Here is a 57,236-nt window from a genome sequence, read left to right on the forward strand (position 1 = left end):
ACGCGGTGCAGGCCTGCTCAGGTGCGCACATGCGACGCCGCCAGGGCGCGCAGCTCGGCGACCTGCGGCAGCGTCAGCGGGCGGCCGGCGGCCGCGAGGTTGCACGCGACTTGCGCGCGGTTGCGGAAGCCGGGGATGACACACGCGACGCGCTCGTGGGCGAGGACGTATTGCAGTGCGACGCGCGCCAGGTCCTCGGTACGCGCCCCATGGCGGGTCTTGATCTGGTCGACCAGCCCGTTGACTTTCGCGATACCGGCGGCGGAGAAGCGCTCCTGCGACGCGCGGAAGTCGCCGGGCTCGAATTGCGGCGGCTTTTTCGCGTCGTACTTGCCGAGCAGCAGGCCCTGGCTGAGCGGGCTGAACGCGACGAAGGACATCTCGTGCGTCTTGAGCAGCTCGGCCACGGGGCCGCCGGGTCGGATGAACTGGTCGTCGAGCAGGTGGGCCCAGCTTTGCAGGACAGTGGGGCGGATGCGTGGGACGAGGCGCTGGAAATCGGCGGCGGAGTACGCGGACAGGCCGATGATCCGAATCTTGCCTTCGCGCTGCAAGCGTTGCATGGCGTCGATGGCCTCGTCGAGATAGCGATCATCAGGTCCGAAGTCGCCGTGGTGGAAGTAGTAGATGTCGAGCACATCGGTCTGCAGGTTGTGGAGGGACTGCTCGCACTGGTGGCGGATGTGCAGGGCCTCGTACGCGTGCGCCGCCGTGCCGGGGAAATGGCCGACCTTGCTGACGATGAGCACGTCCTGGCGGCGGGGGCCGAGCGCGCGGGCGAGCAGCCGTTCGGCGCGGCCGTTGCCGTAGCAGTCGGCGTTGTCGAAGTGGTTGACGCCGGCGTCGAGGGCGGCATGGACGGCGCGGATGGCCTCGTCCTCGTCGACGTTGGCCCAGCCGTTGGGGACGCCGTCGATCCAGTTGAGGCCGCCGAGCGTCCAGCAGCCGAGGCTGATTTCGGAGACCTGGAGGTCGCTGCGGCCAAGGGGGCGGTATTGCATGGCGGGCTCCTGTCGGTGGATCTCGAACGCCGGCGGCGACGCAGACCACGTCGCCGGGTGGATGACCGGTACAGAGAATACCGGCGGCGAGGGGACAGGTCGATTGTCGCCGTGCCGATGATGGGGGTGGGCGTCCGCACAAGGCGATACGTGGCTGCCGGGCCGGAATCCAGTTGCAGCGGCCGGTGGCACGCGCCTAACGTATTATGGAGCCTGATGTGCGAGGTGACCTGTAAGATGATGCGACGATCAGTGGTGCTGGCGGTGGCGTTCCTGGGGGCGGCCGGTGCCCCGGCTGAGGGTGAGCAACAGCCGATAAGTCTGCACCAGCTCGCCTGGCAGGCCCACCGCGACACGCCGACGTCGCCGGACCTGATCGGCGCGCGTGGCGAGACGCCGGTGCCGCTCCAGCCGCGGACGGGTACGTCGTATCCGTGCTCGACGGTCTTCGGTTATCTGCCCTATTGGGAAAGCTCGGCGAACCTGCAGTACGGCCGGCTGACGCACATCGCGTGCTTCTCGGTCGAGGTGAACAGCAACGGCACGCTCGGCAACGACCATGGCTGGCCGTGGACCGCGCTGATCAACACGGCACACGAGAACGGTGTGAAGGTGGTTCTGGTTGCCACGCTGTTCGACAACGCGGCGATTAACACGCTGATCAACAACACGACGTACAAGAACGCGTTTTTCGCGAACCTGAAAAGCAAGATGCTGGAGGGCACCGCGGACGGCGTGAACATCGATTTCGAGCCGGGCGGCAGCGGCAGCACGAGCTGGCAGACGCAGATGCACACGTTCATGGCCGAGCTGACCGCGTATTTCCACGCGCAGGTGCCGGGCAGCGAGGTGACGATCGCGGGGCCGGCGGTGAACTGGAGCGGCAACTGGAACCTGCTCGGCATCGCCAACGGCTGCGACGGCATCTTCATCATGGGCTATGCGTTCTGGGGGAGCTGGAGCACGACGTCCGGGCCGAATGCGCCGCTGACCGGCGGCACGTACAACATCACGAACACGGTGCTGACGCAGTATGGCGTGGTCACGCAGAACTGCCCAGAGAAGCTGATCCTGGGCGTGCCATACTACGGGCATCACTGGACGACGGTGTCGTCCGCGCCGCGCGCGACGGTGCTGGACTTCATCAGCTCGACGCGCTTCTACAACGACGAGCCGAATTCGCAGACATACGGGGTGTTGTGGGACGCGACGTCGCAGACGCCGTGGTATCGCTGGCTGGACGGCTCGACGTGGCACCAGGTGTGGTTCGACAACGCGACGAGCCTGGGGTTGAAGTATGACCTCGCGCTGGATCACGGGCTCCAGGGCGTGGGGATGTGGGCGCTGAACTACGACGGTGCGCGGACCGAGCTCTGGGACCTGATCGCGGCGAAGATCGGCGAGTGCTACCTGGTGGCCGATTTCAACGGCGACGGCCACGTGACGTGGGCGGACATCGGGCCGCTGCTGTACTGCCTGCGCGGGCCGGGCGTGACGTACGCGGCGGGGCACCTGTGCATCGCGGGCGACAGCGACGAGGACGCGGACGTGGACCTGGCGGACCTCGCGCTGGTGCAGAGGCTATTCCGGCCGTAGGGCCGGAAGCCACGAAGGGAAGCGACGGAGCGAGGAAGTCGGAACCCCACGCGGCAGCGCCGGGCCCACGCAGCGCGATGCGTGCTGGGACATGCACACGTCTCCCGCAACCCGCTCGTTGGCGCTCGGGGCTCTGATTCGTGTGACACCGGCGTACCCGGCCAACTCCCCTCCCTTCCAGGGAGGGGGCAGGGGGAGGGTTGGCCGTGACCCGCTGGCAAACGCGTTTTGAACGCCGGGACTCCGTTGTTATCCTGATGGGCAGAGGGTCTGCATCTGTGAAGTGCCCCCAATCGGCCCCGCGCGAGCGCCGCCGGGAGGAGAAGAATCGTGCCTGACACCTGCCGAACGATGATTGTGCCGTGTGCCTTGGTGGTGCTCCCTACGGATGCCCCGGCGAACCACGCACTATGGCGACGGCGAAGCCGCACCATCGACGATGGTCGGCGGCTGTCCCCGCGCGCGTTCGTACGCCTCCCGGAATCGCTCCAACTCACGTGCAAACTCCGCCGCCGAGAAGTGCTTGACCTCGCCGCCGACGTACAGCACACAACAATCGCCGTCTTCGTGATTCGTCGGCCGGTCGTACGCCAGGATCCAGTTCCACGGGTCTTGGCGACTCAAGCCCGAGACGTACAGGTAGTCTGTATTCCCGGGCCCAGCCACCGACGACGAGAACGGACAGTGCAACTGCATCTCGGTCACGAACCCCTGCTCGAATAGCGGTGTCAGGTCTGGCGGATATGTACCGTTGTCATCGTAATAATCACGCAATGCGTGACCAATAGCTCTTAGATTAGCGCGGCACACAGGCAGTATCTGCCCGAACAGAAAGGAGCTGACCAGCGGCCAGAAAGCGATCGTAGAGAACAACCCCAGTCCCGCGCCGATCAGCGCCCGCCACTTGCCGTCGTATGTCTTTGGGCGCCAGATCGCGAGCACGGCGCTCCACACGCCGACAATCACCGCGAGTCCACCCACAACGACGGGCGCCAGTCGGAAGATGTCAACGAAGAACGGCCAGACTACCAGCAACGGCAGGCTCGCAATCCCCAGCCACAGCGCCGCGGTAGCCCCGCCCTCGTGGATTTCATCCCGCAGCCAGCTCTCCCCGTTGCGTTCCGTGATCGGCCCCGGCAAGACGGGCGGAAGCACAGGTGTGGGATTATCCGCGCACATCAGGCCGCTCCTGTTCGCAGAACGCCGCGGCGCCGGTCACATCCGCACCCCCTTGGTGTCTTCGCGCCTTCGTGGTGCTCCTACTTCGTCAGCAGCGCGCGGAGCTTTGCATCCGACTGCGCCTGCACCTGGTCGTGCAGGCTCTGCCCGTGGCTGTCCATCGTCACCACGCACGGGAAGTCCTCGACGCGAATCTGCCAGAACGCCTCCGGCACGCCGAAGTCCAGCTTGTGCACCGCGAGCACCTCTTTCACGCTCTCGGCGATGAGCGTCGCCGCCCCGCCGATCGCGTGCAGGTACACCGCCCCGAACTTCTGGCAACCCGCCAGCGTCTTCGCCCCCATTCCACCCTTGCCGATCACCGCGCGCAAGCCGAAATGCTCGATCACGTCCGCCTGGTACGGCTCTTCGCGAATGCTCGTCGTCGGACCGGCGGCGACGAATTCATACTTTTCTGGCAGACCAGAGGCCTGCCCCACCCGCCGCACGACCGGCCCGCAGTGGTAGATCACCCCGCCCGCGAGCCCCGGCTTCAGCACGTCATAGACGGCGCGCTCGCTCGGCGGGCACGGGCCGGCGATGAAGCTCTCCTTCATGTACTTATGCGCCGCGTCCCGCCCGGTGAAGATCACGCCGGACAGCAGCACCTGGTCGCCAATCTTCAAGGCGCGGATATCCTTCTCACTGATCGGAACGCTCAGCTTCGTCGCCATCGCATAGCCTCTGCATGAAACGTAACAAGGTGCGCAGGTAACAAAGTAACAACGGGGGCCCGTCTGGCCTCAACACCGTTACCTCGCCCGCAGCACGTCAGATCGCCACCAACGCTCACTTTGTTACCTTGTTACTTTGTCACCTTGTCGCTCGCGGGCGCCTTCACAGTGCGGCTGGGTCACGCCCTACGTCGGTGCTGTAATCTCCACCTTCCCGTTCCTGACGGTCATGAGCTTCCGCCGATCCGCCCAGCACATGTACGCGATCGACACGAAGAAGCTCGCCGGCAACCGATGCAACTCGGCCATTTTCACCGCCAGCACCGTCGTCTTGCCGCCGAAGCCCATCGGCCCGATGCCGAGCTCGTTGATCTCGCGCAGGAGCTGCTTTTCGAGCGCGTCAAGCTCCGGGTTCGGATTGCTGTCGCCCAGCGGGCGGAAGAGCTGCTCCTTCGCCTTGATCACCCCGGTCGCGCGGTCGCCGCCGATGCCCACGCCGAGGATGCCCGGCGCACAGCCAAAACCCTGCGCCTTGTTGGCCGCGTCGAGAACGGCTTTCCGCACGCCCTTGATGTCGCGACTGGCGGCAAACTCCGGCGACGGCACGCTGTACGTGACGCCACAGTTCTCCGACCCGCCGCCCTTGAGCATCAGCCCGATGCGCAGGTAGTCGTGCTCCCACTCGTCGAAGTGGATCGTCGGGAAATCGATGCCGACGTTGTCGCCCGAGTTCTTGCCCGACAACGCCGCGACCGCGTTCGGCCGCAGGAACGCCTGCTGCGTCGCGGCCCGCACGGCGGCTTCGATCTGCGTTCGCATGGCCCGCTGCGACCAGCCAACCGGGTACCACACGTAGAAGTTCGGCGTACCCGTATCCTGGCAGATCGGGCGACCCTTCTCACGCGACATGCGCACGTTTTCCAGGATGGTCTGCAAGGCCCCGTGCGCCGCCGATCCCGCCGCCTCGCGCCCCAGCGCCGCGGTGACTGCCTGCTCGATGTCCGGCGACAGGTCCGTGGACGTGGAGTTGATCAGCTCGATCACATGTTGGGTGATGTCTTCCATAGCCACCTCGCGCCGAGCCCGGCCCGGCCATTCGCGCCCCACCGCCCATTATCCGGCCGGCGGAATTGCGGTCAACCGCGCAATGGCGGCAGGATAGCGCTGCGGCCGGGGAGAGCAGAGCTCCGCTTCGCTGTCCTGGAGAAGAGTGAAGCTCTGCTTTGCGGTCCGCGTGCCACTGCTCTCGAGCAGTGCCGCTACGGGCCCGCCCCCGTTACGGCACCGCGCAGTGCACGCAGCTCCTAACGTGCCGCGCGCGTGCGCTGTCCCCCGGGTAGCTCCTCGCACAGCAGCGGATACACCACCTTCGCGATGAACTGCGGCGACGTGCTGTCCGCGTGCAGGCCGTAGTATCCGTACGCCGCGTACTCCGACTTGTACGGGCGGTTCCGCAGCTTGCTCCGGTACCAGTCGCGCTTCGCGTTGTCCGCCTTCGCCGGCAGCGTGAAGCCGTACAGACCGGCGGCCGAGGTCTCCCCGTCCTTCCGATCGACCGAGCCCGTGATCGGCAACCCATAGCGCAGCAGCGGATCATCCGCCGAGTAGAAGCAGTACAGATGCCCATCGATCTTCTGCATGGCCGCGCTCAGGTCGTAGTTGCGCGACAGCGCACTGCCCAGGAACACAACGGTCCCCACGCTCCGCTCTTTCGGCAACGCCTCCAGCGCCCACGTGGCGATGCCCGTCCCCGCCGACAGCGCCACGATGTTCACCCGCCGGCCCGGGTACGCATCCATGTATTCTTCGATCCGCGCGGCAAGCCGGCGGGCCTGGCCCTCGTTGCGGTCCCGGTCCACCAGGTCGCGCAGCGTGCCGCCGAGCACGGCTTGCCACGCGAACACCTCGATCGAGCCCTTGTAGCGCGCTTCGCGCAGCCCCTTCGGCACGTCCACCGTGCCCACCGCGTTGCCGATCCCGCCCGCCCCGCCGACGAAATACGTCCGCCCGTGCTCGCTGCCGCGCGTGTCCGTGCCGAGGTACGACATCCATGTGCAGCCACCCGTCGCGCCCAGGCCAACCAGCAGCCCAGCCACGCTCAGCCAGCGACCGACAGTCCCGGCACGTGTTCGCTTCACGCCACTTGTCCCGTTACACCCCGCACCGCTACTGCGACGCAGCCTCGTCGAGCACGTGGTCCTCGACGTAAATCGGCACCTCGTTGGCGACACCCAGCGCGATCGCGTCGGACGGCCGGCTGTCCACCTCGACCAGCTCGCCGCCGTGCCGGATGACCAACTTGGCGTAGAAGGTATGCTCCTGGAGATCGTTGACAACGATCTTCTCGAGCTCGCCGTCGAGCGTCTCGATCACGTTGGCCAGCAGGTCATGGGTCATGGGGCGTTGCAGTTGCACGCCCTTGACGCGCCGGTCGATCGCCAGCGCCTCGGTCAGGCCGATGACGATCTGCAGCAGCCGGGCCCCGTTCCGCTCGCGCAAGACGATGACCTGGTGGTCGTGCGATTCGGAGATCCGAATCTGCGCCAAGTCCATGCGGACTTCCATACACTCCTCGCACAAATCGGCAGCGCGAAACTAGCCCGCGCCGCACACAGTGTCAAGCCACGTCCCATCAGAAGCCGAAGCGGCGGCAACGGGTCCTTGTGCCCGCCGCCCAATCCAAGCCCGAAGCGCCAGCGAGGGCCCCCAAAGGCACGGAGGCAGAGAGGAAAAACAACGAAGCAACGACAACCGAATCCCAAGCGGCCGCGCCGGGGGCCGCGCAGCGCGCCCGCTGCTCGCCCCGGCGGGGCTCGTCCAAGAAAGAAGGGAGAAAGTGGGGCGCCCTGGGCTACGACCAAACGCCCGCTGCGCGGGCTCTGTCGCTGCGCGGCTTCTCGTCGTGCCTGCATGCCTTGGCGGGCCCTCGTTGGCGCTTCGGGCTCGAATGCCTTCGCGCTGCGCGGACCCGCTCGCTGGCGCTCGGGGCTCTGCCTCCGTCCCTGCGTGCCTGCGTGCCTCTATGCCTGCGTGGCTCCTGGTTACGCCGGCACCCAGGCCAGATCGAGAATCGTGTGCGTCGGCTTCTGCGTGTTGAAGACCGCCTTCACTTTCATCCCGAACTCCGGCTTACCATCTTTCAGCCAGCCCATCAGCTTCGTGCATACGCCGGCCAGCTCGACACTGATCAGCGGCGTGCCGGGCCCCAGGCGGAACAGCTCGCCGGGGTATGTCACCGTGGAGAACGTGTAGATGGTGCCGGTCTGCGGCGCTTCGACCCATTCCATGGCGTGCCAGCAGTCCGGGCAGTTCGTCCGCGGCGGCAGCCACAGGCGCTTCTCGCCGCACTGCGCATTCGTGCAGCGCGTCGCCAGGATCTTCTTTTCCTGCAAGCCCTTGAAGAACTTGCCCCAGCCGCCGTAGCTGTGAATGTGGTACCAGAACTTCTCGTTCTTGATCACGAGCGGCTCGTCATTGAGCACTTCCGCCGCCCGGGTAGGCCACTCAATCGCCATTGTCTTGTCCTTTCGTCCCGCAAAGATCGGTCATCAGGCAACCGGGCCACGCAGCGACCACGGGCTTCGCATCGCAGGCCCGCGCCGGTCGCACCGTGTGGCTCCACTTGTCACCTTGATACCTTGTCACCTTGTCATGCCGCCGCTTACGGCTTCTCGAGAATCGCGCAGGTCACGTGGCTGCCGGTGCCGGCGTGGCTGATCGCGCAGCCGCGCTTCGCCTTCTGCACCTGCAGGCTCTTCCAGTCCGCCGGCTTGTGCTTGCCATAGCGCGTCCACATCTGCGGATCGCCGTGGAACTGGTCGTACTTGCCCTGGAGTTGCCAGAGCAGCTCGACAATCTGGAAGATCCCGGTCGCGCCGACGGCGTGCATCGTTCCGATCAGGCCGCCGGACAGGTTCGTCGGCAGCTTGCCCTCAAAGTACGCCTCGCCGGACTCGATGAACTCGCGGCCGCGGCCGTACGGTCGCAACCCGATGTCTTCGTAGGTCTGCACGTCGCTGATGGTGAAGGCGTCGTGCGTCTCGAGGATATCGAAGTCCTGCACGGGGTCTTTGATGCCGGCCATGTTGTACGCCAGGTACGCCGCCATCCGCGCCGCCAGGAACGAGCTGAAGCCCGGCCACTCGGTGCGCTTGTGCGTGAAGTACTCCTGGTAGGTCGCCTCGGTCTCATTCGGCAGCAGCAGGATCGGCATGTGCCGCCGGTCCGCGGTGCGCAGCGTGTGCGAGCCGCCGCAGATGGCCTTGAGCTGAATCGGACGGTCGGTGAGCTTGTACGCGGTTTCCTCGTCGGCGAGCAGCAGCACCGCCGCGCCAACGCTCATCACACAGCATTCGAGGAACGTCAGCGGGTCGGAGACGATCTCGTTCTTGAGCACATCCGTGACCGTGTACTTGCCCGGGTTCTGCGCGAAGGGCGAATAGTACGCATAGAGGTGGTTCTTGCACGCGATCTTGGCCAGCGTCTCGTGTGGAACGTTGTTCTCGTACTGGTAGCGCTTCGCCATCAGCGCGTAGTACGCGGCGTACATCCAGCCCAGCTCGCTCTCGAAATCCTTGCATGCCGCGGAAGCGATGTACGAGTTGCCGACCTTCGTCGAGACCTCGTCCATCCGCTCCCACCCGACGACCGGCACGCAGTTGGCATAGCCCGACGCCACCGCCTGCGCCGCGGCCAGCACCGCCGACCCGCCGGTGGCCCCGCCGGTCTTGATCTCGACGTTGCCGAGCGGATCGAAGCCGAGGTAGTCGTGAATCTTGGCGGCCGCGAGCAGTTGATCGCCGAAGTGGTCGGCGAACTGGGAGTAGACGACCCAGTTCACCATCCGGCGATACTGCTCGGGATCAACCTTGAGGTTGTTCTCCTCAACGGCCATCCGCAGGGCCTCGGTGCACAGCTCGCAGGTGTTCTTCTCGGGGTAGCGTTTGCGGAAGTCGGTGAGGCCGCCGGCCACGATGTAAACCGGCTTCTGGAACTTCGGAATGCGCAGATTTCCGGGACCAAACTTGATCACTGCCCTGCCTCCTTCATGACGCGGATGTGCCTCGGAGCGGCATCGGCGCCCCGCCCCGCCGTGTGACTCGCCGACCGACGCCTTGCGGGTGCTGCCGCAGCCGACGATCTGCGTACAAGTGGCGGAGAGATGCCGGAGTTCCGTTTCGAGCCGGCGCTGCCCAATGCCCAGGCGCCGGATACGCACTACAACGGAACCGCGGAGACGTGTCAACCCGGGCCGCAGAATCGGCGGAAATCGTGTAAGTTTCCCGCTGGTGCCGGCTCTAATGAGGGTGGCTATGCCGGATGACCCGCGCAGCACGATGGCGGCAGCGCCCGCCGCGGACGACGTGGCCCGCGCGACCGACAATGCGCAGCGCGGACCGGTGACTTTCGCGCAACTCGTTGCGCAGCAGCAGGATCGAATCACAGCCCTGGTCTGGCGCCTGCTGGGCTGGCGGCGTGCGGACGTGCAGGACGTGGTGCAGGACGTGTTTCTGACGGCGTTCAAGAACCTGGCGAAGTTCCGCGGCCAGGCACGGCCGGCCACCTGGCTGTACCGCATCGCGGTCAATCAGTGTCGCCGGCAGCGGCGAAGGCGGTTTCTGCGGCTGCGGTTCTGGAGCGCGACCGAAGCTCTGCCGGCGCGGTCAAGCGGTCCCACGGCGGATGCCGAGATGCGCGCCCGAGTTCGCCGCAGCATCGCGGACCTGCCGCGGCACTATCGCGAGGTGATTGTGCTGCGTTATCTCGAGGGGCTGACTACGCCGGAGATCGCGGTGATCGTCGGCCGTTCGCCGAACGTGGTGGACGTGCGTTTGAACCGGGCGCGGGCCGCGTTGCGCGCGACGCTGGGCCCGCTTGTGCAGGAATGACGTATGCCTTCCGACCCATTCGAGAAACTGCTGCGTGAAACCGACAACCATGCCGGCGAACCGCCGGCGGCGCCCGCCGATCTGGCGGCGCGGGTGGTTCGGCGGGCAGAGGCCCAGCGCCGCCGGCGGCTGGCGATCGGTTCCGCCGCCGCGGCAGTGTTGCTGGCTGCGGGGCTGACGCTGCCGACGTGGCGCGGACGCGCACGCGTCACGGCGGGCCCCGTGGACACGGCCGCGCTCGCCGCGCAGGCCGCGCAGCTCCGGGCCGAGGCCGACTGGCGGAGTGCGGTCGCCCGGCGGACGCGCGAGCTGGAGGCCCGTCACGCACGGCTCGCCGCGCTGCGCGCCGTGGCGGCCCAGCCGGACCCGGTGCAGCAGTCGCGGAGTGCGGTGGAGCAAGCGGCGGGCATCATCTTCCAGCAGGGCGACCGGCTGTATCGCGATTTCAAGCTGCCGCAACAGGCGGCAGAGAGCTACCGCGAAGTGCTGCGGCTGTTCCCGACGAGCCTCTGGGCCGCACGGGCACGGGAGCGACTGACTGAAATCGAGACAAGGCAAGGAGAGATATCATGAGGCAGACTTGGCGGATCTGGGGATTGATCGGATGGCTGCTCATCTCGACGGCGGCCCGCGCGGACGAGCCGACCACGGCGCCGGCCGCGTATGAATCCGCGAGCGCGGTCGTGCGGATCACGTCCATGCACGGGTCGATGCAAACGAATCCCGACCTGGTCCAGGCGCTGCTGAGCAGCACGGCGGTGATGCAGGCTGCGGCCCGGGACATCAAAGGGCTCGCGCCCGGTTGGGAACGGTCCTATGATGTGCGCGTCTTGTCCGCGGGCCCTTCGCTGATTGAAGGCGACCGGGCGAGTTCGGCCCTCAACATCCAGATCCGCGCCTGCCACGAAGGCCGCGCGACGCGGACGGAGTGCGCGCAACAGGTACAGCAACTGCTGGTGGGGTTGACCCGGGAGCTGCAGAGGGCCATGCAGGACGCGGGAGGACGCGAGGCGCAGCGCCTGAACGACGCGGTTGCGGCGAGCGAGCAGGCAAGTGCGGAGGCGCAGCAACGTCTGAAGGACTTGCAGGCGCGCCAGCAGGAACTCCTTGAGGCGGCCGGCTGCGGGGACCTCAATCGAGAGCGCCTTGCGGAAGAGCAGACTGAGCTGGAGATACGGCTGCGTGATCTCGATCTCAGGCTGGTGTCGCAACGCGCCCGGCAGACGGCCCTGGGCGAGCAGATCGCCCGCCTGGGCAGGGAAATCGGCGAGAACGTGGAGACCAATGCCGCCGTGACGGAGCTCACCAAGGTTGCGCAACTCCGCGAGAGCGCCCTCGCGCGGATACGGGAGCAGCATGAGGCGGGGCGGGTCGCGCAGCAGGAAGTTCTCGAGCAGGAGGAGCTGCTCGCCCGGGCGCGGGCCGAACTGGCCCAGCAGCGCCAGGCGGCAGCCCAGGCCGCGGGCGGCGCACTCGTCGCGGACCTCAACCGGAGCCTGCTGCAGCAGTCCGTGGATTTGGCTGAGACGGAAGCCGAGCGCGGGGCGGTGGCGCAGCTCCTGGCCGAGATGCGCGAGCGCAAGCTGCTCGACCTGGCGGACCAGTACGAGCGCGACGTGCGGATGATCCTCCCGACGGCCCGCGCCGCGGTCGAAGATGCCGGCCGCCAACTCCTCCGCGCGGTGAACGATCGCAACCGTTATCAGCCACCGCAGGTCGTCGTGCTGGGCCAAGGCCAGTGACGGCACGCGGCCGCCAGGCAATTGCCGGATCGGCGCTTGAATCGCCAGCCTGAATTCGCGACACTGGAGTTGAATCATCCACCCGTTTTGGAGGGTGCAAGCCCCATGGATTCGACTACAGCGACGCGATCTTCGAACACCATGTCCATCCTGGCCAGCCTGCTCGCGATCTGCCTCACCGCTTGCGCTCCCGCGCGGGCCCAGGTGGCCTTGTTCACCGATGACTTCGACGCGGGCAATTCCGCCGGCAACTGGGTGCTCTTCACCCACGCCGGCGACTACACGGCCGACTTCGCCTTCGACTACAGCACGCGCGGCATCCCCCCGGCACCGAACTCCGCCGGCGGCACGACGATCGGCCTGCACTTCACCGTCAACAACAACGACGCCACGCCGGCCGCGGATGCTGTCAGCGCCTACCCCATCGGCGTCGTGCTCGCCGGGAGCCGCGTGCTGAAGTTCGACATGTGGATGAACTACAACGGCGGCGCCGGCGGCGGCACCGGCTCCACGGAGTTCGCCACGTTCGGGATCGACCACGCCGGCACGCAGGTCGTCTGGGCGAACAACGCCAACAGCGACGGCTTCTGGTTCGCATGCAGCGGCGAGGGCGGCGACGCGGACGATTACCGCGCCTACCGCAACGCGTCGCTGTTCGCGGTGACCCCCGGCGGCTACGCGGCCGGCAGCCGCAACCACACGGCCGCGTTCTACCAGACGCTGTTCCCCAGCCCGACGTACGAGACGGCCGGCGCACCCGGCAAGCACTGGGTGGAGGTCGAGATCAGCCAGCGCGCCGGGGCCATCGAGTGGCGCCTGAACGGCATGCTCGTCGCGTTCCGCTACGACACGACGCTCACGACCGGCAATCTCATGCTCGGCTACATGGACACGTATGCCTCCATCGCCAATCCGGCGGCGGACAACTTCGTGATTTTCGACAATGTCCGCGTCGAGGGGCCCGACTGCAACGAGAACAATACGCCGGATGACATCGACCTGAGCAGCGGCACGAGCCTGGACTGCAATGCCGACGGCCGACCCGATGAATGCGAGACGATCCCATTCGGCGATTTCGACGTCGATGGCGACGTGGATTTCGACGACTTTGCGATCGATGCGGACTGTCTCGGCGGGCCGGGAGTCCCGCCGATCCCGAACGCACCGAACTGCATGTCGGCGTGCCTGGCCGCGTTTGACTTCGACAGCGATCAGAGCATCGACCTGCGCGATTTCGCGGCGTTTCAGCCGGAAGCCACGCTCGGCGCCATCCCGCCGCGTGCGACCGGCGCACCGCTCGGCAGCCAGTTCATGGCCGAAGCCGCCACGCTCACGCAGACGGCCCGCGAGGTGCGCGTGCAGGATGAAATCACCGGCGGCAACATCCCCGGCTTCCTGCGCACGTTCGTCCCGGTAAACGTCAGCGCGGTCATTGGCGGCAACACCGTCAACGCGACGTTCTACGTCATGCCCGATTACCTGTGTATCGGCCGCGACGACGACTTCGCGCGCATCCCGATGACGCCGCTCATCGCGCAGCCGATCGCGGACGCGTTCGAGTGTCTCCTGCCGACGCGCAAGATGGTCAATGCCATCTACTCCGCGGCCACCGTCAAGCTCGCCCCCGTGCCGATCAGTCCGGCGACGGTTGACATCATGCTCGCGACCACGTTCTACCGGCACCATCAGATCATCGAGGACCAGCGGGCCGGTCAGCCGCTGGGCCTGCTCGTCGGCGGCATCAAGAAGGACGTGGTGATCACACCGCTGCTCGCCAGCAATCCGGGCAAGGTCGCGATCTACGGCTGGCACCAGCTCAACGGCGTGCCGATCCAGCCGTTGTATCTCGGGCACGTGGACTGGTACGTCGACTACAGCCACGGCATCCGGCTCGTGAGCCAGACGATGATCGTCAACGGCGTCGAGACCACGGTCGCCGCCGTGCTGGCGGACCCCAACCTGTGCGTACTACTGAGTGACGAGGGCGTGGTCACGAATCCGAGCTACTAGGCCGGGATTGCGCGGTCTGGCGCAGCCAGGCCGTGGCGCATTGACAAAGTGATGACGTGATAAGGTGATAAGGGAGGCAACGCCTTCTTCGTCGCTTCTGTTAGTGGGCAGTGCCCGCCCTATAGATTCGCGTGCGCCCTTCGCAGCCGCAGCACCTGCGCCCCCAGCACAAACAGGATGTAGACCACTCCGGCGAGCAGAATCGTCGTGGCGCCCGCCGGCAGATCCGGCGAGTAGCTCAGCGCCAGGCCGCTGGTCGTGAACAGGGCGCTGAGCACCGCCGACGCCACCATGAGCTGCCAGAGCGTCTTGCAGAAGTGCCCGGCGATCGCGACCGGCAGCGTGAGCAGCGCGATCACCATCACGATGCCGACCACGCTGACCAGCAGCACGACCGTGAGCGCGGTCAGGCACAACAGCAGGATGTAATAGAACTCCACGCGAATGCCGCGCAGCCGCGCGAATTCCTCGTCAAAGCACACGGCGAGGAACGGGTGATAGAAGACCAGGCCAATGCCGACGATCAGCACATCCAGCGCGGCCAGCAGCCACAGCTCGCCGCGACTGACCATCAGCACGTTGCCGAACAGGTAGTTCATCAGGTCGATCTGGTAGCCGGGCGTGCGCGCGATGAACAGCACGCCGATGGCCATGCCGATCGCCCACAGCGCCCCGATCACCGTGTCCTCGCGCTGCCGGCCGCGCAGGCTGACGACGCCGATGATGACCGCCGCCAGCAGCGCCGCCGCGACGGCCCCCATCAGCGGATGCAGCCACGTCCAGCCATACACCACGGAGCAGTACCGTGCCGCGCCGAGCCCGCCCAGCACGCAGTGCGCGATCCCGCCCGCCAGATACGTGATGCGGCGCACGACGACGTAGCTGCCGATCACGCCGCAGGCCACGCTGGCCAGCAGCCCGGTCAGCAAGGCGACCTGCAGAAACCCGTATTCATGCACGGCCCGGACGAATTCCATCGACCGCCACCCTAATGCGAGTGCGGGTGCGAGTGTCTGTGCTGCACCATGCGCACGTCATGCCCATACAGCTCACGAATCGAATCGCCCGTGATCTCACTGGCGGAATGCACGAGCACCGTGCGGTTCACGCACACCACGCTCTTCACGTGCTGCGTCACGAAGCCGACGTCGTGCGAAACCAGCACGATGGTCAGGCGCCGATTCAGCTCGTGCAGCAGCTCGTGCATCTCGTCCTGCACCAGCGGGTCAAGGTTCGCGGTCGGCTCGTCCATGAGCAGCAGCTCCGGCTCGCTGACGAGCGCCCGCGCGATGAGCACGCGCTGCCGCTGTCCGCCCGACAGTGCCGCAAACGGTCGCATCGCCAGCGGCGCCAGCCCGACCTCCGCCAGCGCTTCACGTGCCTTGGCCTTGTCCAACCAATCCAGCGGTCCCCAACGCCCCCCGCGCAGCCGCCCCATGAGCACCACGTCCTGCGCCCGCACCGGAAACTGCGGGTCGAGCTGCGCGTGCTGCGGCATGTAGCCGATGCGCTGCCGCGCCTCGACCGGCGTCTGCCCGAAGACGCGCACCGTGCCGCGCGTCGGCGTCAACAGCCCGAGGATCAACCGCAGCAGCGTCGTCTTGCCGCCACCATTGGGGCCGACCATGCATACGTAATCCCCCCGCGCGATCGTGAAATTGACATCCTCCAGCACCGGCGTCTGCGGGTACGCGAAGGACAGGTCCCGCAGCTCAACGATCGTCTCCGGCAAATCGACGCCCGGCTCACTCATGCTCGTTCACCGCGATTCGCACCGGGCCCTAGCCCGGACGCTTTTCCAGCCCGGTTTTGATCTGCGCGGCCATCGCCTCCAGGTTCTTCAGATAGTCGCGCGCCAGGTCGTCCATCGGCACGACCGCCCCGCCGATCGCGTTGGCCACCGCCTCGGCCGATTTCCGGCCGAACTGGGGCTGCACGAAGATGACGCGCACCCCGGCCGACCTGGCCCGCGTGATCAGCTCCGCGAGCTGCCGCGCCGTCGGCTCCTTGCCCTCGATCTCGACCGGCACCTGCTTCAGCCCATAGGCGTCCGTGAAGTAGCCGAACGCCGGGTGATACACGAAGACCTCCCGCCCCTTCAGCGGCGCCAGGGCTTCCGTGATGCGGGCGTGCACGCGGTCCAGGTCGGCGTGGAACGCGGCAAGGTTGGCACGAAACTGCTCGGCGTGCGACGGGTCGAACTCCGTCAGCGCAGCACAGATTGTCTGGGCCTGCGTTTTCACGAACAGCGGATTCAGCCAGATGTGCGGGTCGGGCCGACCGGTCGGAGCGTGATCGGCGTGCTTGTGATCCGCGTCGTGATGGTGGTCATGACCGTGCTCGTGCGCCGCCTCCGCCTCGGCCTCCGTCGCCGTCATGCTCCTCAGCGGCACGCCGGCTCGTGTGTCCACGACCTTCAGGTCGTTAAACATCTGCCGGATGCGTGGCAGCAATGCCTCCTCGAAGTCGATGCCGACCGTGAAATACACCCGGGCGCGCGACAGGCCCTCGAGCTGTTTCGGCGTCGGCTCGAACGCGTGGGGCGATTGCCCCGGCCCGACCAGCACCTCGACGTTGACATGCTCGCCACCGACGCGCTCCACGAAGTACGCCTGCGGCAGAATGCTCACCGCGACGCTCAGACGTCCGGCGGACGGCTGTTGCGCACGCGCGAACGCTACGGTGCTGATCAGCACGACGGAAATTACCAGCCTCTGCATAAGCAACCTCTACCCGACGTGTTCAGGCCCCGACCATTACGACTCCGCGTGTCCATGCGGCCCCTCATCCTGCGCGCAGACCAGGTGCACCTCGTGGCAGTCGCCGCACTCACGCAGGGGGTGCGCCAGCGCGAACGTCTCCCAGTGTTTCTTCTGGTTGGGCGTGAGCACGCCGGTGCCACCACACAGCGGACAGTGGTTGTCGAGCGCCTGGAGGATGGCCGCCCGGATGAACTCGGAGCGGTTCGGGATACTCCGCAGCGCCTCCAGCAGTGAACTGTCGGCCTTGAACGTGACGACACTCTCTTTCTGCCTCGCACTACCCACGCGCGCACCTCAAACCGGCGGCATTGCCACTAACCCTGATTGTATTACCGTGTATTACAGGTGTGTCAAGCGTCGGCGGTCGGCTGGGACGACGAGCGCTTCGCGCCCCGCGCGCAGTCGGCACACTGCCCGCTGAGGACCAGATCGCGGCTATCGAGCACAAAGCCTTTGGGGGCAAGGCCTGAGAGCAGCTCATCCCGGACCGGCAGTTCAAACAGCCGCCCGCAGTCACGGCAATGGAAGTGATGATGGTTCGGCTTGCCGGCGAGCTCGTAGCGCGGCGGCTCGCCAGGGAGACTTACACTCGTGATCCAACCTTCTTCCAGTAATAGCTTTATGGTTCTGTAGACGGTGGCAACCCCCAGCCCCGGCGTCTGCCCAACCGCACCGTCCAGAATCTCCTGGATGTCCAGCGGGCGATCCGCGTTGGCGATCGCATCCCGAATCGCTCTGCGCTGGTTCGTGTTACGCCTGATCGCCAAGGGTCGCTCCGCCAGTATGAAAAATGGACGATCATTATCATTATGCGACCCTCCCAGGTGGCGTCCAAGCGCGGTCGGCGCTATGGCCGCCCCCCGGACGCCGCCCCCGGCGGTGCGTCCACAAGGAAGACCGCCAAGCGGCGAATGCACGGTTCCGCCACGGCCCGGACCGCGTGCCAGCGCACTTTCGCGACTTCGATGGGCGCAAACCGGTCGATCTTCTTGTGTCCGATCGACGTGCCACAACACAGCGCCTGCCACTGCCCGTTCACAAGTCCTTCGACAACGTACTCCCGCACACGCGCCCCTTCCGTGATCTGCTCCATCGTGATGACGTGATCGATCCGCGTCGGCTTGTCGAGGGACAACTCGACGGTCTCTCCTGTGCCGCTGGTCTCGGCGATGCACTTGTCGAAACGCCGCCGCAGCTCGGCGCCGAATTCGGCCGCCCGCGCGGCGGCATCCTCGGGAATCAAGCCGTCCGTGTTCGGCGTCTGGTTCAAGAGCAGCACGGCACCATGCCCCACCGAACGGTAGTAGACGTCGAGCAACTCCTCGACACTGCGAAGCTTTCGCTCCGGCTTCGTGCCCCAGAACCAGTGATGCGGGCTGACGTTGACCGTGTCACACTCCAGCGGCATCCACACGTCGCCGTCGGGATCGCTGTGCTCCGCCGTGGCTTCGCCGGTGCGGGCGGCGGCGGCCGGCAGCGTGTTCCAGGCGGGATCCGGAGCATAGCCCTGTTCGTTGCCCACCCACCGAATCGTGGCGTGCGGCCCCTGGAAGACCATCGCATCCGGGGCGCGCGCTTTCAAAATGTCGCCCACGGGAACCACGATGCTGCCGTCGAACCACACCTCCACGATCTCGCCGTAACGCGAGAGCAGCTCGGTGAGCTGCTGGCGATACAGCCGGTTGTACGTTTCCTGGGCTTCCGGCGTCGCGCACTTGCCGCCAAGCTTGACGCCGTGCTTGACGTCGGCAGGGCTGAGGTAGACGCCGAGGCGCATGCCACGCGCGCGGCACGACGCGGCGAGGTCGCGCATGACGTCGCCGTTCCCGTTGCGCCACGGCGTGTTGCGCACGCCGTAGTCAGTGCTGTCGGTCTGCCACCAGCAGAAGCCGCCGGTGTGCTTCGCGACGAAGACGATGTACTTGGCACCGAGGCTCTCGGCGACGCGGACCCACTGGTCGGTGTCGAGTTTCGCGGGGTTGATGTCGCTCAGGGGAGTCGAAAGGTCGTCGTACTCGCGGTTCTGCCAGGTCGCGGGGCCAAAGTGGATGAACATCCCGAACTCGAGGTCATGCCAGGCGGCCTGCGCGGGTGTCGGGCGCGCCAAGGGCGGGGGGTCGGTCGCCAGCGCGGCCGCAGGAACCAATCCGAACAACAGGGCTATTCGGCACATCGCGACGCTCCTCTGGGATGAACCGGTCTGCGCGGCGAACCGCTCCCGCGGCCGGGACTATCCTGACCCGGCTCACGGTGTCTTTCCGAACAGGCAGTTCGTCGCGCGGCCGTGGACGCCCACGACCGCGTGTGCGATGATACCATGTTTGTGCAGCGTGACGCGCTGGGTCCTGGCCGCCGGCCGGGGGTGGCGCCGGTCGCGAGTCTGTCCGAGACTGTTTGATGGGTCGTGCGACCTACTATTCGCCGCTGTGGCTGGGGGCGTTGCTGGTGCTGGCGCTGAATGAGCCGCTGCGCGTGGGCCTCACGCTCCCCGATGCGACGGAGTGGCTGATCGTGGCGGCTTTGGCGATTGCGGCCGGCCTGCAGAGCCAAGTACTGCTGGTGGGGGCCCAGGGCGCGTTCGCGCAGGTCCTCCCAGTGCCGTGGGGCCGCTCGGTTCGCGGCCGCAGTGCCGCCCTGGCCGGCTGGCTCCTGATTGCCTGGGTCTGGCTCAGCGTGGTGACGGTCATGCTCGGCTTCGAGACCGTCACGCAAGCTGCGTTGGTGGTGGGCGTGCTCAGTCTCGCCGCGCTGGCCGGGGCCCTGATCGTGTACATCTGGAACATCCCGGCTGCGGTGCGTGACTTCGCGACCGACGAACGACGCTAGGCGCTCGCCGCGCAAAGGACCGGCATGCTCGCGCTCGCCTGGGCCAACTTGACGCACCACAAGCTCCGCACGGCGCTCAGCGCGCTCGCGGTCGGCATCGGCATCATGCTGATGCTCGTGTCGCGCGGGCTGGCCGACGGCTCGCTGGCCGAAGTGAACCAGCGCATGCAGAGCGTGAACGCCGAGCTGGTCATCCTGCCGGCCCAGGACAACATCATTTTCACCAACGGGGCCCCCTTCCGCGCCAGCCACGAGCGGCGCCTGCAGACCCTCAGCGACGCGCACGGCCCGCTGGCGACCGCGGTCATCCCCGTCTTCTTCGGCCAGGTGCAGATGGGCGGGCAGCAGCAACGGCTCTTCGGTGTCGATCCCGCGCAGATGCCGCTCTTCCTGGCATCGTATCGCGTCGTAGCCGGCGGGCTGTTCGACCGGGCCAGCGCCTTCGCCGACCGCGTGCGCGCGGGGGCCACCGCGCCCGCGAGCATGAGCGATCCCGCCTACGCCGCGTACATTGCCGACGGGCTCGAACTCGTGATCGACGAGCGGTTGCAGCGCGTAGGCAACTACCAGCTCGGCGACCAGGTCCAGATCATGGGGCAGGTCTTCCGCATCGTGGGCATCATCGAGACCGGTGTCGCCGGCCGCGTGTTCGCCCCGCTCCAGACGCTGCGCGAGATCGTGGTCGCCGGCGAGCCGACCGCGAGCATGTACTTCGTCAAGCTGCGCCCCGGGCTGGACGCCGCGGCCACGGCCGACCGCTTCCAGAGCGAGTTCGCGGCCGACGTGCGCGTCGAGTTGAAGAGCGAGTACGGCCATCTGCTCCGGGCCAGCTTCGCGTCGGTCAGCCTGTACCTGAACGCGTCCAGCGGCGTGGCGCTGGCCGCGTGCTTTCTGTTCATCCTTCTGACGATGTACACGATGGTCATCGAACGCACGCGCGAGATTGGCATCCTCAAGTCGCTCGGCGTCACGCGGTTGGGACTGGTGCGGCTGTCCGTCCACGAAGCCCTGTTGATCTCGCTGGGCGGCGTCGCGATCGGCCTGGCGCTGGCGTATGGCGTCCGGGCGCTGCTCGCGGTCATCAAGCCGCTGCTGACGGTCGACTTCGGTGGCGACGATTGGTTGATTGCCGTCCTGGTTGGCGTGGCCGGCGGGACGCTCAGCGCGCTGTATCCCGGATACCGGGCGGCCCGCCTCGATCCGGCCGTGGCCTTGAGTCGCGAATGAATGACGCCCTGATGATCGACGTCGCCGGCCTGCACCATGCGTACACGCACGGCGCCGTGGTCGAACCCGTGCTGCACGGCCTGCAACTCCAGGTGCGGCGCGGCGAGTTCGTCGTCATCATGGGCCCCTCGGGCTGCGGCAAGACGACGCTGCTGAACGTGCTGGGCCTCATGCTCACGCCCACACAGGCCGAGCGGCTCTGCATCGCCGGTCGCGACACGCGCGGGCTGAGCGACGCCGACCGCACGGCCTTGCGGCGCGCCGCCCTCGGTTTCGTCTTTCAGCGCTTCAACCTGTTGCCGACGTTGAATGTGCGCGGCAACGTCGGTCTGCCGCTGCGGCTGCGCGGCGCCGTGGCCGACGGGCAGGTGGACCGGTTAATCGAGCGCGTCGGGCTGAGCGCCTACGCGCACAAGAAGCCCGCGTACCTCTCCGTCGGGCAGCAACAGCGCGTCGCGATCGCCCGCGCCGTGGTGGGCGCCCCGGCGCTGCTGCTTGCGGACGAGCCGACCGGCAACCTGGATTCGGCCAACGCGAGTGCAATCCTCGAGCTGCTGTCCGAGCTGCACCGCGAGCAGGGCCAGACGGTCGTCATGATCACGCACAACGAGCAGCTCGCGATCAAGGCGGATCGCGTGCTGCACATGCGCGACGGGTGTTTCGTTGACTGACGGCGCAGGCAGCCCGGACGGCCCGGCCGCGGAACACAGCCTGCCCGGCCTGCGCGCCTGGTTCGCCTTCTTCATCATGTGGATGCTCGCCTGGGCGCTCGCGGCGCTGGCATCCTTCGAGCGCTCCGAGCAGGGCGACGCGTTCGCGCTGCGCGTGTGGGTGCTGGCGCTGACGTGCTTCTATCTCTCGCTGTGCAACGCCTTCCTGCCGCTGCCGACCGCGTGGATCGTCTTCCTCGCCGCGCTGCCCGAATACACGCTCGTGCAGACGGCGTGGCTACGCGTGCCGCTGGTCGCCGGCGTGCTCAGCCTGGCCACCGTCGTCGCGAACCTCAACGAATACCACCTGCTCACGTATGTGCTGCGGTTTGGCCTGGGGCGGCGCATCCGGCGGGCACGCGTCTATGGCTGGGCGCTGCGCTGGTTCGACCGCAGCCCGTTTCAGTTGCTCGCACTGGTCGCGTTCATTCCGATTCCGGTGGACGCCGTGCGCTGGCTGGCGATTCTGCGGGAATACTCGCGCGTGCGCTTTGCCCTGGCGTACTTCGTCGGCCGCGGGGCACGCTACCTGCTCTTCGCACTCTGCGCGTTGTGGTTCGCGCTGACCCCGCGCCAGGTCCTGGTCCTGCAGATCGTGCTGGTCGTGCTGGCCGGATTGAGCCGACTGGCGTGGCGGCTACTGTGGCCTGCGCGCCGGGCTGGCGCAGCGCCGGACGCCACCACGGTTGAGGCCGTCCTGGCCCCGGCCGGGACCGCCGGCCAACAGAGTACGAAGTGACCGCCCCCGGTCGTCAGTGGCCCGCCTTGGGCGCCGCATGTTCCGCCGGCGGCGTTTGGGCTGCCGTCGCCTGTGCAGCGGGGCGCGGCACGAGTTCGCGCGGCGGAAACACCCGTGGCAGCACCAGCACCGCCGCCACCGCGACGGCAAGCGTGGCCAGCGCGACCAGCCCGATTAGTCGCCGCACGGGCAGCGGGATCCACCCGAACGGCCAATTCGCCGCCGCCAGCAGGGTGTCCAGAAAGCGATAGACCAGCCCGTGGGCCGTGTCTGTGGGCGGGGCCTCGGGGGCAGCTTGCGGTTCGGGACCGGGCGGCATGCTCGGGGGCGGCACCGGGCGCGGCGGCGCGCTGACCAGCGGCTCGCGCGGCGCCGGAGACATCCGCGGCCCCTCCACCGGAATCACTGTGCCGTCGTCCAGGCTCGGAATCCCCGCGGCCTGTCGCTCGGCTTCCGCCAGCGCAGCCTGGATCTCGTCGTCGCTGACGATGGAGGAACTCGGCTGCTGATCGGACATTGCCTGCATCCTGGACTGGGCCGCGCGCGGCCGTCTCCAGGTAGCATCGACCGAACGCCGGTCCGTCTGCAAGAACCAGCCCCGGCGGGCCGACAGCGTCCGATAGCGTACCGCCGCCGCCAGGTCGCCGGGCTTGTCGAAAGTTGTCCACGCCGGATCGACTTTGCGGTCCAGTCACGATCTAATCAGGTGGACGCTCGAGCGAGACCATGGCGTGCTGGCACCTCGAGCATGCATGTCGCAGGAGACGAACCATGCGAAGGATGCTGGCGTTGGCGGGGCTGGCATTCGGGTTGCCGTGGGTGGCATGGGGCCAGGCGCCGACCAGCCAGTCGGCGGCGTTGCCGGCAGGCGTGGAACGCGTGTTGAAGTACGTCCCCGATGACACACACTTGCTGATCATCGTGCCGAGCATGGACGGCCTGGCGACCGGCGTGGCGGCTTTCGGCAAGGCGATCGTGCTGCCGGAGCTGGCCGAAGTGAACGCCCGCGAAATGCTGACCGAGATGCTAGGTGCCAACGCGGCCGCGCTGGACACGCACGGGGCGCTGGTCCTCGCGCTGTCGGCGGCGCACGATGAGCCGCTGCTGCTCGCGACGCTCGCGCGGGACGAAGGCTGGAAGGGCACGACGCAGCCGACCCGGCTGGACGACGAAACGCTTGTCTACGAGTTCGGCCCCGAGCGGTTCCTGGCGGCCAGCACGAACGGGGTGGCCATCCTGGCGCGTGAGAAATCCGAGCTGCGACGGGCACTCGAGGCGCGCGGCAAGGGCGGCGAGCGCTGCGCCGCGGCGCTGGCGCCGTGCCTCGCGCAGCGGCAAGTCGCGCTGTACGTCGATATCCCGGCGTGGAAGAGCGTGATCGATGCACAGATGACGCTGGTCTCACAGGGCATGTACATGGGAATGGCGGCGGCCGGGCCGGACGCCGAACTCGGCATGCAGGTGTGGAACTGGATGCTGGAGCAGGTCAAGAACATCGTGGCCGAGTCACGTACCTTCGTGGCCACCGTGCGCATCGACGCGCAGGGGGTTTGCGCGGACGGCCGGGCGACTTTCGACGCCGACGGCCAGGTCGTGCGCTATCTTCAGGGCGTGCAGCGCCCGCGGCGGGACCTGCTGCGCGGCTTGCCGACCACTACGGCCCCGGTGCTCATGGCGTTCGAGTGGGAGGAAGCCCCCGGCGCCGTGGGGCCACAGGAAGCGATGTCCAGGGCCATCCTACGGATGGACGCGGTGAAGGAGAAGATCGACGGCGAGAAGCTCGCCACGGTCATGAAACAGACCATCGAGATGAATCGCCGCGTGCCCGGCAGCAGCGCCGTGTTCAGCTTCAGCCCCGAGGAGCGCGGCCTGCTCTACTGGGGCCTGTATCTCACGCGCGAGGGACCGGCGGTGCAGCGCGAGATGCGCTCCATCTGGGAACTCACACCCGAGCTGGTCAACGCCTGGGGCACGTTCCCCGGCGCGCTGGCCCGCGGCGAGCCGGAGAGAATCGGTGGCGTGGACGCCGACGTGTACAAGTTCGATTTTGACACCGATGCGGCGCTGCGCCAGCCCATGCTCCAGGCGCTCTACGGCAGGGATCCCACGCTGTACATGGCGCCGCACCCAGAGGGGCTGGCCTATGCGTTCGGCCCGCAGACCGAGGCCCGCGCCCGGCTGGCGGACATCCTGGACACCGAACGTCCGCCGTTGCGTACCGCCGCCCGGGTCACCAGCCTGTTCAAACACTTCAGCGCCGATCCGCAATGCTGTCTGGTGGTCGATCTGCCCGCGGTTTTCCGCAGCGTGAGTGGCATGCTGGCCCAGTTCGGGCTGCCCGTGCCCGCGGTGGAACTGAAGGACGAGCAGCCGCCCCTGGCTGGCGCGACGCTCTACCTCGAGCCCGAGAGCATCCGCACCGAGCTCTTCGCTCCGGCCGAGCCCATCAAGGACCTCATCAAGGCAATCGGGAGTCTAGACGGCGGTAAGAGCGAGGCGTATTAGCGGCCGGCGTTCGCAGGCTCAGGCACGCACATCGAATCCGAGCGTCGCGGTGCCGTTCGCGGCGCCATAGGCGCCCACCGCCGCCCGCTGAACCATCCCCCTTGAACCGCGCGCCGCTTCAGCCGTGGCAGCGGCCTGTTCCGCCCGCGCTCGCTGCATCGCCGCTTCGGCTTCCGCCGCCACCCGCATGTCCTGCGCCGAAGGATCGGCCGGGGCGAGCGCCGCCGCCCGCACGGTCTCCATCTTCCGGATGGTGGCTGCCGGATCGTCCTCGATGGGCGACGTATCGATGTGCACCTCGCCGGCCGTCGCGTACTGACGCCCATCGGGGCCGGTCTCGTACTCGAACTGGGCGCCGCCGTGTGCGTGGGCCCCGGCCGCGGCCTGGTGGGCCGCCTCGTGCCGGCGCACTTCCGCGTCGCGTTGCTTCAATTCGGCGACGCGTTCCTGCTCCTCACGACCGAGCTGCTCCGCGCGCTGCGCGGCCCGCGCCGCGGGGCTCAGCTCGACCGTGTCACCGTCCTCGGTCGCGGCTTCCTCAGACGGCGTTTCGGGGCGCGTCCCCACGGCGCGCAACGGTTCGATCCGTGCGGCCAGACGCGCGAGCGCAAAGCCGCTCCCAAACGGATCGACCAGTCCCGATAACACTCCGCTGATCGTCACAGCACTCTCCGGCGCGCGGGCGAGTGGCACACCCTGCACAGATCGGTCGCCGGTGCATGGCCCTTGACCGCCTCCAGCCGAACCCGCGGCCGGAACCGCCCAAGCACGCGCCGGCGTCTCGCCGGCTATCCCCGGAGGCCCTATAATGGCCGCCGGGAACGCGGGTCGCAGTGCGACCCGGGAGGTAGAGCGCATGGCCGCGCAAGTCTCATTCTGGCAGCGGGTGGGCAGTCTGTTTCGCACCGACTCGGGAATGGGCCGGGACCGCCGACCGGGCGCGCTCGAGTCCAGCGGCCGGCTGGAAAGTTCGGTGGCCGCCCCGCTCGACCGCAGCGGCAATCACGCCGAGCCGTTCTGGCGCCGGCCCGCGGCGCGCAGCGCGCAGGCCCGCGAAACCGCGCTGCGCGTCGTCGAGCTGGCCGAAGCGCTGCAGCAACACTTCCGGCAGCAGGACCAGCGCGCGGCCGAGCTGGCCGGGTCGCTCGACCGCGTCGGCGGCACTCTCGAACAACTGGCCGCGGCGCAGCGCGCCCACGGCGAGTATCTGCGCTCGATCGCCGAGCACACCGAGTCTGCGGGCAAGAATGCATCGTCGCTCACGGCCACGCTCAGCCGCGTGCCCGAGTCCCTGCTCGCGCAGGCCGAGGCCATCCGCACCGTGGCGCGGCACCTCGAGATCGCGCAGGAGTCCGACACGCAGCTCATGCACTCGCTGCAGCAGTTCGGGCGGGCGGTCGACACGCTGGGCTCGTCCGGCACGGCCCAGGTCGAAGTGCTGCAACGCCTGCATGCGGCCCAGCATGAGCAGCAGGCGGCCATGATGGCCCTGGTGCGCGAACAAACCCGGCGCTATCTGATCGTGCTCGTCGTCACCGGCGTGCTGGCCTTGGGTGCGCTGGTCGCGCTGATCACGCTGTTGTTCCTGCGCTGGTCGCCGTAACCGCCGGCCCGTCGGCCGTGGCACCGCCGCGCGGCGCCGGATAAGCTGCCCGCATGAAGATCGCGCTCGTTCAGACCAATCCGACCATCGGCGACATCGCGGGGAACACGCAAGCGGTGCTGCGCGGGATGCGGCGCGCCGCCGCCGCGGGGGCCGAGTTGGCGGTATTTCCTGAGCAGACCCTGATCGGCTATCCGGCCCGGGACCTGCTGCTGCGCCGCGAGGTGATCGAACGCAACCTGGCAGCCCTCGCAGAACTGGCGGCCGCCGCGACGGACGTGGCCGTGATCGTCGGCTACGCGGAGCCGAGCACGCGCGCGTTCGGCCGGCCGCTGTTCAACGCGGCGGCGCTGCTGCACCGCGGGCAAGTTCTGGCCCGCTGGCAAAAGCGGCTGCTGCCGACGTACGACGTGTTCGACGAGGTGCGCTACTTCGAACCGGGCGGACTGCAACCGGTCGTCGAACTGGGCGGCCTGCGTCTGGGCGTGACGATCTGTGAAGACATGTGGTCGCGCGAGGAGATGCTCGGCCAGCCGCTGTACGACTGCGACCCCATCCAGGATCTCGCGGCCGCCGGGGCCCAGGTCGTGCTCAATATCGCGGCGTCTCCGTACTTCCTCGGCAAGCATGACCTGCGCTTCGGGCTGATGGCGGAGCACGCCCGGCGCCATCGCGTGCCACTGCTGTTCGTCAACCAGGTGGGCGGCAACGACGAGCTCATCTTCGACGGCTCGAGCACGGTGGTCGACGCCGGCGGCCGGCTCGTCGGCCAGGCCGCGGCGTTTGCCGAGGACCTGCTGCTCGTGGAACTGAGCAACCTGCCGGCCACGCGGCGCGCGCTGCAGCCCGACGGGCCAGCCAGCCTGCACGCGGCACTTGTGCTCGGCCTGCGCGACTACTTGCGCAAGTGTGGGTTCCACGCCGCCCTGGTCGGGCTCTCGGGCGGCATCGACTCCGCGGTGGTCGCGGTACTGGCGGCGGAGGCGCTCGGCCCGCAAAACGTCCAGGGCGTCGCGATGCCCAGCCGTTTCAGCAGCGACCACAGTGTCACCGACGCCCGCGTGCTCGCCGAAAACCTCGGCATCCAGTACGCGCAGATCGAGATCGAGCCGATGCACGCCGCGTTCGAGCGCACGCTGCAGCCGCATTTCGCCGGCCGGCCGCCCGACATCGCCGAGGAGAACATCCAGGCCCGCACGCGCGGCGTCATTCTCATGGCGCTGTCCAACAAGTTCGGCCGCCTGCTGCTGACGACCGGGAACAAGAGCGAATTGGCCGTGGGCTACTGCACGCTGTACGGCGACATGGCCGGCGGGCTCGCGGTGATCAGCGACGTGCCGAAGACCATGATCTACACGCTGGCACGGTATATGAACGTGCGGGCCGGCCGGCCGTTGATCCCCGAGGGCACGCTGACCAAGCCACCCTCCGCCGAGCTGCGTCCCAACCAGACAGACCAGGACACGCTGCCGCCCTACGAGGTGCTGGATGAAATCCTGGAGCGCTACGAAGTCCGTCTGCAAGATGCTGACGAGATCGTCGCCGCCGGCTTCGAGCGGGCCGTGGTCACGGACGTGCTGCGCAAGATCCAGCTCAGCGAGTACAAGCGCCGGCAGGCGGCCCCCGGTCTGAAGGTCACCTCGCGGGCTTTCGGCTTCGGGCGCCGCATGCCCATCGCCGCGCGGTACCCGCAGTGACGGTGGCGGTCAGCGCCGGTTGATCGCGCGCCAGCTCGGCCGGTCATAGCCTCCAACGTGCAGCGCGTGAATCTCGCCGATGCGCCAGCCTGCGGGCGTCCGCACGAACCGCAGCGACCACGCCGTGTTGAGCGTGCCCGCATAGGAATCCAGCCGCACATCCGACAGGTAGGTGACGGAGACGTGGAACGCCTCCGCCTGCGACTCGCGGACGTTGAGTTCCCACCGATCGATCCAGTTGACGCGCACATGGTCCAATTGGTGGCGGACATAGGTCAGGAAGTCATCGCGACCCAGGCCCTCGCTCTCGAAGTCTGGCGCCAGAGCCGCTTCCAGGGCGGCCGTGCGCGCGGCCACGATGTCGCGCTCAATCGCCGCCAGGATACGCCCGGCGTGCTCGCGACGCGTGACCACCAGTACCTGGACCAGCAACAGTGCCGCAGCCACGCCGAGGCCGAGCAGCAGGGGGCGGACCTGACCGCTGCGGCGCCAGTGCACCAGCAGCGCGAACAGCACCAGCCCCAGCACGGACCCCAGCGCCGCCACGGATTCGAACAGCAACCAGGTGACCCACTCCATGCTCGTCCCCGCTCATGCCGCCATTCATGCTGCCGCCACATTTACCCGCGCCGCACTCCGCGGTTGCTGCCCACGCCCGTTTCCACTAAGTTTCACACCATGAGTCTCGGCGGAAAATTCATCGTCATCGACGGCCCCGACGGCTCCGGCAAAGGCACGCAACTCACGCGCCTCGCCGCTTGGATCGACGGCCAAGGCGGTCGCTGCCGCCGGGCCCGCGACCCGGGGGGCACCGAGATCGGCGACCGCATCCGTCACATTCTACTCGGTTACGACCTGTCCCGGATGGACCCGCGCTGCGAAGCGCTGCTGTTCATGGCCTCTCGCGCCCAGCTCGTCGCCGAGGTGATCCGCCCGGCACTCCAGGCCGGCGAGACCGTGCTCTGCGACCGGTTCATCTCCGCGACCTGTGCGTACCAGGGCGCGGTCGGCGTGCCGGCGACCGAGATCATCGCGCTCGGGCGGCTGGCCGTGGGTGACACGTGGCCGGACCTGACCATCGTGCTGGATCTCCCGCCGGAGGTCGGCTTCGGTCGCACGGGCCGCAAGCCGCACCACGTCGGCAAGCGCGACGATGCCGGCCAGACGACCATGTTCGACGGCGCGACCGCCGACGCGATGGAGCGGCGACCGCTCGAGTTTCACCGCCAGGTGCGCCAGAACTTCCGCGACCTGTCGGCGGTCTATCCGACGCCGGTCGTGCTGATCGACGCCAGCCGCGACGCGGACGCAGTCTGGCAAGACGTCCAGGAGGCGGTGCAGCGTGCAGCTCAGTGAGGTCCGCCACCAGGAACGCGCGGTGTCCATCCTCCGCCGGGCCCTGCGCAGCGGTCGCACGCATCACGCCTACCTGTTCGAGGGGCCGGCAGGCGTCGGCAAGGAACTGGCCGCCCGTGCGCTGGCGGCCCAGCTGCTCTGCGAGGACGACCAGCGCGCGGCCGACGCCGACGCCTGCGGACGCTGCCCCGCCTGCCGGGTGTTCGCCGCGGGCAACCACCCCGATTTTCACCTGATTCACCGCGGACTGCACAAGCTCCATCCCGAACCCAAAATCCGCCGGCAGAAGGGCCTGTTCCTGGTCATCGACGTCGTCCGCCACTTCCTCATCGAGCCGGCGACCATGAAGCCGACGCAGGGCCGCCGCCGCGTGTTCGTCATCCGCGACGCCGAGCGCATGAACGACGAAGCCCAGAACGCCCTGCTCAAGACGCTGGAAGAACCCCCCGGCACGGCATGCCTGATCCTGGTGACGTCTTCGGCCGACCGCCTGCTGCCGACGATCCGCTCGCGCTGCCAGCGCATCCCCTTTGGGCTGCTGCCGACGACGTTCGTCGCCCGGGAATTGCAGTCGCGGGCCGGGCTCGATCCGACGGACGCCCGCGCGCTGGCTGGCCTGGCTGATGGCCGGCTCGGCGTCGCGCTGCAGTGGCACGCGTTCGACCTGCTCGCGACCCTCAGCGACGTGAACACGTGCCTCGCGCGCGTGCCGGACGCCGATCTGGAGACATTCGGAAAGACGCTCGTCGCGCTGGCGACCGAATTGGCCATGCGGGCACAGCCCGAGCCGACGGATGAAGCGGACATGGAGGACGACGAGGACGAGGACGAGGATGAGGACGACGACACGCCGTCCAAGTCATCCCGCAAGGTCCCCACGGATGTCTTGCGCGACGCGTACAAGCTTGTGCTGCTGCTGATAGGCGCCACGTACCGCGACGCCCTGCTGATTCAGAGCGGCGCCGCGGCGCTGCGTGTGTTGCCGCAGGCCACCCGGGCCGAGACGCTGGCGCGGGAGGCGTCGCCCGCGCTGCTCGACCAGTGCATTCTGGCCATCGGCGAAGCCGAAGTGATGCTGGATCGCAACGTCGCTCCTCAGCTTGTCGGCGAGCGCCTGGCCGTCGCCCTGCTCGGCGAGCTGCCGGTCACGTGATGCCGGCCGCCGCTCACCGGCGGCGCAGAAACTCCAGGCGCTGCGCGACTACCCGTTTGAGCGGGTCATCCGCGTCCAAGCCGCGTTCCACGCGCTGGTACAGCTCGATGGCCGCGGCCCGCTGGCCATTCTGCTCGTATGCTTCCGCCAGGTTGATGCCGGTGCGGGGCTCGCCTGGGCGCAGCTCGTGTGCCCGCAGCGCATGCCGCAGGGCGGCCGCGGGATCGTTGTGCGCAAGTAACGGCGCCAGGTTCGTGTGTGCCTCCCAATCCTCCGGATCCAGTGTCACGACGCGCTCGAAGAGCGCCCGGGCCTCATCCTCCGCGTGGGTCAGGTACAGCACCTTGGCCAGCTCGCGCAGGGCGACGGCGTTCTCGGGGGCCAGCTCCACCGCCCGGCGCAGCGCGGCGCGGGCTTCCTCGTACAATCCGCTTTGTAGCAGCGCGCGGCCCAGTTCCAGCCGGGCCTGCGGATCGTCCGGCTGCGCGGCGGCCTGCGCGCGCAGCGCGGCCAGGCGCCGCCCCGCATCGCCGCCCTGCAGCAGCGCCTGGCGCGTCGCCCGCGCGTTGCGGTTGCGCGGATCCAGCTCGAGCGCCGTCTCGACATCGAGCAGCGCCAGATCCAGTTCTCCATGCTGGGCATGCAGTTCCCCGCGTAGCGCCAGGGCCTCCGCGTAGCTCGGGTGCAGACGCACCGCCGTGTCGGCATAGCGCAGCGCTTCCTGTAAGATGGCCAGGCGCTGCTCGGGCACCTCGGTCCGCGCCGCGAGCTTTAGCAGTTCAACGGCACAGCCGAAATTCAGGTACGCCCCGGCCGGGTACGTCTGCACGTCGCTGCCGAACAGCCGCGCCGTGTTGCTCCAGTCGCCGTTCCGCAGCGCCGCGCGCAGCCCCAGCACCGCCACGAGCAGCACGCCGAGCAGGCGCAGCAGCCGCGCGCTCTGCGCCAGCGCCTGGCCGGGCGCGCAATGGCGCCGCCACAGCTCGACCACGCCCAGCGCCACCAGCATCAGGATCGGCACGGATGGCCAGTACATGACCCGCTCCGCCACCGCGACGCCGATCAGCAACAGCGTGTTCGAGAACAGCCCATAGCTCGCCAGGCTCAGCGCCGTCAAAAGCGCCAGCGTCCGTCCGAGCGCACCGCCGCGCCAGAAGCCGACCAGCGCCAGCAGCAGCGCCAGCGCCGCGACCAGGCCCAGCAGGCTCAGCGCCGTCACGCCGTGGCGCGGATCGATGATCGCCAGACCGTAGTCGCAGCTCAGCTTGGCTGGCACGAGTATGAGCCGCGCATAGTGCCCGAGCACGGTCAAAGCGCCCACGGCGCGCTGCCAGGCCGCCGCCGTCACCAGCGGATTCATCAGCACGTCCGCCGGCTCACCGCGAAACAGCACGTGATCCAGCGCGAGGTAACGCAACGGGAAATACACGAGCAGCGGCGGCAGCAGGACCGCCAGCGCACCCGCCCACCAGCGCCATGTCCGCCGCGCGCCGCGCTGCGCGAACCACAGTACCAGCAGCGCCACCGCCGGGTAGCAGACCGCGGACTCCTTCGACAAGAGCGCCAACAGGAACAGCGGCGTCGCCCCGGCGACGCGGCCCAGCCCCGGCCGGCCCGCCCGCGGCAACAGCACGAGCAGTCCGAGCAACAGGAACAGGGCCGCCAGCACTTCCGCCCGTCCCACGACGTTGGCGACGGCCTCGGCGTGCACCGGGTGGACCGCGAACAGCACGGCCGCCACCGTGGCGACGGCCTCATCCTGCACGAGCCGCCGCGCGAATTGCCACACCAGCAGGCACACGGCGGCATGCAGCGCGATGTTGGCCACGTGATAACCGAGCGGTCGATACCCGTGGACCGCGTAATTCAGCGCCAGGCTGAACAGCGTCAACGGGCGATACAGGCGGTCGCGGCGCGGGTTGGACTCCGGGCCGCTCTCGGCCAGCTTCCACCAGTCGGAGAGCCAGAGCGCACGGAAATCGGTGAGGTTGCGGATGCGCGGATTATCGACGATCAGCGGCTGGTCGTCGTAGGCGAAATGATTGGTCGCGCTGCTGGCGAAGCACGCCAGCCCGAGCACCGGCGCCAGCCACCACCCGACCCGGCCCAGGCGCCGCGGGCCCGCGCCGCCCGGCGCCGGCTCACTTGGCCGAGCGCACATCGGACACGGCCACGTTGTTGTATTCCAGCAGCGTGCCCTTGGCCTTCTCGAGCTCCACGATGCCGATGTTGTAGTCGGTGACCACGGTCAGCAGCGTGGACCGCGTGCTCGCAAGCTGCTCCACCGCGCCGAGCTCCGTCTGCAGGTAGTTCGGGTCGATCCGCTGCGTGCGAGCCTGCAGCGCCCGCAGGTTCAACGAGGCCGCCTTGACCGATTCGAGCGCCGGCGGAAGCTGTTCGTATCGCACCATCAGCGTGCGAATGTCAAGGTTGACCTCCTGCACGATCGCGTCCGTGATCTGGTTCAGCGACACCACCGCCTGCTGCTCCTGCAGTCGGGCCCGCCGGTGCGCGGCCCGCGCGGCCCGCTCCCCGAAGTTGTAGACAAAGCTCGCGCCCAGACTGTACGAGATGAATCGGTTGGTGGTCAGGTTGTCGAAGCTGTTGTCCGCCGTGTCCTTCAGCCCCTGCACCTCGTACTGGAACGTCACGTCCAACTGCGGCAAGATCGCGTTCTTGGCCGCCGCCGTGCCGATGCGGGTCTGGTCGATCCGCTTGCGAGCCTGGATGATCTCGGTCCGCCGGTCGAGCGCCGTACGTACCTCGGCGAAGTGGTCCACCACCGTCGGCGCAACGTAGGGCGTCTCGGTCGGGATGATCTCGATGGCGTCCGACAGCTTGAGCGTGGGGTCGTTCAGCACGTTCTTGAGCTGGTCTTCCGCGTCGCGCACCAGCTTCACCGTCTCGAGGTAGCTCACGTACTGGCTCTGCCAGCGCGAGCGCGAGTTCTCCACCTCGACCTGCGTCGCATCGTGGTCGAGCCGCTCAACCATGTTCTGGTACGTCACCAGGTACTGCGCGGTCGACAGCGCGAAGATCGCCACGCGCCGCCGGGCCTGCGCCAGCTGCCAGTATGTCCGCTCGACTTCCAGCAGCGTGTCACGCACCTGCTGAACGAACGCCTCCTGGCTGATCTCGAAACTCAGCCGGTTGATGTTGATCTGCGCCCGGTTCACGTCCAGCCCGAAACCCCGCAGCAGCGGCTGGCGCAGCTCGGTGATGAAGTTCGTCGAATAGGAGGGGTTGAGCGTCTGGTACTGCTCCGGCAGATCGTTCTTTGACCGCGTCAGACCGGTCGAGACCGAGGCCTGCATGCCGGTGGGCAGCAGCTTGCGGATCCCGCCGCTGATGGCACGCGTGTCACTGGTCCCGGGCACGAACGACGACGCGGTGGCCTGGTCGCGCTTGGCCCACGAGGTGTCCAGGAAAAACGCCGCGTCGAACGCCGCCTCGGCCTCCACCACCTGCGTCTGGGCGATGGCCGGGTTGTGCGCTTCGATCCGGATCGTGTAGTTGTTCTCGATCGCGCGCTGGATGCACTCGGACAGGCTCAGCCGCACCTGCTCCGGCCGCGCCAGCATCGCCAGATACTCGTTCGCCTGCTGATACATCCGCTCGCTGGCACGCACGATCCGCTGGTCAGGCCGGTTGGCCTCCTCCTGCCGCAGCCGCTCCAGCCGTCGGGCCTGCACCGCCGGTGCGTCGCTCGGGTCGGGAATTTCGTCGAGCACCTCGGCGGGGGACGGCTGCGACGTCGCGGCGGGCTGGGTCATCAGCGACGCGCGGGCCGGCAATTGCGCTTGCGCCGCCACGGGCTGTACGAGGGGGCCGCCCCGCCGGCGCATGGGCGCCGCATCGTCCGGCGGCGTCGCCTGCTGCTGGTGTTGCACGAGCATCCGGTCCCGATACGCCGAGATCGACTTCTCGACGTCGGATGACTCGATCTGGCACCCAAGCAGGAGCGCCGCCAGCACCATGATGAGGATCTGCCGCCCCTGCCCGGCCCGTTCTGTGCTCGACAACTCGGTCTTCATCGCCTGCCCACGCCCCCCCGACGCATCGCCGCGCCTCGATGACTCCACATGGCGGCGATGATAGGTAGGGCCTGTGCGGGTGTCAAACCGCCGCCGGTGCGTCGCGTGCCGGCCCCCGCCGGCTATCATGGTCGGAAATCGTCAACCGAAAGGAGCCGCCTTGTGAATGCCGACCTCGCCCGCGATTTCACGCAGCACGCGAGCACCAAGCTCCGCGAGCAACTCGGTCAGATCACGCGCTGCGCCGAACTGCTCAGTCCCGCCGAAATCTGGCACCGCGCCAACGCCCATACCAACAGCGTCGGCAACCTGATCCTCCACCTGACCGGCAACGTGCGTCAGTGGCTTATCGCCGGGCTGCACGGCGCAGCCTTCGCGCGGGACCGGCCGGCGGAATTCGCCGAACGCGGCCCGCTGCCGACCGCGACGATCCTGGCCGGGCTGACGCAGGCGGTCACGGACGGGCTGGCCGTGCTGGCACAGGCGGACGGGCCCGCCCTCGCGGCCCGCTACGTAATCCAGGGGTACGACGTCAGCGGACTGGTAGCGGTCACGCACGTCGTCGAGCACTTCTCCGCGCACACCGCCCAGATCGTGCACATGACCAAGGTGTTCAAGGACGTGGACCTGAGCCTCTACGATGCGCACGGCCACAAGTTGGCCGGGCAGCCCCCCGCACCATGACCACCGCTCAGCACGACGGTCCCTCGCCCCAGCGCCGCTCAGAGAACATCCGCGCCGTCAGCCAGCCCAGCACCGCGCCGACCGCCAGCAGCGCGCAGCCCAGCCAGCGCGCCGGAATGCGCGGGTCGGGCGTGAACGCGTCGCCGACGATCAGCAGGCCGCTGCCGAACAGCACGCAATAGACCGCGCAGGTGGCGATGAGGAAGCCGCGCGCGGCCGCCCAGGTCAGCGGTGTCGCACAGCGGAACCCCGGGTCCGTCCGGCGGATTTCGGCCTCGATGTGGCGCCAGCCGGGGCCGCCGGGCTGCACCTTCCGATAGAACGCGATGAGTTTCTCACGCGCGACGGGTTTCGTCAGGTACGTCACGACCAGGGCCGTGCCGACCGAGTAGGGCACGAGGTAGAGCAGGTTCAGCGGCAGCGGCTGCTCGATGCCCGCCAGCGCTCCCGGCCACAGCTTGAGCACGATGGGGTAGATCAGCAGGGACACCAGGCAGGCGATCTCGCTCCAGGCGTTGATCCGCCACCAGAACCAGCGCAGCAGGTAGATCACGCCGATACCGGCGCTGATGGTGCCCAGGAAGAACCAGGCGCCGGAGATCGAGCTGTAGAACAGGCTCACGCCCAGGCCGATCACCGTGATAGCTACCGTGGCCAACTGGGACACGATGACATAGTGTCGTTCCGATGCGCCGCGGCGCACGAACGGACGGTAGAAGTCATTCACCAGGTACGACGCCCCAACGTTGAGCTGCGTCGCGATCGTCGACATGTACGCCGCCAGGAACGCCGCCAGCAACAGCCCCAGCAACCCCGGTGGCAGCACGGCGAGCATCACCCGCACGTAGCCTTCCTCGGCGACGGCCTCCGGCGGATACAGGCCCGTGATGGCGTCGCGCGTGTATGGAAACATGACCGCCGCCGCGAAGCCCACGATGATCCACGGCCACATCCGCAGGCAGTAGTGCGCCACCGCGTACCACAGGTAGCCCAGCGCAGCGTGCCGCTCGTTCTTCGCCGCCAGCATCCGCTGGGCGAAATAGTAGCCGCCGTCGCTGAATTGCGTGGCATAGGAATAGATCAGAATAAAGGCCAGGAAGTGACTCCAGGGCATGAGGTCCAGGTCGCTCGCGCCGGCGCTGGGCAGCAGGTTGGACATGCCGCGCGCCCGCTCGACCGAGTAGATGTCCGCCATCTGCTGGAGCGTGGCGTCGAGCCCGCCGAGCTTGCCGACGGCGAGCACGGCGAGGAACACGCAGCCGCCCATCGCGATCCAGAACTGGACGAAGTCCGTCACCATGACGCCCCACAGGCCCGAGATCACGGTGTAGCCGCTCACGATGAGGAATAGCAGCAACAGAATCCGCAGCTTGTTGACCCCGGCAATCGCGAGGTCCACGTTGCGCAGCAGCGCCAGCGCCGCCGGTGGCTCGAATTCGGCGTGCGCCGGTTGCAGGCGCGTCCAGGTGGCGTGCAGGTCGGCCGCGCGCTGGCCCAGGCCGAGCTTTTCCAGGTAGGGCTCCGCCTGCACGGACGCGACGTACGCCCGCAGCCTGTCAACCTCGTCCGCGGTCGGGGCGCCAGCGCCCGGAGACTGTCGATATGCCCCGTTACGCTCGCTGGCATATGTGCAGCGGGCGAAGACCCGCTCGACTTCACGCATGACGCCGGTGCGCTCGGGGCGCTGGAGCAGCCCCCACTCGTCGTAGTACAGCTTCAGCGGATTGAGCGCGCCCGTCCGCATCGCCGTCCGCGCCTGCGGGGCCAGCTCGTTCGAGAGCGGCGTGTTCAGATACGTCCACAGCATGGCCTCGTCCACGCCGGCGACGTGCGGGATGTTCGGCAGCGTCAACTGCACGATCTTGGTCATTGCCAGGTTGACCCAGCCCATGATCAGGTTGCCGTAGACCAGTGCGAAGAAGAGCGCCTTGAACCCGCGCAGCACGGCGGCGGACCGGCCCGAATAGCGCACATCCACCAGCTCGGCGTCCGTCACCAGCGCGGCCCGCCGCCAGAGTGCCGCGATGAAGAACACGCCCAGCATCGTCACCGGCACCTGGCACCACCAGAACCAGTTCTGCGCCACCCCCTTCGTCACGACCCAACCAGCCAGCGTCAGCGGCGTGTCGGCCGCGAACGTCGTCGCGACCATCGACGTGCCCAGCAACCACCACGAAGTCGAGCCGCCCGAGGTGAAGTACTCGCGCACCGAGCGCCGGGCACGGCGACTGAGCACCACGCCGATGCCAACGGACAGCACGATGAACGCGAGGATAATGAGCCAGTCGATGCGGGCCAGGTGGGGCGTTACTTCGTTCATGACGTCTGCACGGGCCTCCGCGCGCTGCGCCGCTTGGCGCGATTCTCAGCCCCGTCGCAATACCACGAACCGCCGCGTCACGCGCAGTCCGAATCGCTCGTAGAACTGCCGCGCGCGGTCATCGGCCCAGTTGAACCACACGGTGCGGCCGTCCGCCGCCCGGATGCGGCACACGGCCTCGATGAACAGCTTGGCCCCGACGCGCTGCTGGCGCGCCGCCGGCGCCACGCCAAACGGCCCGAAATGCTCGCCGGTCCATTGGCAGTAGCCGACCACCACGTCGCCATCGATCGCCACCAGCAACTCGTGCAGCGCCCCACTCTGCACCTTTGCCCGCGCGGCCATGTTCCACGCCCCCGGCAGCGACGCCGCCAGAAACTCGAACAGCGCCGGCACGCGCGCCGGCGTCAGCGTCTCGACGCGCACCGACAGTCCGGTCTGCCAAGCCCACGCGCGAAACGCCGCCGCGTCGAAATCCACGACCTCGCGGGCCATCGAGAACGCCGGCTGGTCCTCCACGAACCCGTGCCGCGCGAACAGCCGCCGCGCTCCGGGGTACGCCTCGTCGTCCGCGCCCGGCATGATCGAGCCCGGCGCCGACGTCGGCGTGCCGCACACCCACACACGCTGGCGCCCGTGGCGCGCGAAGAACTCCAGCCCCGCCGCCAGCAACGCCGTCCCCACGCCGCGCCGTTGCCGCTCCGGCGTCACCGCCAGGTACGGAATCCACCCATCCGCGGGCTCCAGGCCCAGCCGGTCGTTGGGCCAGTACCGGATGATCGCGCGCAGAAAGCCGATCGGCTCGTCGCCGTCCGTCGCGACGAAGAAGCCGGAGTCGCCGCCGGGGCGATAGTCGGGGTCCGCCAGGATCGCCGAAACGAAGCGCCCGGCGCTCATCGGATTGCGCCGCAGCGCGCGGTTCCAGACGGTCAGCACGCCCGGCACATCCGGACCACGGAGCGTGCGAATGGCGATCGCGCCCATGGCAACTCCCGCCAGCGGCGGCTCAGAAGATCAGCACCGGCTCCGTGGCAATCGGGAAGTAATCGACTTTCCGCTTGCGCGAGATCGGCGGCAGGCTGACCGCGACCGCGTATTTCACGCCGACTTCCGCCCCGCGCTGCGCCGCCAGCCCGGTGTAGTAGTGCAGATAGTCGAACGAAATCTCCCCGCGCAGCAGCTCGTGCTCCCGGCACGCCGCCACCCACGTATCGAACACCGCGCTCACATCGACCCACAGGTCGGGGTGATAGTCCTCGCGGTCCTCCCAGTTCTCGAGGTAGTACAGCCCGCGCACCAGGTGTGCCGGCTGCGCCCGCTCGATCCCCGGCAAGGCCGCCAGAAACCCGCCCTCCATCGTGATCTCGTACGCCGCCCGATGATCGCGGTGAAATGACCCGCGCCAATGCGTGAGCACGATGTCCGGCCGAAGCTGGCGGATGAGGTCACACATCTCGTGAATCGTCGCCTGGTCCGCGTGCAGCTCGCCGTCGGGATGGTCCAGCACGATGCAGTCGGCCGCGCCCAGGATTCTCGCCGTCGCTTCGGCCTCCCGAATCCGCTGCTGCCGATACTCACGCACGTCCTTCTGCGGATTGCCCTTCTCGCCCGCGGTCAGGTGCAGCATCGTCGCCTTGTGACCCGCCGCCGCGTATTTCGCCACCAGCAGGCCGGCCGTGATCTCCGCATCGCCGATGTGGGCGCCGATCGCCAGCACGTGTTGCTTCTTGTCAGCCGCCATCGCTTACAAGTCCTTCCGCAGAATCGCAAACCGCCGCGTCGGCCGCAGGCCGAACCGCGCGTAGAACCGCGCCGCGCCTTCATCCGCCCAGTTGAACCACACGCTCCGCCCGTCCGCGGCCCGTATTCGCCGCACCGCCTCGACAAACAGCTTCGCCCCGATCTTCTGGCTGCGCTGTGACGCGACCACGCCGAACGGGCCGAAATGCTCGCCCTCCCACTGGCAGTAGCCAACGATCTGCCCCGCCCGCGACGCGATCAACACCTCATGCAGCGCCCCGCTCCGAATCTTCGCCCGCGCCGCCATGTTCCAGTCGCCCGGAAACGCCTCGGCCAGGAACGCGAGAAAGTCCGGCACCCGCGCTGGCGACAACTCCGCGACCTCGATCTCGCGTCCGACGTCCCACGCCTGCCGGTGATACGCGTCCACGTCGAAATCGACCGCCTCGCGGGACATCGCGACCGGCTCATGATCCACGACGAAGCCCGCCTTCGTAAACAGCACCAGCGCACCGGGGTATGCGTCGCGATCGACCCCGGGGAATACGTAGCCCGGTGCCGAGCCCGTGTTGCCGCACACCCACACCCGGCGCCGGCCCGCCGCGCGCAGGTAATTCAGCGCCGCCTCCAACAGCGCCCGCCCCACCCCCTGCCGCTGCTGATCCGGATCGACTGCCAGCACCGGAATCCAGCCGTGCTCCGGCTCGATGCCGAGACGATCGTTCGGATAACGCCGGATGATCGCGCGCGCAAACCCCACCGGCGTGCCGCCGCGTGTCGCTACGAAGAATCCGCACTCCGGCCCTGGCCAATAGTCCGGATCGCCAAACAGCCACGCACGCAGCCGCCCCGGATTGATCGGATCCCGCCGCAGCGCCCGGTTCCAGATCGTGCCGACGGCGTCCAGATCGGCCCCGGTGAACGCGCGGATCTCTGACTTGGCCATCGCGGCTACCTCTCCGCCAACACTTCCTGCACGATCTGCAGCACCGCCGCGTGACACGCCGGATACTGCGCCAGGTAACGCAAGTCATCCGGCTGAATCGCGAAACTGCCGGGTTCGCGCGTGCCGACCGCATCCCCCGTCGCTTCATCCCAGTTCATCCGCGTCTGGTCGCGCCACCGCCGCAGCGCTGTCCGGATCCCGTCCGTGTCGCCGGTCACCCACAGCCAGTAGAGCAGCCCGCGCGGATTGCCACGCCAGCCCACAAGAACCTGCTTTGCATAAAACCCCGTGTCCGCCTTCATCTCCGGCGTGAGCTTCGTCCAATCCCCGTCCGGCGGCGTCGGCAGCACCGACTGGTCCCACGCGCCGCGGCCGATCCAGCCCCGCACATACGCCTCCAGCCAGAAATAGCGCTGAATCCCGTACGGCCCGCGCGCTCCGTACTTCGCGTACGCCTCCTGGATGTAGTCCGCGATCATCCGCACCTGGATTTCGGGATGATCGCGGCAGTACGCGTACACCTGCGCATCCGACCAGTCCCGCTGCACGCCGTAGGGCAACCCATACTTCGTCTTCACATTCGTGACGGTAATCTGCCACGGCCCGATCGTCGTCTGGCCGATCATGTCCTTCGTCTCTTCGGCGGTCGTCTTGCCCCAGCGCCGCTCGGGGGCGTTGAACAGCCCGCGGCCCTCCTGGATCGCCTCGACCCACAAGTCCTCCAGCCCGACCAGCGGCCACTTGCCTTCGGCCCGGCCCGCCCGCAGCGTCCGGTACGCCGTATCCAGCACGATCCGTCCGCCGGGGCCGAAATCGCTGCTCTGCGCGAGAATCGCCGCGTAGCGCCGGTCGAGATCGTCGAGCCCGGCCCGATTCACTTCGGGCTGCGGGGCGCGACACCCACCGCACGCGATCGCCACACCGACCACCGCCACGCTTGCGCAGAGAATCTGACGCATACTCCGGGCCTCCTTTCCAGGTGCCACACATTGCGCCCACACCCGGCACGCTTGTCAACGGCAGCGCGCCAGACACGCCGGCGCGGTATAATGACGGTCAGGCACTGTCGCTCACGGGTGACCAGGAGGAGAAGCATGCTCACACGCACACGCCCGTTCGTCGTCGGATTCTGCCTGGCCGCCGTTCGCAGCACCGCGCTGGCCCAATGGACGCCGGCCGCACCCGGCATCGACTACCAGGAATTCATCGTCGCAGGCCCCAACAACGTCTACGTCGCCCGCATGGACCGCGGCAACCTGGATTGCACCATCGACAGCATGATCGCGCAGGGCCGGCTCACCGGCGGCACCGAGACCGTCAGCAGCATGGCCACGCGCCACGAGGACGCCATCGGCTACTGGGGCCAGACCTGGGGCACGCGCTATGACCTCGTCGTCGCCGTCAATGGTGATTTCTACAGCAGCGGCATTCCGACCGGCGGGCAGATTTCCGGCGGCTGGTACGCCAAGCGCTTCGGCGATCTGGGCGGCGCCAGCGGCTTCGCCTGGCAGCTGGACCGTGACGCGTTCATCGGAGAATGCGTCTATCACATCCCCAGCAAGCAAAAGGTGACCTATCTCGCCACGGGACAGTCGCAGGAACTCGACGGCCTCAACCGGACGCGCGGCAGCAACGAGCTGATCCTCTACACGCACCACTACGACCTAACGACGCTCACGGACAACAGCGGCGCGGAAGTGCTCGTGAAGTTGTCACGCCCGGCGATGATCCTGCCGCCGCCGTCAGGCGCCGTTGGCACCGTAATCGAGATCCGGCCTAATGCCGGCTCCACACTTGTCCCGTTCGATCACGTCGTGTTGTCAGCCCAGGGCTCCGCCGCAACCACGCTGCTGGCGAACGTGACCGTCGGCGCCGAGGTGCGCATCGCCCAGGAGATCACGCACTACGAGCACGATTGCAGCACGCCGTATGCGTGGGACTGGACCAAGACTTACTCCAGCATCGGCGGCAGTTTCCACTTCCTGAAGGACGGCGTCATTCAGCCGTCGAGCGACCCCGGGGCGACGCAGCGCCACCCGCGCACCGCCATCGCGTTCGACAGCAGCTACATCTACTTCATCGTCGTCGACGGCCGTTCGACGCAAAGCGTCGGCATGAGCATGACCGAGCTGGGCACGTTCTGCATCGATTACCTCGCGGCGGTCGAGGGTCTGAACCAGGACGGCGGCGGATCATCGACGATGTGGCTCAATGGCACGGTGATGAACGTGCCTTCGGACGGCAGCGAACGCGCCGTCGCCAACGGGCTGTTCATGGCCACGGTCGCGCCGGTGGAGCAGTCCACGCGGTTCACGACCGGCGCCCTGGTGCGTGCCACCGGCAGCGCGGCCCTGCGTATCGGACCGGGCATCAACTACAACTCCTCCGGGTCGGTCGCCGCCAACACCGAAGGTGTCGTTCTCGATCACACCCTGAATGGGCTGCGCGCGTCGAATACGCACTGGTGGTATTGCGCGTTTCCGAGCGGCAATGGCTGGGTCGCCGACTCCAGCCTGCTGGAGAGTGGCTGCGCGGGCGATTACACCGGCGACGGGCGCGTGGACGCCGCGGATCTGCCGCCGCTGGCGTACTGCCTGCGTGGCCCAGGGCTGATGTACAACCCCGGGACGTTCTGCCTGGGCGGCGACAGTGATGCCGATCGCGACGTGGACGCGCACGACCTGGCGGTGATTCAAACGTGCATCACGGCGCCGTGATGCGCGGGGTTGCCCAGCCCAAGTGACGAAGGAAGCCACGGAGCCACGGAGGGGGAGAGCGAAGTTCCGCTTTGCTGCCTGTGGCACCGGCGTCCCGCCAGTAGGCCTCACTTGCCCCCCGTCAGCACCGCCACGAACGGATTGATGTCGCCGAAGCCGACTTCGCCGTTGGCATCCAGATCACCATGCGGCGGCGGGCAATCCGGGTACATCTGTGCATACGCCGGCGGATTGCTCAGGACCAGCACAAATGGATTGATGTCGCCGAAGTCGATCGTCCCGCTGCAATCCAGATCACCGAACGGGATTTCGTACGCGCCCATATCCACGACGAACCGCGCAATCCGCGGATGCCCGTCGAGGTCGAGCGAGCCGGCGGGCACAACGCTGTTGTCGCCAACGTCGAGACACGGCGAATCGAACGCCAGCCGGTAGTCGTTGTCCCCCACGGTATTCGGATCATCATCCGGCCCGTCCGGATCGCGGAACAGCGGGTCGGCGTTAATGTTACCGTCGCCGCTCCAGCCACCCTGGGCGTTGCAGTGGGTGAGCAGAGTGTTGACCCCCGTATCGACCGAGATCTCCTGTGGCGTGTCAGCCCAGAGGATGCAGTTGGTTAGCGTCGGGCTGGATGCGTAGTAGCAGAACATGCCGCCGCCCGAACCGGCTTCGTTGCTGGTGATTGTGCAGTTGATCAACGTCGGGCCGGAGTAGTAGTCGCACCACACGCCGCCGCCGATGGCCGTGTTGCCGGCGATCGTGCAGTTGGTCAGCATCGGCATGGAGTAGTCGTCGAAGAACACGCCGCCGCCACAACTGATGGTGATGTTCCCCGCGATCGTGCAGCCGGTCAGGGTCGGACTGGACCTGTCGCAGTACACGCCGCCGCCGTTGCTGCTGCACGTGTTGCTCGTGATCGAACAACGGACCAGCGTCGGACTGGAAAAGTGGCAGAACACGCCGCCACCGTTGATGCTGGCCATGTTGCTGGCGATCGCGCAGTCGGTCAGCGTCGGGTTGGAGGAGGAGGAGCAGACCACAGCGCCCCCGTAGCCGCGGGCGAGGTTACCCTGGATCGTGCAGTCGGTCAGCGTCGGGCTGGCGTCGTATACGCATACGCCGCCGCCCGTGCGGGCAGTATTGCCCGTGACCGCACAACTGATGAGCATCGGGCTGGAGGAGTAGCAGTATACGCCACCGCCGTTGCCGTTAGTCACGTTTCCGCTTCGTATCGTCAAGCCCTGGACAATTGAGTCTGCTCCTTCGCTGTTGTGAAAATAGAACCCCCGCCCGCTCCCCTCGCAGTCAATGACGCATGTGGCCGGGTCGCCGCTCGCCGAACGGACCGTGATCGCCAGCCCGTGAAGTTCGAGGCTCGTGTTACCGACGCCCGTATACGTGCCGTCGGCGATGATGACCTCGTCACCGGCGAGGCAGGCGTCGATCGCCGCCTGGAGCGTCGCGTACTCGCCCGGCACGTGCCGCTCCGCCGCCGCCGCGGAGGCGACACACAGAGCCACAAAGGCGCGAAGACACGAAGCACGTCAATCGGGGCGTGTTCGCATCCTGCGGACAGTGTGAACGTGCGCGATCGCCCGTGCGTTGACTCTCCCCCTGCCCCTTCGCTGGGCGGGGGGGGTGTTACTGCGCGCGGCGAGCGCGCTGGATTCCGCTAGAATGCGCGCATGGCCGCCGAAGGTGATCCAACGCACAGCGACGTCGCGGCCAGTCGGCGACTGGCCCGGCGGGTGCTGTACAGCTTCCTGCTGACGTTCATGGCGTCGCGCGTGGTGGTCTTTCTCATCATGGCGCACTGGCTGCCGGACCTGTACGTCAACGTACGCGGCACGCACGTGCATCATCTGAACTTCGGTATCATCCTGCTCGCCGGCACGGGGGCTTATCTGCTCTTCGCGCGGCCGGTGGGGCGGGGCCTGTCGTGGGCGGCGGCACTGTACGGCGTCGGACTCGGGCTGACGTTCGACGAGTTCGGCATGTGGCTGCACCTCGGCGGCTCGTACTGGCAACGGGCGAGCTTTGATGCGGTGGTGGTGGTCGCGGGGATTCTGGTGCTGATCGCATATACGCCGGCCGCGACGTTGATTCGGCAACGCCGGTGGCGTGCGGCGCTGCTGATGTCGGTCGCCGTGGTGATTTTCGGGGCGCTACTGTTCAAGTCGCTGGCTTGGGCCGGCCAGCGGCTGGGGCCGCGGGTGCAGCAACTGGAAGATCGCGGCCCGCGCTAACGCGTGTTTGAGCCGCACGCCGATCCGCGCGCGACGCGCTTCCCATCGCCGAGTAGCCGATGCCCCGCTACACTCCGGTATGGGTCCAGTACGACCGGGCCGGTGGAGAGACAACGCTATGCAAGGAGAACCGATGGCCGAATCACGAATCGAACGCGACTCGATGGGCGAGATGGCGGTTCCCGCGGCGGCGTTGTGGGGGGCTTCGACGCAGCGGGCGGTGCTGAATTTTCCGGTTAGCGGCTACCGCTTCGGCCGGCGGTTCATCCGGGCGCTGGGGTTGGTGAAGTACGCCGCCGCGGAGGCGAACAAGCGGCTGGGCAAGCTCGATCCACACGTCGGGGCGCTGATTCAGCAAGCGGCGCGCGAGGTCATCGACGGGCGGCTCGACGATCATTTCGTGCTGGACATCTTTCAGACGGGGTCGGGCACCAGCACGAATATGAATGCGAATGAGGTCATTGCGCGGCGGGCGGGGCAGATCGGGGAGAGGCACGAAGGCACGGAATCCAGAAGGCACGAAGGGGGGGCGGGGATGAGGGAACAGGGAACGGGGAACAGGGAACAGGCCGTTCCCACGCCGCACATTCACCCCAACGACCACGTCAACATGGGGCAGTCTTCCAATGACGTGATTCCGACCGCGATGCATGTCGCCATTGTCGAGGCGCTGCATGGCGACCTCATGCCGGCACTGCATGGGCTGCAGAAGGCGCTCGCGGCGAAGGCGCAGGAGTTCGACGCGATCGTCAAGATCGGGCGGACCCACCTGATGGACGCGACGCCGATCCGGCTGGGACAGGAATTCAGCGGGTACGCGAGCCAGATTGCGCACGCCGACCGGCGAATCATGCAGAAAATCATCATCCTGCGCGAGTTGCCGATCGGCGGGACGGCGGTCGGGACGGGCATCAACACGCATCCGCAGTTCGCGAAGCTCGTCTGCGAGATTCTGAACCACGAGACGCGCGAGGCGTTCCACGAGGCAGCGAACCATTTCGAGGCGCAGGCGGCGAAGGATGCGGTCGTGGCGGCGTCGGGCGTGCTGCGGACCATCGCGGTCAGCCTGACGAAGGTCGCGAACGACATTCGCTGGCTCGGCAGCGGGCCGCGCTGCGGGTTGGGCGAGCTGCGGCTGCCGGCGACGCAGCCGGGCAGCTCGATCATGCCGGGCAAGGTGAACCCGGTGATTTGCGAGTCGGTGCTGCAGGTGTGCGCGCAGGTGATCGGGAATGACGCGGCGGTGACGTTCGCGGCGGCGATGCTCGGCAATCTCGACCTGCACACGGGGATGCCGGTGATGGCGCACAACATGCTGGAATCGATCCGGCTGCTGAGCAACGTGTGCCACGTCTTCGCGGACAAGTGCATCCACGGGCTGACGGCGAACACGGAGCGCTGCACGGAGCTGATCGAGCAGTCGCTGGCGATGTGCACAAGCCTGGCACCGCTCATCGGCTATGATGCCGCCGCGGCGATTGCGAAGGAAGCGGCCCGGACGGGCAAGACGGTGCGGCAAGTGGCGCTGGAGAAGAAGGTGCTGGACGAAGCGCGGCTCCGCGAGGTGCTCGATCCGCGGTCGATGACGGAGCCGAGCGATAAGGCGCTGCCGGGGGCGGGGTAAGTGCGGGCCTTTTCACGCGCTGCGCTCGGCCGACTCGGGGGTCGGCCGCTACTGGCTCGGCTGGAGCCTCGCCCTCCCGACTACGAGGATTAGCGTTATTCGTCCGGGCCGGCCGGGACTGGTTGGGGGTCGGGGATGTTCACGCGTTCGATCCAGCGGGCCTGGCCGGTGCGGTCGTCGGTCTCGATGATCACGCCGCAAACGCGGGCATCGTCGGTGGCGACGACGTACTGACGGGGGACGCCGGTGACGAGGGAGTGGATCACCGCGTCCTTGTCGCGGCCGAGGACGGAATCGTACGGGCCGGTCATGCCGAGATCGGTGATGTAGGCGGTGCCACGCGGGAGGATGCGTTCGTCGGCGGTTTGCACGTGCGTGTGCGTACCGACGACGGCGGAGACGCGGCCATCGAGGTACCAGCCGAGCGCGACTTTTTCGCTGGTGACCTCGGCGTGCATGTCAACGACGACGGTCTTCACGCCGTCGCCGAGATGCGCGAGCAACCGGTCGGCGGCGTGGAAGGGACAATCGGCGCGGACGTTCATGAAGGTGCGGCCGAGCAGCGAAATCACGGCCACGCGCACGCCGTTGCGGGCTTCGATGATGGCGATCTCGGCTCCGGTCGCTTCCGGCGGCAAATTCGCGGGGCGGACGATGCGGTCGGAGGATTCGAGCAGCGGGAGGACTTCACGCCGGCGGTAGATGTGGTCGCCCATGGTGCAGACGTCGATGCCGTAGTGGCGGAGCTTGGCGAACATTTGCGGAGTGAGGCCGCTGCCGGACGCGGCGTTCTCGGCGTTGGCGATCACGCAAGAGATTTCGCGCTCGGCGATGAGCTTGGGGATGACCTGCGAGCAGGCGTGCTTACCCGGCCGCCCGACGATGTCCCCAATGATCAGGAGTCGCATGCTCGCGCTTTCTAGCGTCCCGCACGGCGCAGCACGAACGGGGGACGACCATGGGAGTATAGCCGCGCGGTACAGCGCGCGACAACTGAACGTGCTTGGACTAGGGCGGGGGCTTGCAGCGGGCGCAGGGGGTGAGGCCGAGGGCTTTCGCTTCGCGCAGAGTGACGGCCCGGGCATTGCTCGCGAAGCGGCACTCCTGCGTGTGATATTTCCGGCCGTGCTCGGTGATGTAGACGATCGTCTCATCCACGTTCGCAGCGGCCGGAGCCGGCTGCGTGGCAGGCGGGGGCGGTTTCTGTGCGCGCGGCTGGGACGTCGGTGCGTCGTCGTGACCGGCCGGCGGCGCGGCCCAGATGCCTTTCTGCCGCTGCTGCGCGAGCCGTTCGTAGGCGCGGAGCAGCTTCTGATGCTCGAAGGGCTGCGCGGCGGCACAGCGCGCGTAGCCCTGGCGGATGAGCTCCAGGTTGATGAAGAGCCCGTCCGGCGCGCGGTACACGTAGGCCCAGATGCGGCCGTCATCGGATGTTGGCCAATCCGGGTCGGTCCGCACATAGACGGACTCGCCATCGAGCAAGCGTGCGATGTATGCGCGGGCGGCGTCCGCAGCGGCACCGCTGCGCGGCACGTAGACCCCGATCAGGCGGACCGCGGTCTCCTCCGCCGCGCGGCGGACTCTCAACTCGGTGCTGGCAGTCACGGTAAGCACGTCGCAGGCGGAGTCGGTGGTGAAGTCGTTCTTCGGCACCGGCGGCAGTGAATCATCGCCGGTCACCTGTCCGCCAGCGGGCGGCATGAGCACGAGTGCTGCGATCAGTAGTGCGAGTTGCCCCGCCCGCGGCCACCCCATCCGTTGCAGTCTGGCCATGTGCGAACCCTCTGGTTGTGCCAAGTTCCCGGAAATGAAAGCGGTGCGCACCCGTGCGCCCCCGTGCCGATTCTTATACGCCGGCGCCGCTCATTCGTCGAGTCCGGGCAGAGCACGCGCGCGAAGGTTGTATAATGCTCCGCCGTGGGAACTCGAGTGCACACGTCGAAAGGGGCACGGTGGGCGTTTGTGATGCTGACCGCGGGGCTCGCGGGATGCGCAGCGCCGCTGCGGGTGATTCCAACGGCGACAGCGCTGCGACCGTACGGGGAGGCGGAACTGGGCGTGGGCGATCAGTTTCGCGACTTCGCGTTCAGAGGCGCGGACGGCGTGGTTACACGCCTCAGTGCCGTCCACGGCCGGGTGACGATCCTGGCGTTCAGTGACGATCCGGCGTGGCCGAGTTGCGACGCGGTGCGCGAGCTGTCCGAGCTGGCGCGGCGCGCGAGCCAGTGCATGGTCGCAGTGCGGGTCGTCTGCGTCGGTCGCGCGGACGCGCCGTGTGAGGAGGTCTTGCCGCGCGTGGTGGATTGCAGCCTGCCGGCGCCGAACGTGATCCTGGTGTGCGATCCGTTCGAGCGGGTGTACCGCCTGTACGGCCCGACGAACGGGCGGTTTTACGTGTTGACGAATTTCCTGAAGATCGTCGCGGTGGGCGACCTCGCGGACCGGGAGACGCTCCAGGCCGCCGCCCGGCGCACCGTGGAGGAGATCTACGATCAGGACATACGGGAGGGCCTGTACTACCGGTGGAACTGTCGCTGAGGGCGGGGTCCGTCAATCGCACGCGCGGACAATCAGCGTGTCATTCTGGCCGCCGAAGCCGAAGCTGTTGCTCAGACAGGTGCGGACGGTCGCCTTGCGGGCCTGGTTGGGGACGTAATCCAGGTCACAGTTCGGGTCAGGCTCGTGGTAGTTGATCGTCGGCGGGATCATGCCATCGCGGATCGCCAGCACGCACGTAATCAGCTCGACCGCGCCGGCGCCGGCGATCAGGTGGCCCAACATGCTCTTCACGCTGCTGATGGGTACTTTCCTCGCGTAGTCGCCGAAGACGGTTCGAATCGCGAGCGTCTCGATCTTGTCGTTTTCTTCCGTGCCCGTGCCGTGCGCGGAGATGTAATGCACGTCCTGTGGCTGAATCCGGGCGTCGTCCAGGGCGCCGCGCATGGCGGCGATCGCGCCGCGACCGGTTTCGTGCATGTCCGTCACGCGGAAGGCGTCGGCCGTCGACCCGTAGCCGGTGATCTCGGCCAGGATGGGTGCGCCGCGGCGCCTGGCGCACTCGTATTCCTCGAGGATGAGGATGCCGGCGCCCTCCCCGAGCACGAACCCGTCGCGCGTGCGGTCAAAGGGGCGCGACGCGGAGACGCAGCTATCGTTGCGCGTCGACAGGGCCGTCAGGCGATTGAAACCGGTGACGCCCAGCGGATGGATCATGCTGTGCGCGCCGCCGGAGATCATCACGTCGGCATCGCCGCGGCGGATGAGCGTGGCGGCCTCGCCAAGCGCTTGCGTACTGGCGGCACACGCGGTCAGCGTGTTGAAGTTCGGCCCCTGCGCGTTGAAGCGGCAGGCGATGTGGCACGCGGCGCAGTTCGGATCCTGCTCGAATTCCTTGACGGCGGTCAGGCGGGCTGCGGCGACCTCGGCCCAGCGCACGGCGTCGAGCTGGCGCTGCGCTGGGTCCCAGCCGGCGATGGCGGCCGCGACGAAGTTGTCGAAATCGATCGGGCCTTCGCCGCCGCCGAGATAGACGCCGACCCGGGTGGGATCAACGTCTGGCCGGCCGTTCAGGCCGGCGTGGCGCCAGGCCCGCTCCGCGGCGGCCAGGGCGAAGCCGGCGTTGCGGCTGCACGTGGCGTGGTCGGCGTAGTGCGCGCCGAGGAAACTGCGCACGTCGAAGTCCTTCACCTCGGCCGCGAACTGCGTCGGGAAAGTGCGCGCATCGAAATTCGTGGTCGGCGCAATGCCGCTTTCGCCGGCGAGCAGCCGCCGCCAGACGCCTTCGATGTCATGGCCGAGAGGCGTGATCCAACCCATTCCGGTGATGACGACACGACGAGTCATATTTCTCTACCTGTTCGAGGCCGGCACCTGCCGACCGACGTCAGCTCCGGAACCGCTTGAGCACGAGCGCGGCGTTCTGACCACCGCCCAGTGCGTATGCGACCGAGACGGCTTGCTCCAGGCTGGCGTCCACCGGCCCGTTGGTGATGACGTTCAACCCGCATTCGGGATCGGCCGGCGTGCTGTTGATCGCCGGCGGGATGGTGCCGTGATGCACGGCCAGCACGGCCGCGATGAAATCAATGGCACCGCTGCCGGCGCCGCTGTTGCCGAGCCCGGCCTTGATGCTCATCACGGGGACAGGCGCGGAGCGCGCGGCGAACACCGTGCGGATCGCGGCGGCTTCGGAGCGGTCGTGCTCACGCAGGCCGGCGCCGAACGCGGTGACGAGGTCGGTCTGCGCCGGCGTGACGCCCGCGTCGGCGAGGGCCTTGTTCAGGGCCACCGCCAGGCCGCGGCCCTCGGGGTGCGGGCGGCTGGGCTGAGCGGCCATGTAAGCGTCGTGGCCGGCACCGAAACCCACCAATTCCGCGTAAATCCGGGCATTGCGCCGCCGTGCGTGGTCGAGTTCCTCCAGGATGACGAGCCCGCCCCCCTCGGAGACCACGGTGCCGTCGCGGTTGGCGGCGAACGGCCGGCAGGCCTGCGCCGGCGTATCGTTGTGCGTACTGAGGCGCCGGCCCAGGCCTTGCCGCAGCAGGGCCATCGGGTTCGCCTTGCTTTCCGCTCCGCCGCAGATGCACACGTCGGCGGCGCCGCGGGTGATGGTGCGGAACGCCTCGCCGATCGCCAGATGGCTGCTGGCCTCGCCGCAGGTGATGGTGTTGCTGGGCCCCTGCGCGTCATGCACGATCGTGACATGGCAGGCGAGCATGTTGGGCAGGAACTTGAGCAGCCACAGCGGCGTGAGGTTGTTCATGCCCTCACTGCCCCAGCGGGCGAAGCTGAACTGGCCGTCCTGGCTGGCGCCGTGGAGGGCTTCGGCCAGCTCCGGCAGGTCCGCGCAGATCAGGCCGGCGCCGATGTTCGCGCCGAAACGGGCGTTGTCCACGCCCGGCGGGCCCTGCGTCTCGCCGCGCTCGATGAGGCATTTGGTTGTGAGTCGGGCGTCGCTGACGGCCTGGTGGGCGGCGGCGACGGCGAGCATGATGTCGCGGGCCATGATCTTCGCCGCCTTGCGATAGCTCTTGGGCACGTAGTCGCCGACGGCCAGGTTGGCGATCTCGCCGCCGATCTGCGAATCGAAGCGGGCCGGGTCGAAGCTGGCGATGCGCTGGATGCCGCAGCGGCCTTCGAGCAGGGCGCTCCAGAAGGCGCTCACGCCGATGCCCAGCGGCGTAACGGGGCCGAGACCGGTGATGACGACGCGGCGGCTGTTCACAGGCGGATCCTTTCGGCGCCACGTGGCGTATACGTCTTGAGCAGGGCCATGAAGTCCTCGGTGAAGACGAAGTTCTCCTCGGGGAATTCCAGGCCGCTGATGTTCTGATCAATGTGCGAGAAGACCAGCTCGACCTCGCCGACCAGCTCGTCGCCGCAGCGGATCTCCCCGCCGGTCATGGCGGCGGCGTCGTGGACCTGCTCGATGTGAGCCACGAAGCGGATCTGGTCGCCCGGCCGGACGAGCTGGTAAAAGACGGCGCGTTTGACCTTTGCGAGGATGACCTTTTCCTCGAAGTTACGGGCGTGACCCACGAGGATGCCGGCGGTCTGGGCCATGCCCTCGATCATCAGGCTGGCGGGCATGACCGGAAAACCCGGAAAATGGTCGTGCAGGTGGTCTTCGGCCAGCGTGACGTTCTTGAGCCCGACGGCCCGCACGCCCGGGACGAATTCCTCGAAACGATCCAGCCAGATCCAGCGCACGGTCCGCCTCAGGGTGTCGCGGCCAGCTTGGCCTCGACGAAATTGACGATCGTCCCCACGGTGAAGACATCCAGGATCTTGTCGATGTCCGGGTCCTGCTCGAACTTGGACCAGTCCGCGTGCTGGACACGCTGCTTGAGGGCGGCCAGGCCCGCGGCGTTGAGCTTGCGGTTGTTGACGTACTCGGGGTTGCTGAGCACGTCGCGCGGCGTGAGCTCTTCCTGCGAGATCTTGATGTTGAACGCCTTCTCGAGCCGGAACACGATATCGAGGATGTCGATCGACTCGGCCTGCAGGTCGCCGGTGAGCGTGGCCTGTTCGGTCACCTCGTCCTCCTCGACGCTCAGCGCGTCGACTAGCGCCTGGCGGACCTTGTCGAAAATCTCTTCCCGGGGAATCGTGGGCATACGCGTGTTCCTCCACGCACGGGCCGCTAGCCCGCGCTCGTCGTTTCGGCCGGCTGACTCGCCGGGCAACCTTTCCAGAGCAGTTTGAGCTGGGCACGCTGCTGCGCGCGCAGGCGGGTGTCGAGCTCGGCGTACCCGGTGTCGAGCGTTACCAGGTCCATGTGCCGCAGCGTCAGGCGACCCTTCACGATCTCGCGCCCGTCCAGGTCGCCGTGCGCCGCAAAGACGCTCTGGCTGGCGTCCAGCTCCTGGCAATTGGATGTGATCGTCAAGACCTGGCCGGGGGCCACAAAGCTCTTATAAGTAACGTTGCGGGCTTCCTTGAGCAGCACAAGCGTAGGCGCGAAGTCCAGCCGCTCGCGCACGAGCCAGGCGGACGCCTGCACCAGTGCCTCGACCATCAGGACCCCGGGCAGCACCGGGAATTTCGGAAAGTGGTCGGCGAGGTACTCCTCCGCCAGCGAAACCGCCTTCTGGGCGACGATCCGGCGGCCGGAGTCCAGCGCCACGATCCGATCGATCAAGACAAACTTCACGCGTCCATCCTGCACTCTAAGCCCGGCGGGCGGTATGGGCCGCCACGCACCGACCGCGCCGGCGGCCAGAACGCCGCCAGCTTACAAGTGGCCGGGATTCTACCGGGAGCCGCCGTCCCGTTCCAGCCGGCGGCGCGCCGCGCCGGGCGCCCGTCAAACCCGGCTGATGTGGTCCGGATGCTCGCGGACGTGCGCTGCGATCCCGTCGGCGTACGCCTGCATCAACTGGCCGATCAGGTCCGGGCTTTCGCCGCGCGCGTCTTCGGCCGGGACGTGCAGCGGGGGGTTCACGATCAGGCGGAAGTAGAAATTCGGGCGCGACACCACGAATGCTTGGCAGATGGTCGCGCCGCACCGCAGGGCCACCTGCAGTGTGCCGGTGAGGAACTCGCGGGTCTGGCCGAAAATCCGCACGGGGCAGGTCTTCAGAGCCAGCCCGCGCACACGACTCACGTCCAGCGCGCTGCCGAGCACGCGGTTTTCCTGGAAGCACCGGTAAATGTCGCGCGGAAAGCTGTCGGCGTAGAGCATCCGCACCGCGGCGTACTCGGGGAACGTCTTGGTGTACTTGTCCTGGACGTAAATGCGCAGGTAGCCCTCGTTCCGGTCGCGGACACCGGCGCAGCGATAGCCCAGCAGCGCCATCAGCAGCCCGGCCACATGGTGGGAGCCATGGTGGCTGAGCATGACATACACGCCGCGGTTGCGGGCCAGCGCCTCGTCCAGGTAGTGCCGGCCGTGAAAACGAATCCGCCGCATGATTTTTTCGCGCGGCAGGCGATCGAAGATCAGGTAGAAGAGGCGGTCGCAGCGCGTGCGGCGGAAGTAGTCGAGGATGATGCGCCGCTCGCGGGTTTTTGGCAGACCTTCGGGGAAGACGCCCTGCAGCTCGCGCCGATAGCGGGCCCGCCGCTTGAAGTTGATGAGATACTCGACCAGTCCGAACCAGCGGCCGAAAAGGTAAAGGCCCTTGAGGCTGAAGACGGCCACCCAGGCCGCAAGGAAGCTGCGAACCACGCTGTACTTGGCGCGCTCGTACCAGGGCACGCGTTTTTCGCCGCGGGCGGCGTCCCGAGGGGGTGCCGCGCGGGTGGGCGCGTTCTCCAGCATCGTTTCAGCGCGCGTCATGACTGCAGGCTCGGCGGCACAATCGGCTATTGTCACGCATTGTGCGGCTTGCCGCTTGGACACGCAATAGGAGCCGAGGTTAGAACGGCGGATCGTCAGGCCGGTGGCGACGGATCGGCCGGATCTGGCCGGCGGGGCGGGGCACTGGCCGAAGGGCCGCGCTTTGCCTGCCAACTGCGGATTTCGAGGCACAGGCGATTCAGGGCCGTCCGGACGTTGCCGATGAAGCGGTCCAACTGGTTCTGCATCTCGCCGCCCGGGTCGTCCAGATCATCCAGCAGCGTTTCGAGTTGCAGGACGAGGCCGGTCAGCCACTCGGTATCCAGCCGGCGGATTTCCTCGACGGCCCGCCGGTAGTTCACTTCGGCGCGGCGATAGGCGTTGTGCTCGGGAGGCAGTTTCGCGGCCAGTTCGTGGAAGCGATGGATGATCCCGGCCAGTTCCTTGATCTTCTGGACCACCGCGCGCTGGCGCTCGCGCATCTCGCGCGAGGCTTCCTCCGAATCGTGCGTGGCGCTGCTGCGCGAGATCTCGTCGCGCAGCCGATCCAGTTCCGGCACCGGTAGCAGCGTCGGCAGCAGCATGTTGATGGCCTGCAGACGCCGGATGACCCAGGCGGCCGTGGCGTCATCGCCGCTGGCGGCCGCCTGGCGGCCCTGTTCGGCGAGTTCCCGGATCTGGCGTCGATAGGTGCCGGCCCGCTTGGACAGGCGGTCATATTGCTCTTCGCAGCGCTGGAGGTCGGCGGCGGGGATGTGCACCGGGAAGCGCTGGCGGAGCAGGCGCATTTTGTCGAGGACGAACTGGGCGCGATTTTCCTCGAATTGCGACAGATAGGCGTCGAAATCGCGTTGCAGTCGGGCGAAGTTGACCAGCAGCTCCTCGCGCGTCGGAAACCGGGGACCCGCGTCGAAGGCGTGCCGGAGCTTGGAGGTCTGCTCGTGGTCGGCGTGTTTTTCCGCCGGCGTGCGGCCCACGCGCAGTGAGGCCTCCCGCTGGGCGATGAAGCTCTGAATCATCGAGCCGAGCACCGGATCGGCGCAGACGTCCGGGTGGTTCAGCGCGCGCGCGGCGATGCTGTGGAGGGACGATTCGTCCACGGCGCCGCTCATGATCTCGGCGCAGAGCTGCTGATAGACGTCCTCGCGGTGCTTGTCGCGATAGGAAATGCCCTGGCCGGGGAGGCCGAACAGGGCCAGCCGCGCCAGCTCGCGCACCGGACCGCGGAAGATTCGCGGGCAGTCCGGGCGCTCGAGTACGTTGAACGGCACGCGCGCGACCGGTGCAAGCCATCCCTGGCGGGACATATTTCGTAAGATCATCCTTGCTAATGGTTTAGGAATTGCCCGTGCGACGAGCGCGGCGACCCGGCGGGCGGGAAGCTCGCCGGTCCGCTGGCATTCGGCCAGGAGCGCTGCGCGCGCGCGAGCGCACAATACCCCCCAGTCGTACGGGGCGCTGCGCGGCGAGTGTGCCTCCGGGCCGTCAGGCATTGCGCCTCCTCTTCTGCCCGCACTGAGGCGACGACTACTGGAGTGTAACACGCGCCGCCGCGCCCGGCCACTCAGGCGACGATTCGCACCGGAACCGACGGCAGCGTGGCGGCGTGTCAGGCGTGCGCGGCCGCGGGCTCGGCGCGCGCGATGACGGCGATGTGGTAGCGCTGGGCGAGGGCGAGCAGCTTCTCGCGCTCGAGAATGATGGTTTTTCCGGCCTCAACCACGACCGCGGCCGCGCGGGCCGCGTGCAGGTTCTCAATGGTGTCCGGGCCGATCGTGGGTACGTCGAAGCGCATGTCCTGGTTGGGCTTCGCGATTTTGACCAGCGTCCAGCCGCCGGCGGGGCACAGTTCCCCGGCTCGCGCGATCAGGCGGTCCGTGCCTTCGATGGCTTCGACGGCGATGATTTCGCGCTCTTTGACGGCCACCGACTGGCCGATGTCGAGCGCCGCGATTTGGCGGGCGAGCGGCCAGGCGAAGTCCGCGTCGTCACACACGGCGCGGGGCGGCGCGCCGGGCGTGAGCACGCCCTCCGGCGCGAGTGCTTCCGGGCAGTACTTCGTGGAGTCGATCAAGGTCAGCCCTCGCCGCTGCATTTCATCCGCGACGGCGGACAGCAGCGAATCGTTGCGCTTGTCGCGGGCGTGAAAGTACCACACGCGTATGCTGGTCAGGTCGGGCAGGTACTGCAACCACTGGAGCCAGCGCGGGCCGGCGAACATGTCGGTCTTGCGCACGCGGCCGACCATGATGACTTCGCGACAGCCGGCCCGCTTGAAGGCGCGAATCCAGCGGCCGAGCTGGACGATGCCGCGCCAGCAGAACACATCCGCCAGGGCGCGCAGGCTCGGGTCGGCGCAACCGCGCAGCGCAACGACGACGACCGGGCGACCGGCCTGCCGCGCACCGCGGGCGACGAGCTTGGGCAGCTCGCCTTCG

At 67.8% G+C, this 57,236-nt stretch carries 54 protein-coding genes (1 of these 54 only partly in view); 19 read left to right on the forward strand and 35 right to left on the reverse strand.

Going from position 1 to position 57,236, the window contains the following annotated elements:
• Positions 1-17: 17 nt before the first annotated feature.
• The gene (locus KA383_11905; protein ID MBP7746824.1) at positions 18-1,001 is read right to left on the reverse strand and encodes an aldo/keto reductase; all 984 of its coding nucleotides are present in this window, start codon (positions 999-1,001) and stop codon (positions 18-20) included.
• 237 nt (positions 1,002-1,238) lie between these two features.
• On the opposite strand from KA383_11905, the gene KA383_11910 reads away from it, so the two are divergent.
• A complete protein-coding gene (locus KA383_11910; GenBank protein ID MBP7746825.1) occupies positions 1,239-2,597 on the forward strand; it encodes a hypothetical protein in 1,359 nt (452 codons plus the stop codon).
• A 408-nt stretch (positions 2,598-3,005) separates the two neighbouring features.
• On the opposite strand, the gene KA383_11915 is transcribed toward KA383_11910, so the two are convergent.
• The 7 genes from KA383_11915 to KA383_11945 form a co-directional block, all read right to left on the reverse strand.
• Positions 3,006-3,776 (reverse strand): hypothetical protein, encoded by a 771-nt coding sequence (locus tag KA383_11915; protein ID MBP7746826.1) that lies wholly within the window; start codon positions 3,774-3,776, stop codon positions 3,006-3,008.
• A gap of 80 nt (positions 3,777-3,856) precedes the next feature.
• Positions 3,857-4,489 carry a fumarate hydratase C-terminal domain-containing protein gene (locus tag KA383_11920; protein MBP7746827.1) on the reverse strand — a complete coding sequence of 211 codons (633 nt, stop codon included), beginning with the start codon at positions 4,487-4,489 and terminating at the stop codon, positions 3,857-3,859.
• A gap of 186 nt (positions 4,490-4,675) precedes the next feature.
• Entirely contained in the window at positions 4,676-5,554 is an 879-nt protein-coding gene (locus tag KA383_11925; protein ID MBP7746828.1) for a fumarate hydratase, read from the reverse strand.
• 239 nt (positions 5,555-5,793) lie between these two features.
• Complete coding sequence (locus KA383_11930) at positions 5,794-6,627, reverse strand: hypothetical protein (GenBank protein MBP7746829.1); 834 nt, start codon at positions 6,625-6,627, stop codon at positions 5,794-5,796.
• A 28-nt stretch (positions 6,628-6,655) separates the two neighbouring features.
• Positions 6,656-7,054, reverse strand: a complete 399-nt coding sequence (locus tag KA383_11935) for a bifunctional nuclease family protein (protein ID MBP7746830.1) — start codon at positions 7,052-7,054, stop codon at positions 6,656-6,658.
• Between the two features lie 476 nt (positions 7,055-7,530).
• Complete coding sequence (locus KA383_11940; GenBank protein MBP7746831.1) at positions 7,531-8,004, reverse strand: OB-fold domain-containing protein; 474 nt, start codon at positions 8,002-8,004, stop codon at positions 7,531-7,533.
• Between the two features lie 146 nt (positions 8,005-8,150).
• Positions 8,151-9,521, reverse strand: a complete 1,371-nt coding sequence (locus tag KA383_11945) for a thiolase domain-containing protein (GenBank protein ID MBP7746832.1) — start codon at positions 9,519-9,521, stop codon at positions 8,151-8,153.
• A gap of 280 nt (positions 9,522-9,801) precedes the next feature.
• On the opposite strand from KA383_11945, the gene KA383_11950 reads away from it, so the two are divergent.
• The 4 genes from KA383_11950 (at position 9,802) to KA383_11965 (ending at position 14,129) form a co-directional block, all read left to right on the forward strand.
• Positions 9,802-10,377: an RNA polymerase sigma factor gene (locus tag KA383_11950; GenBank protein ID MBP7746833.1), complete on the forward strand. Its 576-nt coding sequence runs from the start codon at positions 9,802-9,804 to the stop codon at positions 10,375-10,377.
• A gap of 3 nt (positions 10,378-10,380) precedes the next feature.
• Positions 10,381-10,950, forward strand: coding sequence for a hypothetical protein (locus KA383_11955; GenBank protein MBP7746834.1), 570 nt, complete (start codon positions 10,381-10,383; stop codon positions 10,948-10,950).
• Positions 10,947-12,119: a hypothetical protein gene (locus KA383_11960; protein ID MBP7746835.1), complete on the forward strand. Its 1,173-nt coding sequence runs from the start codon at positions 10,947-10,949 to the stop codon at positions 12,117-12,119. The genes KA383_11955 and KA383_11960 overlap by 4 nt, the downstream gene beginning before the upstream one ends.
• 105 nt (positions 12,120-12,224) lie before the next feature.
• Entirely contained in the window at positions 12,225-14,129 is a 1,905-nt protein-coding gene (locus tag KA383_11965) for a hypothetical protein (protein ID MBP7746836.1), read from the forward strand.
• Positions 14,130-14,248: 119 nt separating this feature from the next.
• Here KA383_11965 and KA383_11970 read toward each other — a convergent pair whose 3' ends face one another.
• The 6 genes from KA383_11970 to KA383_11995 form a co-directional block, all read right to left on the reverse strand.
• Entirely contained in the window at positions 14,249-15,106 is an 858-nt protein-coding gene (locus KA383_11970; protein ID MBP7746837.1) for a metal ABC transporter permease, read from the reverse strand.
• 11 nt (positions 15,107-15,117) lie between these two features.
• A complete protein-coding gene (locus KA383_11975; GenBank protein MBP7746838.1) occupies positions 15,118-15,882 on the reverse strand; it encodes an ABC transporter ATP-binding protein in 765 nt (254 codons plus the stop codon).
• 28 nt (positions 15,883-15,910) lie between these two features.
• Positions 15,911-16,849, reverse strand: coding sequence for a zinc ABC transporter substrate-binding protein (locus KA383_11980; protein ID MBP7746839.1), 939 nt, complete (start codon positions 16,847-16,849; stop codon positions 15,911-15,913).
• A gap of 36 nt (positions 16,850-16,885) precedes the next feature.
• Positions 16,886-17,176, reverse strand: a complete 291-nt coding sequence (locus KA383_11985) for a CopG family transcriptional regulator (protein MBP7746840.1) — start codon at positions 17,174-17,176, stop codon at positions 16,886-16,888.
• Between the two features lie 65 nt (positions 17,177-17,241).
• Positions 17,242-17,652, reverse strand: coding sequence for a transcriptional repressor (locus tag KA383_11990; GenBank protein MBP7746841.1), 411 nt, complete (start codon positions 17,650-17,652; stop codon positions 17,242-17,244).
• Between the two features lie 86 nt (positions 17,653-17,738).
• Positions 17,739-19,064 carry an alpha-L-fucosidase gene (locus KA383_11995; protein MBP7746842.1) on the reverse strand — a complete coding sequence of 442 codons (1,326 nt, stop codon included), beginning with the start codon at positions 19,062-19,064 and terminating at the stop codon, positions 17,739-17,741.
• A 224-nt stretch (positions 19,065-19,288) separates the two neighbouring features.
• Here KA383_11995 and KA383_12000 point away from each other — a divergent pair, with 224 nt between their 5' ends.
• The 4 genes from KA383_12000 to KA383_12015 are packed head-to-tail and all read left to right on the forward strand — an operon-like array spanning position 19,289 to position 22,393.
• Positions 19,289-19,717, forward strand: a complete 429-nt coding sequence (locus tag KA383_12000) for a hypothetical protein (protein ID MBP7746843.1) — start codon at positions 19,289-19,291, stop codon at positions 19,715-19,717.
• A 24-nt stretch (positions 19,718-19,741) separates the two neighbouring features.
• The gene (locus tag KA383_12005; protein ID MBP7746844.1) at positions 19,742-20,944 is read left to right on the forward strand and encodes an ABC transporter permease; all 1,203 of its coding nucleotides are present in this window, start codon (positions 19,742-19,744) and stop codon (positions 20,942-20,944) included.
• Positions 20,941-21,615: an ABC transporter ATP-binding protein gene (locus KA383_12010; protein MBP7746845.1), complete on the forward strand. Its 675-nt coding sequence runs from the start codon at positions 20,941-20,943 to the stop codon at positions 21,613-21,615. Before KA383_12005 ends, KA383_12010 begins: the two co-directional genes overlap by 4 nt.
• A complete protein-coding gene (locus KA383_12015; protein ID MBP7746846.1) occupies positions 21,608-22,393 on the forward strand; it encodes a hypothetical protein in 786 nt (261 codons plus the stop codon). Before KA383_12010 ends, KA383_12015 begins: the two co-directional genes overlap by 8 nt.
• Before the next feature lie 13 nt (positions 22,394-22,406).
• On the opposite strand, the gene KA383_12020 is transcribed toward KA383_12015, so the two are convergent.
• Entirely contained in the window at positions 22,407-22,910 is a 504-nt protein-coding gene (locus KA383_12020; protein MBP7746847.1) for a hypothetical protein, read from the reverse strand.
• A 254-nt stretch (positions 22,911-23,164) separates the two neighbouring features.
• On the opposite strand from KA383_12020, the gene KA383_12025 reads away from it, so the two are divergent.
• A complete protein-coding gene (locus KA383_12025) occupies positions 23,165-24,898 on the forward strand; it encodes a hypothetical protein (GenBank protein ID MBP7746848.1) in 1,734 nt (577 codons plus the stop codon).
• A gap of 18 nt (positions 24,899-24,916) precedes the next feature.
• Here KA383_12025 and KA383_12030 read toward each other — a convergent pair whose 3' ends face one another.
• On the reverse strand, positions 24,917-25,756 hold the full coding sequence (locus KA383_12030; GenBank protein MBP7746849.1) for a hypothetical protein: 840 nt from the start codon (positions 25,754-25,756) through the stop codon (positions 24,917-24,919).
• Between KA383_12030 and KA383_12035 the strand changes: the two genes are divergently transcribed.
• Together KA383_12035 and KA383_12040 are read left to right on the forward strand one after the other, a co-directional pair.
• Complete coding sequence (locus tag KA383_12035) at positions 25,755-26,501, forward strand: hypothetical protein (protein ID MBP7746850.1); 747 nt, start codon at positions 25,755-25,757, stop codon at positions 26,499-26,501. The two genes, KA383_12030 and KA383_12035, sit on opposite strands and share 2 nt — an antisense overlap.
• Before the next feature lie 53 nt (positions 26,502-26,554).
• Entirely contained in the window at positions 26,555-28,198 is a 1,644-nt protein-coding gene (locus KA383_12040) for an NAD+ synthase (GenBank protein MBP7746851.1), read from the forward strand.
• Positions 28,199-28,207: 9 nt separating this feature from the next.
• On the opposite strand, the gene KA383_12045 is transcribed toward KA383_12040, so the two are convergent.
• The gene (locus tag KA383_12045) at positions 28,208-28,777 is read right to left on the reverse strand and encodes a hypothetical protein (protein MBP7746852.1); all 570 of its coding nucleotides are present in this window, start codon (positions 28,775-28,777) and stop codon (positions 28,208-28,210) included.
• 99 nt (positions 28,778-28,876) lie between these two features.
• Here KA383_12045 and tmk point away from each other — a divergent pair, with 99 nt between their 5' ends.
• Together tmk and holB are read left to right on the forward strand one after the other, a co-directional pair.
• On the forward strand, positions 28,877-29,554 hold the full coding sequence (gene tmk, locus KA383_12050) for a dTMP kinase (GenBank protein MBP7746853.1): 678 nt from the start codon (positions 28,877-28,879) through the stop codon (positions 29,552-29,554).
• The gene (holB, locus tag KA383_12055; protein ID MBP7746854.1) at positions 29,541-30,707 is read left to right on the forward strand and encodes a DNA polymerase III subunit delta'; all 1,167 of its coding nucleotides are present in this window, start codon (positions 29,541-29,543) and stop codon (positions 30,705-30,707) included. Before tmk ends, holB begins: the two co-directional genes overlap by 14 nt.
• Before the next feature lie 13 nt (positions 30,708-30,720).
• On the opposite strand, the gene KA383_12060 is transcribed toward holB, so the two are convergent.
• Complete coding sequence (locus KA383_12060; GenBank protein ID MBP7746855.1) at positions 30,721-32,868, reverse strand: tetratricopeptide repeat protein; 2,148 nt, start codon at positions 32,866-32,868, stop codon at positions 30,721-30,723.
• On the reverse strand, positions 32,849-34,741 hold the full coding sequence (locus KA383_12065) for a TolC family protein (protein ID MBP7746856.1): 1,893 nt from the start codon (positions 34,739-34,741) through the stop codon (positions 32,849-32,851). Before KA383_12065 ends, KA383_12060 begins: the two co-directional genes overlap by 20 nt.
• A 162-nt stretch (positions 34,742-34,903) precedes the next feature.
• Between KA383_12065 and KA383_12070 the strand changes: the two genes are divergently transcribed.
• Positions 34,904-35,425 (forward strand): DUF1572 family protein, encoded by a 522-nt coding sequence (locus KA383_12070; protein ID MBP7746857.1) that lies wholly within the window; start codon positions 34,904-34,906, stop codon positions 35,423-35,425.
• Between the two features lie 7 nt (positions 35,426-35,432).
• Here the strand turns inward: KA383_12070 and KA383_12075 are convergent, their stop codons facing one another.
• From KA383_12075 to KA383_12095, 5 genes are read right to left on the reverse strand one after another with little or no spacing between them, the layout of a single operon-like run.
• Positions 35,433-37,745, reverse strand: a complete 2,313-nt coding sequence (locus KA383_12075; protein ID MBP7746858.1) for a Na+:solute symporter — start codon at positions 37,743-37,745, stop codon at positions 35,433-35,435.
• A gap of 45 nt (positions 37,746-37,790) precedes the next feature.
• Positions 37,791-38,729: a GNAT family N-acetyltransferase gene (locus tag KA383_12080; protein ID MBP7746859.1), complete on the reverse strand. Its 939-nt coding sequence runs from the start codon at positions 38,727-38,729 to the stop codon at positions 37,791-37,793.
• A 22-nt stretch (positions 38,730-38,751) separates the two neighbouring features.
• Complete coding sequence (locus tag KA383_12085) at positions 38,752-39,486, reverse strand: PIG-L family deacetylase (GenBank protein ID MBP7746860.1); 735 nt, start codon at positions 39,484-39,486, stop codon at positions 38,752-38,754.
• A gap of 3 nt (positions 39,487-39,489) precedes the next feature.
• Positions 39,490-40,431: a GNAT family N-acetyltransferase gene (locus KA383_12090; GenBank protein ID MBP7746861.1), complete on the reverse strand. Its 942-nt coding sequence runs from the start codon at positions 40,429-40,431 to the stop codon at positions 39,490-39,492.
• Between the two features lie 5 nt (positions 40,432-40,436).
• Entirely contained in the window at positions 40,437-41,390 is a 954-nt protein-coding gene (locus KA383_12095; GenBank protein ID MBP7746862.1) for a hypothetical protein, read from the reverse strand.
• Between the two features lie 135 nt (positions 41,391-41,525).
• Between KA383_12095 and KA383_12100 the strand changes: the two genes are divergently transcribed.
• Complete coding sequence (locus tag KA383_12100; protein ID MBP7746863.1) at positions 41,526-43,148, forward strand: phosphodiester glycosidase family protein; 1,623 nt, start codon at positions 41,526-41,528, stop codon at positions 43,146-43,148.
• A 107-nt stretch (positions 43,149-43,255) separates the two neighbouring features.
• Here KA383_12100 and KA383_12105 read toward each other — a convergent pair whose 3' ends face one another.
• Entirely contained in the window at positions 43,256-44,626 is a 1,371-nt protein-coding gene (locus tag KA383_12105; protein MBP7746864.1) for a right-handed parallel beta-helix repeat-containing protein, read from the reverse strand.
• Positions 44,627-44,896: 270 nt separating this feature from the next.
• Here KA383_12105 and KA383_12110 point away from each other — a divergent pair, with 270 nt between their 5' ends.
• Positions 44,897-45,394: a hypothetical protein gene (locus KA383_12110; GenBank protein ID MBP7746865.1), complete on the forward strand. Its 498-nt coding sequence runs from the start codon at positions 44,897-44,899 to the stop codon at positions 45,392-45,394.
• A gap of 133 nt (positions 45,395-45,527) precedes the next feature.
• Positions 45,528-47,018 (forward strand): class II fumarate hydratase, encoded by a 1,491-nt coding sequence (locus KA383_12115; protein MBP7746866.1) that lies wholly within the window; start codon positions 45,528-45,530, stop codon positions 47,016-47,018.
• Positions 47,019-47,113: 95 nt separating this feature from the next.
• Here KA383_12115 and KA383_12120 read toward each other — a convergent pair whose 3' ends face one another.
• Both KA383_12120 and KA383_12125 read right to left on the reverse strand, forming a co-directional pair.
• On the reverse strand, positions 47,114-47,926 hold the full coding sequence (locus KA383_12120; GenBank protein MBP7746867.1) for a TIGR00282 family metallophosphoesterase: 813 nt from the start codon (positions 47,924-47,926) through the stop codon (positions 47,114-47,116).
• 100 nt (positions 47,927-48,026) lie between these two features.
• A complete protein-coding gene (locus tag KA383_12125; GenBank protein ID MBP7746868.1) occupies positions 48,027-48,791 on the reverse strand; it encodes a thermonuclease family protein in 765 nt (254 codons plus the stop codon).
• Between the two features lie 189 nt (positions 48,792-48,980).
• Between KA383_12125 and KA383_12130 the strand changes: the two genes are divergently transcribed.
• A complete protein-coding gene (locus KA383_12130) occupies positions 48,981-49,556 on the forward strand; it encodes a hypothetical protein (protein MBP7746869.1) in 576 nt (191 codons plus the stop codon).
• Positions 49,557-49,568: 12 nt separating this feature from the next.
• Here the strand turns inward: KA383_12130 and KA383_12135 are convergent, their stop codons facing one another.
• From KA383_12135 to lpxI, 8 genes are all read right to left on the reverse strand, one after another.
• On the reverse strand, positions 49,569-50,861 hold the full coding sequence (locus KA383_12135; protein MBP7746870.1) for a beta-ketoacyl-[acyl-carrier-protein] synthase family protein: 1,293 nt from the start codon (positions 50,859-50,861) through the stop codon (positions 49,569-49,571).
• Positions 50,862-50,901: 40 nt separating this feature from the next.
• On the reverse strand, positions 50,902-52,242 hold the full coding sequence (locus KA383_12140; GenBank protein MBP7746871.1) for a beta-ketoacyl-[acyl-carrier-protein] synthase family protein: 1,341 nt from the start codon (positions 52,240-52,242) through the stop codon (positions 50,902-50,904).
• Positions 52,239-52,727 carry a beta-hydroxyacyl-ACP dehydratase gene (locus tag KA383_12145; protein MBP7746872.1) on the reverse strand — a complete coding sequence of 163 codons (489 nt, stop codon included), beginning with the start codon at positions 52,725-52,727 and terminating at the stop codon, positions 52,239-52,241. The genes KA383_12140 and KA383_12145 overlap by 4 nt, the downstream gene beginning before the upstream one ends.
• 8 nt (positions 52,728-52,735) lie before the next feature.
• Positions 52,736-53,134 carry an acyl carrier protein gene (locus KA383_12150; GenBank protein MBP7746873.1) on the reverse strand — a complete coding sequence of 133 codons (399 nt, stop codon included), beginning with the start codon at positions 53,132-53,134 and terminating at the stop codon, positions 52,736-52,738.
• A 26-nt stretch (positions 53,135-53,160) separates the two neighbouring features.
• A complete protein-coding gene (locus tag KA383_12155; protein ID MBP7746874.1) occupies positions 53,161-53,670 on the reverse strand; it encodes a beta-hydroxyacyl-ACP dehydratase in 510 nt (169 codons plus the stop codon).
• Between the two features lie 153 nt (positions 53,671-53,823).
• Positions 53,824-54,798: a lysophospholipid acyltransferase family protein gene (locus KA383_12160; GenBank protein ID MBP7746875.1), complete on the reverse strand. Its 975-nt coding sequence runs from the start codon at positions 54,796-54,798 to the stop codon at positions 53,824-53,826.
• 95 nt (positions 54,799-54,893) lie between these two features.
• The gene (locus tag KA383_12165; protein ID MBP7746876.1) at positions 54,894-56,291 is read right to left on the reverse strand and encodes a hypothetical protein; all 1,398 of its coding nucleotides are present in this window, start codon (positions 56,289-56,291) and stop codon (positions 54,894-54,896) included.
• 116 nt (positions 56,292-56,407) lie between these two features.
• Positions 56,408-57,236, reverse strand: partial view of a UDP-2,3-diacylglucosamine diphosphatase LpxI gene (lpxI, locus tag KA383_12170; protein ID MBP7746877.1) — the 3' portion only. Its footprint extends 38 nt past the window's final position; only the last 829 of its 867 coding nucleotides appear in the window; its start codon lies beyond the right edge, outside the window; its stop codon occupies positions 56,408-56,410.

The organism is Phycisphaerae bacterium (assembly GCA_017999985.1).
In the GTDB taxonomy this organism is placed as follows: Bacteria; Planctomycetota; Phycisphaerae; order UBA1845; family Fen-1342; genus JAGNKU01.

Coding starts and splice junctions, on each gene's coding strand:
- KA383_12125 (MBP7746868.1), bottom strand. CDS start 48,791: ATGGCCAGACTGCAACGGATGGGGTGGCCGCGGGCGGGGCAACTCGCA.
- KA383_11950 (MBP7746833.1), top strand. CDS start 9,802: ATGCCGGATGACCCGCGCAGCACGATGGCGGCAGCGCCCGCCGCGGAC.
- KA383_12060 (MBP7746855.1), bottom strand. CDS start 32,868: ATGTGCGCTCGGCCAAGTGAGCCGGCGCCGGGCGGCGCGGGCCCGCGG.
- KA383_12040 (MBP7746851.1), top strand. CDS start 26,555: ATGAAGATCGCGCTCGTTCAGACCAATCCGACCATCGGCGACATCGCG.
- KA383_12115 (MBP7746866.1), top strand. CDS start 45,528: ATGGCCGAATCACGAATCGAACGCGACTCGATGGGCGAGATGGCGGTT.
- KA383_12030 (MBP7746849.1), bottom strand. CDS start 25,756: ATGCGCTCTACCTCCCGGGTCGCACTGCGACCCGCGTTCCCGGCGGCC.
- KA383_12005 (MBP7746844.1), top strand. CDS start 19,742: ATGCTCGCGCTCGCCTGGGCCAACTTGACGCACCACAAGCTCCGCACG.
- KA383_11980 (MBP7746839.1), bottom strand. CDS start 16,849: ATGCAGAGGCTGGTAATTTCCGTCGTGCTGATCAGCACCGTAGCGTTC.
- KA383_12075 (MBP7746858.1), bottom strand. CDS start 37,745: ATGAACGAAGTAACGCCCCACCTGGCCCGCATCGACTGGCTCATTATC.
- KA383_12025 (MBP7746848.1), top strand. CDS start 23,165: ATGCGAAGGATGCTGGCGTTGGCGGGGCTGGCATTCGGGTTGCCGTGG.
- KA383_12080 (MBP7746859.1), bottom strand. CDS start 38,729: ATGGGCGCGATCGCCATTCGCACGCTCCGTGGTCCGGATGTGCCGGGC.
- KA383_12045 (MBP7746852.1), bottom strand. CDS start 28,777: ATGGAGTGGGTCACCTGGTTGCTGTTCGAATCCGTGGCGGCGCTGGGG.
- KA383_11995 (MBP7746842.1), bottom strand. CDS start 19,064: ATGTGCCGAATAGCCCTGTTGTTCGGATTGGTTCCTGCGGCCGCGCTG.
- KA383_12065 (MBP7746856.1), bottom strand. CDS start 34,741: ATGAAGACCGAGTTGTCGAGCACAGAACGGGCCGGGCAGGGGCGGCAG.
- KA383_12165 (MBP7746876.1), bottom strand. CDS start 56,291: ATGCCTGACGGCCCGGAGGCACACTCGCCGCGCAGCGCCCCGTACGAC.
- KA383_12035 (MBP7746850.1), top strand. CDS start 25,755: ATGGCCGCGCAAGTCTCATTCTGGCAGCGGGTGGGCAGTCTGTTTCGC.
- KA383_12120 (MBP7746867.1), bottom strand. CDS start 47,926: ATGCGACTCCTGATCATTGGGGACATCGTCGGGCGGCCGGGTAAGCAC.
- KA383_12010 (MBP7746845.1), top strand. CDS start 20,941: ATGAATGACGCCCTGATGATCGACGTCGCCGGCCTGCACCATGCGTAC.
- KA383_12090 (MBP7746861.1), bottom strand. CDS start 40,431: ATGGCCAAGTCAGAGATCCGCGCGTTCACCGGGGCCGATCTGGACGCC.
- KA383_11935 (MBP7746830.1), bottom strand. CDS start 7,054: ATGGAAGTCCGCATGGACTTGGCGCAGATTCGGATCTCCGAATCGCAC.
- KA383_12160 (MBP7746875.1), bottom strand. CDS start 54,798: ATGACGCGCGCTGAAACGATGCTGGAGAACGCGCCCACCCGCGCGGCA.
- KA383_11915 (MBP7746826.1), bottom strand. CDS start 3,776: ATGTGCGCGGATAATCCCACACCTGTGCTTCCGCCCGTCTTGCCGGGG.
- KA383_12000 (MBP7746843.1), top strand. CDS start 19,289: ATGGGTCGTGCGACCTACTATTCGCCGCTGTGGCTGGGGGCGTTGCTG.
- KA383_11965 (MBP7746836.1), top strand. CDS start 12,225: ATGGATTCGACTACAGCGACGCGATCTTCGAACACCATGTCCATCCTG.
- KA383_11960 (MBP7746835.1), top strand. CDS start 10,947: ATGAGGCAGACTTGGCGGATCTGGGGATTGATCGGATGGCTGCTCATC.
- KA383_11975 (MBP7746838.1), bottom strand. CDS start 15,882: ATGAGTGAGCCGGGCGTCGATTTGCCGGAGACGATCGTTGAGCTGCGG.
- tmk (MBP7746853.1), top strand. CDS start 28,877: ATGAGTCTCGGCGGAAAATTCATCGTCATCGACGGCCCCGACGGCTCC.
- KA383_11910 (MBP7746825.1), top strand. CDS start 1,239: ATGATGCGACGATCAGTGGTGCTGGCGGTGGCGTTCCTGGGGGCGGCC.
- KA383_11970 (MBP7746837.1), bottom strand. CDS start 15,106: ATGGAATTCGTCCGGGCCGTGCATGAATACGGGTTTCTGCAGGTCGCC.
- KA383_12150 (MBP7746873.1), bottom strand. CDS start 53,134: ATGCCCACGATTCCCCGGGAAGAGATTTTCGACAAGGTCCGCCAGGCG.
- KA383_11905 (MBP7746824.1), bottom strand. CDS start 1,001: ATGCAATACCGCCCCCTTGGCCGCAGCGACCTCCAGGTCTCCGAAATC.
- KA383_12135 (MBP7746870.1), bottom strand. CDS start 50,861: ATGACTCGTCGTGTCGTCATCACCGGAATGGGTTGGATCACGCCTCTC.
- KA383_11925 (MBP7746828.1), bottom strand. CDS start 5,554: ATGGAAGACATCACCCAACATGTGATCGAGCTGATCAACTCCACGTCC.
- KA383_12020 (MBP7746847.1), bottom strand. CDS start 22,910: ATGTCCGATCAGCAGCCGAGTTCCTCCATCGTCAGCGACGACGAGATC.
- KA383_12095 (MBP7746862.1), bottom strand. CDS start 41,390: ATGCGTCAGATTCTCTGCGCAAGCGTGGCGGTGGTCGGTGTGGCGATC.
- KA383_12085 (MBP7746860.1), bottom strand. CDS start 39,486: ATGGCGGCTGACAAGAAGCAACACGTGCTGGCGATCGGCGCCCACATC.
- KA383_11920 (MBP7746827.1), bottom strand. CDS start 4,489: ATGGCGACGAAGCTGAGCGTTCCGATCAGTGAGAAGGATATCCGCGCC.
- KA383_12100 (MBP7746863.1), top strand. CDS start 41,526: ATGCTCACACGCACACGCCCGTTCGTCGTCGGATTCTGCCTGGCCGCC.
- KA383_11940 (MBP7746831.1), bottom strand. CDS start 8,004: ATGGCGATTGAGTGGCCTACCCGGGCGGCGGAAGTGCTCAATGACGAG.
- KA383_11955 (MBP7746834.1), top strand. CDS start 10,381: ATGCCTTCCGACCCATTCGAGAAACTGCTGCGTGAAACCGACAACCAT.